A 57,671-nucleotide genomic window follows, 5' to 3' on the forward strand; every position below is an offset into this window, starting at 1 on the left:
GCGAGCTCGGGGGCGCCGACGAACGGGGTCATGCGCCCCAGCGTGAGAGACGGGGCGTCCCGCCCACAGGGGGCGTTCGTCCCGGAACGGGTCCCGGTCAGACGGCAGAGCGTCCCGCGCGCCAGCTGTTCCAGTGCCAGTGGAGGTAGCGGTCGATGGCCCGCACGACGTGGGCCGAGCGGATGCTCGGGAAGACGTCGAAGGCGTGCTGGGCGCCGGGGAGCTCGGCGTACACCACCGTGGCCCGGGAGGTGCGGCGCAGCTTCGCGACGAACTGACGGGCCTGGTCGACTGGCACCAGCGAGTCGTGGGCGCCGTGGATGACGAACATGTCGGGGGCGTCCTCGGTGATCCGCAGGATGGGGCTGGCGTCCTCGAAGACCTCCGGGTGCTCGGCCCAGGAGGTCTGCATCACCCGCGGGGCGAGGAACGTGTCGCGCATCGAGGTGGCCGCTTTGGTGCCGGTCGAGCCCGCCACGTCGTAGACGCCGTAGTGCGGCACCGCCACCTGCACGCTCGTGTCGGCGTGCTCGAATCCGGGCTGGTACGCCGGGTCACCGGCCGTGAGGGCGGCCAGGGAGGTGAGGTGGCCGCCGGCCGAGCCGCCGGTGATCGCGACGTACGACGGGTCGCCGCCGTAGTCGGCGATGTGCTCGCGCACCCAGGCCAGCGCCCGCTTGACGTCGACGACCTGCGCCGGCCAGGGGTCGCGGGGCGCGAGGCGGTAGTTGATCGCGACGCAGACCCACCCCTTGCTCGCCAGGTGGTGCATGAGCGGGATGCCCTGCTGGTCCTTGCGCCCGTAGATCCAAGCCCCGCCGTGCACCTGCACGAGCACCGGCGCGGGGCCGTGGGCGCCGGCCCGCCTCTCGGCGGGGTCCGGTCGGTAGATGTCGAGGTGGTTGCGCGAGCCGGCCTCGCCGAACGCGATGCCGCGCTCGACGACCACACCGACGGGGGTGCGCCGCAGCGTCCGGAACGGGTTGACCAGCGAGCGCCATGGCACGCGCAGGTCGGCGGGCGTCGGGAGCGCGTCGAGCTGCTCGGCGTAGTCGGCCCCGAGCCCCTCGGTGAGCGCGTCCTCGGCGACCTGCTGGTCGCGGCGGGCCTGCTGCACCAGGTGCACGAGGCCGGCCGCGGCCACAGCGGACAGGGCCAGGCCGACGGGGTCGCGGCGCCGCTCGGTCAGGTGGGCGGCGGCGTCGCCGGCGGTCACCGCGAGCAGGTGCGGCGCGAGCTCGCCGGTCACCCACCCGGCGAAGAACGACGCCACCCCGGTGCGGAACCCGGGCAGCGGTCGGACCGCGTTGGCGGTCAGTGCGGCGTAGACGAGGGCCCGGGTGCGGAAGGACGGTCCGAGGTGCACACCTCGACGTTACCCGCCGGTCACTTGGCGTCGGTGGTTGAGGAAGGACGAAGTCCTGTCTCGAAACCACGTCCCGCGGTGAAGGGTGGTTTCGAGACGGCCGTAGCCGGCCTCCTCAACCACCGGCCGGAGGGTCGATCAGCCGCTCACGGAAGAACTCCAGCACCCGGTCGACCCCCTCCTGCTGGCGGTGCTCGGTGAGCGTGGAGTGCTTGCGGCCGGGGAACTCGACGCGGATGAACGCATCGCCCAGCTCGCGGGTGAGCGTCTCGAAGCGAGTGCCGACGGCGACGTCGCGGTCGTAGCGCAGCCCCAGCACCTGGCAGCCGGCGGCGGCCCGCTCCTTGACCGCGGCGAGGTCCGCCGGGGAGAGACCGAGGTCGGCGGCACGTTCGCGACCGACCGGGAACGGCAGCGAGGGCTGGGCCAGCACGGGGGCCACGACGGACTCGTCGACCATCATGGCCAGTGCGAAGCCGCCGGTGAAGCACATCCCCACGGCGCCGACGCCCGGCCCGCCGACCTCGTCGTGGAGCGTGCGGGCCAGGTCGCGCAGCCAGTCGGCCACGGGAGAGGTACGGCCCGCCTTCAGCTTGACGAACTCCCGGTTGACGCAGACCTCGCGCATCGTGGCGAGCGCGGCGAGCGGTGACGACGAGCTCGGCACCTCGCCGAACAGGTGCGGCAGCACCACGGTGCACCCGAGGCCGACGACCTCCTCTGCGAAGGCGAGGACCTTCGGCGTGATGCCCGGGATCTCGGAGATGACCACGACCCCCGGCCCGGTCCCGCGGCGGTACGTCGTGTGGGTGGTGCCGCCCGCGGTGTGCTCGCCCCGGGTCCAGCCGTCGAGTTCGCTCATCGCCCCAGTCTGGCCGTCGCGGGTGCGCAGGGGTACCGCCTGCCCGTGACCCGAGCCGCCCGCGCTGCCCGTCCGGTCCGGCTCGTGATGCCGCACCAGCTGTTCCGTCAGCACCTCGACGCGCCCGAGGGCACGACGTTCGTGCTGGTCGAGCACGACCTGTTCTTCCGCCAGTACCGCTTCCACGCGCAGAAGCTGGTCCTGCACCGCGCGTCGATGCGCCGTTTCGCGGACCGGCTGCGCGAGGCCGGCTACGACGTGGAGCAGGTCGACTCCGACGGGCGCACCACGAGCCGGGCGGCGCTCGCGAAGGTGCTGGAGCGGCTCGGCGCCGCCGAGGTCTCGGCGTACGACGTCGTCGACGACTGGCTCGAGCGGGAGCTCGCCGAGGTCGTCACCGAGTGGCTCGAGACCCCGGCGTTCCTGACCGACCGGCCGACCCTGCGCTCGCACTTCGGGGACGGCTCCGGCAAGCGCGCCCCGCGGATGCAGCACTTCTACACCTTCCAGCGCGAGCGGCTCGGCGTGCTGGTCGAGGGCTCGTCGGGTGACCAGCCGGTCGGCGGGCGCTGGTCCTTCGACGAGGACAACCGCAAGAAGCTGCCCAAGGGGCACCCGGTCCCCGACGTCGGCTGGCCCGAGCGGCACCCGGAGGTCGACGCCGCCATCGCGTGGGTGCGCGACCGGTTCCCCGACGCCCCCGGCGACGCCGAGTCGTTCGCGTGGCCGACGAGCCACGAGGAGGCCGAGGACGCCTACGGCGAGTTCCTGGCCGAGCGGTTCGACCAGTTCGGGCCCTACGAGGACGCCGTCAGCCGCGAGCACCCGTTCCTCTTCCACTCGGTGATGAGCCCCTCGCTCAACAACGGGCTGCTCGACCCGCACGACGTGCTGCAGCGGGCGCTGGAGGTCGACGGCGTGCCGATCGCCTCGCTGGAGGGGTTCGTGCGCCAGGTGATCGGCTGGCGGGAGTACATGCGGGCGACCTACGTCGTCTACGGCCGCCGGATGCGCACCCGCAACCACCTCGGCCACACGCGGGCGCTCGACGAGGGCTGGTGGACCGGCGAGACCGGGCTCGGACCCGTCGACCTCGTCCTCGAGCGGGTCCTCGAGCGCGGATGGGCGCACCACATCGAGCGGCTCATGGTCTTCGGCAACGCGATGTGCCTGCTGCGCACCGACCCGGACGCGGCCTACGAGTGGTTCATGGAGATGTTCGTCGACGCCTACGACTGGGTGATGGTGCCCAACGTCTACGCCATGAGCCAGTTCGCCGCCGGCGCGATGGTGACGACCAAGCCCTACGTCTCCGGCTCCAACTACCTCAGGAAGATGAGCGACCTGCCGTCGGGGGAGTGGACCGACGACTGGGACGCGCTCTACTGGACGTTCGTGCGCGACCACCACGACGTGTTCGCGACCAACCCGCGCTCGCAGATGATCGTCAACCTCTACGACCGCATGGACTCGTCCAAGAAGGCCGCCCACACCCGGCGAGCGGGACGCTGGCTGTGAGCGGCCGGTGAGCGGCGCGCAGCTGCACGAGGGCCAGGTCGACGCCGACGCGGCGCTCGTGCGACGCCTCGTCGACGCGCAGCTCCCCGCGTGGTCGTCGCTGCCGCTGACCCCCGTGGCGGCGTACGGCACGGACCACCGGCTGTTCCGGCTCGGCGACGAGCTGCTCGTCCGCGTCCCGGTGTACGCCGGCAGTGCGGGTCAGGCGCTCACCGACGCGGCGTGGCTGCCGCGGATCGCGGCGGGCCTGGCCGGAGTCGTGCCCGTCGAGGTGCCCGTGCCGGTGGCGCTCGGCGAGCCCACCGACGAGCTGCCGTTCGCGTGGTCGGTGGTGCCGTGGCTGGAGGGCGAACCCCTCGACGCGGCGGGGGTGGCCGGCCGCGTCGACCGCCGCCAGCTCGCCGAGGACCTCGCGGCGTTCGTGCTGGCCCTGCGCGCGGTCGACCCGAGCGGCGGTCCGGCGCCCCGCGGCCCGTGGTCACGGGGCGCGCCGCTGCCCGACGACGCGGCGTCGACCCGCGAGGTCGCCGACGAGATCGACGCGCTCGCCGGCACCGTCGACCCGGTGCGCGCTCGGCGCGTCTGGGCGGAGGCCCTCGAGGCCGGACCGTGGACGGGTGAGCCGGTGTGGATCCACGGTGACCTGCTCGACGGCAACCTGCTGGTGCGCGACGGGCGGCTGAGCGCGGTCATCGACTTCGGCTTCCTCGCGGTGGCCGACCCCGCGCCGGACGTCGTCCCGGCGTGGACGCTCTTCGACGCCGAGGCGCGGCGGGCCTACCGCGCCGCCCTCGACGTCGACGACGCGACCTGGGCGCGGGCGCGGGCCTGGGCGATGCTGCCGGCCCTGGCGGGGGCGGAGTACTACGCGACCTCCGCCCCGGCGTTCGCCGCGCGCTCCCGGCGACACCTCGACGCCCTGCTCCACAACGCCTGACCTGCCCTGACCTGCGCCGACGCGGTCCGCTCGGTCCAGACCGGGCCGTCCCCCGACACCTCGTCCGACCCTGCGCGGAGCCGCGACACTCCCACACCGGGGGCAACGCTCGTCCACACAGGCAACCGCACGGTGACAAAGCTGTGGGCTCCTCCACGATCGGGAGACGGATTTCGGGGGTCGGCGACCCGCGTGACGGAGGCCGCACGGCTCTGACCTGCGCAAACGCGGAGCCGTTACCCCGGTGTGCCCGCTCCGCGACCGGTCGCGCACATCGCGGACTGCTCCTACCGTTCTCGTCGTTCGACCCGGTCCCGCCGGGTCCGCCCCGAGAGCAGGCACCACGTGACCACCTTCCACGCCTCCCCGGCCCTGCGTCGCCGTACGACGACCCCGCGGGTCAGCATCGTGGTCCCGGCCCTCAACGAGGCGCTCAACCTCGCCGCCGTGCTGCCGCTGCTGCCGCCGGTGCACGAGGTGATCCTGGTCGACGGTGGATCGGTGGACGGCACCGTCCAGGCCGCCCGACGTGCACTGCCGAGCATCGTCACCGTGCTCCAGGGCCGGCGCGGCAAGGGCAACGCCCTGGCCGCCGGCTTCGCCCGCGTGACCGGCGACGTCGTGGTGATGTTCGACGCCGACGGCTCCGCCGACCCGGCCGAGATCACCCGCTTCGTCGAGGCGCTCACCGCCGGCGCCGACTTCGCCAAGGGCTCCCGCTACGCCGCGGGCGGCGGGTCCGCCGACATCACCCCGGTCCGCAGCGGCGGCAACCGAGCCCTCAACGCCCTGTTCAACCTCGGGTTCCGCACCCGCTACACCGACCTCTGCTACGGCTACAACGCCTTCTGGGCCGACCTGATCCCGCTGCTCGACCTGCCCGACCACACCACGCCGCCGGCCGCGAACGGGCGGATGGTCTGGGGTGACGGCTTCGAGATCGAGACCCTCATCAACTGCCGCTTCGCCGCAGCAGGCGTCCGCATCACCGAGGTCGCCTCGGTGGAGAACGCCCGACTCTTCGGGGAGTCCAACCTGCACGCCGTGACCGACGGCCTCCGCGTGCTCAAGACGCTGGTCACCGAGTGGGGTCGCGCGTTCTTCCGGCGGCGCGCGCTGCGCCAGGCCGCTCGCCTGCCCGTCGTCGTCACCGAGCCCGACCTCGACCTGGACATCGACCTCGACCTGGACCTCGCGCTCGACTTCGGTCGGGGCCTGGACCTGGACCTGGACCTCGAGACCACCGTCGCCGCCTGACCACCACCTCCCACCGCGACGCCGGCCGGGATGCAGCGACCCGTCCGCTCCTCAGACCCCGGGGGTGCGGGCGACACGGAAGGTCGTCCGCGTCTCGGCCGGTGTCGTGGTGGGAGGCGGCCGTGCGGCGCCTGTTCTAGGTTGTCACCGTGACCCTCCCCGTGCTGGACGCCGAGGAGCAGCGGGTGCTCGGCGTGCTCCTCGAGAAGCAGGTGACCGTGCCTGCGAGCTACCCCATGACGCCGGCGGCGGTCCGCACCGGCTGCAACCAGTCCAGCAGCCGTGAACCCGTCGTCGACTACGACGAGCCGCTGGTCGAGGCGGTCCTCAAGCGGCTGAAGGAGAAGGGGCTGACGCGCGTGGTGTGGGCCGACACCGGGCGGCGCACCCTCAAGCACCACCAGCTGCTCGACGAGGTGCTCGACTACTCCGCCGCGGAGCGGGCGCTGCTCACGGTGCTGCTGCTGCGCGGCCCGCAGTCGGCCGGAGAGCTCCGCACGCGCACCGACCGGCTCTACCCGTTCGACGACCGCGGCCAGGTCGAGCAGCACCTGCGCGAGATGGCGAGCCGGCCCGAGCCGTGGGTGCGTGAGCTGCCGCGCCCGAGCGGCCGACAGGACGTGCGCTGGGTCCACCTGCTCGGCGACCCGGCCGCAGCAGCGCCCGAAACGGCCTCGGCCGCGCCGACGGTCGACCGCGACACCGTGATCGCCGGCGGCGCCGAGGCCCGTGACGCCAAGGTGCGCGCGTCCTACGACGCGATCGCGGCGGCCTACGCCGAGGCGCTGACGGGGGAGCTGCCCGCGCTGCCGTTCGAGCGCTGGCTCCTCGACCGGGTCGCGGCCGACGCCGACGGCGGGCCCGTCGTGGAGGTCGGGTGCGGTCCCGGCCACGTGACCGCTCACCTCGCCGAGGCGGGCGCCGACGCCACCGGTCTCGACCTGTCACCGGGCATGGTCGAGCAGGCACGCTCGCGCTACCCCGACGGCGTCTACGAGACCGGCGACCTGCGCCGGCTGATGCGCCCGACCTCCGCGCCCGGGTGGTCGGCGGTCCTGGCGTGGTACTCCCTCATCCACTCCGCCGCCTCGGAGCTGCCCGACGCGATCGGCGCGCTGACCCGCCCGCTGCTCCCGGGCGGCCTGCTGGTGCTCGCGATGCACACCGGTGACGCCGTACGGCACCTGGACGCGTGGTTCGACGTCCCCGTCGACCTCGACTTCGTGCTGCACGACCGGGCGCAGGTCGTCGCCCTCGTCGAGGCCGCGGGTCTGGTCGACGTGGAGTGGTACGTCCGCGGCCCGGTCGCCTCGCGGGGCGAGACGACCCAGCGTCTCTACGTCGTCGCGCGGCGACCGCCGGCATGAGCGCCTACGGTGGAGGGGTGAGCGACGTCGACGCACGCGAGCCGTGGCCGTGCAGCGAGCTGCTGGAGGACTGGCTCGGCGACCCGTCCCTCGGGGACTCGATGTACGACCTCCAGTTCCGCCCGGGTGAGTCGATCGTCGTCGACGCGGACGACCCGGCCGCGGTGCACGCCGCACGCCACTTCCGCGACGTGCTCGGTCGGTTCGCCTCGGGGGTCACGGTCGTCACGGCCGTGGACGACGGCACACCGGTCGGCCTGACGTGCCAGTCGTTCTCGTCGGTCTCGCTCGACCCGCCGCTGGTGCTCTTCGTGCCGTCGCGCGCCTCGCGGGCCTGGCCCGCGATCCGGCGCGCCGGGTCCTTCTGCGTCAACTTCCTCGCCGACGGCCAGCAGGCGCTCTCCAACCAGATGGCGAGTCGCGGCGAGGACAAGTTCGCCGGGGTGGGGTGGCGACCGGCGCCGGCGACGGGCTCGCCGCTGCTGGACGGCACCCTCGGCTACGTCGACTGCCGCGTGCAGACCGTCCACGAGGCCGGCGACCACGACGTCGTCATCGGCCGCGTGCTCGACCTGGGCACGCCCGACGAGGGTGGCCCCGACCACCCGCTGCTCTTCTTCCGTGGCCAGTACGACACGACGCGCGGCTGAGGCAGGCTGAGTCCGTCAGCCGGCCTCCAGCGCTGCGGTCAGCGCGTCCCGGATCTCGGCGTCGCTGAACCCGAGTCGGCGTGCCTCGGTGCGGAACCCGTCCGCCAGCGCGCGCAGCCGCCGCGGCGCCGGTGTCGGACGGACGTCGGCGGCCACCCTGGTGCCCCCTCCTCGGCGGGAGACGAGGAGCCCGGCGGCCTCGACCTCGCGGTAGGAGCGGGCGACGGTGCCGACGGCGAGCCCGAGGTCGCCGGCGAGCTGACGCAACGGGGGCAGTCGGTCTCCGGGTGCCAGGGCTCCTGTCTCGACGAGCCTGACGAGCTGGCGCCGCAGCTGCTCGTACGGCGGGGTGGGGTCGTCGGGGTCGACGGTGAGGTTCACCGCCGTCCTCCCGGCAGGAGCATCAGGCGCCCGAGGAGCAGGGACACCCCGCAGGCGACGGTGACGGCCAGGAGGCCGGTCGCCAGCCCGGTGGGCGCCCACCACGCCGGTGCGCACGTCGGATCGGCGCTCCCCATGCCGAGAGCGCTGGCCGTCGTGAGGAGCACGCCGACGAGTGGCGCGCCGACCGCGATGCCGGTCGCCGCGACCACGACGCCCACGGACTCGCGGCGCTGCGCATCGGCGCCGGACTCGGAGTGCGACACCCCACGGGGCCGTAGGACGACCTCCCGAGCGGCGAGGGCCGCGACCGCGAGGACGAGCAGCAGCGCCAGCGCGAGCGGCGTCGAGTAGAACGCGCCGGCGTAGGGGCCGTGTGTCTGGGTGACGACGGGGTCGGTGCAGGCGAGCTGGCGCGACTCCCCGGACTCGTCCGCACTCGCGCTCAGGGTGGTGACGATCAGCAGCGCGACGAGCACCAGCACGAGGGCGAGGACCAGGGGCGTGGTGGACGGCAGGTGGTCCCGCACTCGGCGCGGGGTGAGCGAGGCCGACCGTGGCCCGGGCGGGTGCGGCGGCCGAGCGAGGGTCTCGCTGACCACGGTCCCGAGCAGCACGGCGAGGCCGAAGGCGGCCGGGGCGAGCATCAGCCCCGTGCCGTGGCGCCCCCACTGGGCGACGAGCACCGCGGCCCCGACGCCCAGGGCGGTCCCCGCGAGTCGGACGGCCCGGACGCGCCGCCACTCCCGTCGTTCAGCATCGACTGCGAGCAGCGTTTGTGTCACGCCCTTGACACAACACTCCTTGCCCTGCTTGTGTCAATGATCCAGCACAAAATCGTCGAGGTCAGAACGCGTAGCGCACCCGGCACTCGGGGAGCCGCTCGCCGACCAGGTCGACGAGCTGCTGGACCCACCGGCCCTTCCAGGCGGCGCGGTAGCGGACGTTGTCCTGGCCGCTGTGGCTGCGCTTGCCCTCCTGCAGGTCGGGGCGCCACAGCTGCTCCTCGGCCTTCGGGTGCCAGCCGAGGTTGACCTCGTGCAGGCCGGCGTTGTGGGTGAGGAAGATGATCTCCGCGGCGAGCTGGGCGCGGCTGCGGGCCGAGGTGCCGTCGGCGACCTGGTCGAGCAGCTCGGTCCACTCGGCCAACCAGTCCTCGTGCAGGATCACCGGGCTGAGGTTGAGGTGCACCTCGTAGCCGGCCTCGACGAAGTCGTCGATCGCGGCGATCCGCTCGCTGATCCGCGAGGTGCGCAGGTCGTGCACCTTGGCCATCGCCTCGGGCATGAGGGAGAACCGGACGCGGGTGCCTCCGCGGGGTTCCCAGGCCAGCAGGTCGCGGTTGACGAACTTCGTCGCGAAGCTCGCCTTGGCCCCGTCGAGACGACCGAACAGGTCGACCAGGTCGCGCACGTTGTCGCTGACCAGCGCGTCGACCGAGCAGTCGCCGTTCTCGCCGAGGTCGTAGACCCAGTCGACGGGGTCGCACTGCGTCGGCGCGGGCTTGGGCCCCTGGCGTCGCGCGTGGCGCTCGAGGTAGCCCAGGATGCGCTCGATGTTGGTGAAGACGGTGATCGGGTTGGCGAACCCCTTGCGGCGGGGGACGTAGCAGTAGGAGCACGCCATCGCGCAGCCGTTGGACGTCGAGGGGCCGATGAAGTCGGCCGAGCGGCCGTTGGGCCTGGCCGAGAGGCTCTTCTTCTCGCCGAGGACGAGCACGGTCTGCTTGGTGCGGACCCAGTCCTTCACGGCTCCGGCGTTGCCGTGGAGCCCCGGGATCGCCTGGTGGGAGTCGACGACGACCCGCTCGGCGTCGGGCCAGCGCGTCAGCACCTGCGCCCCGCGCGAGGAGTCGGGGACGGTGGGCTCGTGGTAGATCGTGCGGACGTCGAGCATCCGCTCGGCGGGGGTCGGATCAGGACCGGTTCGGGCGTCGGGCATGGTGCCCCAGACGCTATGCGGCGCCACCGACATCGACACCGACACCGACGGCGGTGCGACGCCCGCGGCGGTTCGCGGAGATCAGGGCGACGAGCAGCGCGAGGTAGGTGACGACCGTGAGGAGCCCGAAGGCGAGGGCGATGACGAAGCTGGTCGAGATCAGCCCGTCGGAGTAGCCGAACAGCTTCGTGAGCGAGGACTGCACGCTGTCCTCGGTGTCGCCGAAGTCCGGGACGAAGAGCCCGAAGCCGAGCATCCCGACCCAGACGAGCAGCTGGCTCCAGACCTGGAGGCCGGTCAGGGTCCTGCGCCCGTCGGGGTCGCGGCCGTCCTGGGTGAAGGCCAGGATGCTCGTGACGAGCAGTCCGATGCCGAGCACGGCGACGACCGGCAGCAGGATGAGGAGCAGCCAGCCGCCCACCCCGAACGCGAACCGTCCCATCCAGACCCACACCAGCAGCAGCAGGTTGAGCGGCACCATCGCCCACAGCACTCCACGTCGCACGAGCCGCAAGATATCGGCCGCGCGCCCGTCAGGCCGCGCTGGTCGAGATCAGTCCCGGGCGGTGAGCACGAGCGGGCCGTCGGCGGTGATCGCGACGGTGTGCTCGACGTGGGCGCCGCGCGAGCCGTCGGCGGAGCGGAGCGTCCAGCCGTCGGCGTCGGTGTAGATCTCGTCGGTGGTGTGCAGGAACCACGGCTCGATCGCGATGACGAGCCCGGGCTTGAGCTTGAGCCCGCGACCGGCGCGGCCGTCGTTGGCGACGTGGGGGTCTCCGTGCATCGTGCGGCCCACGCCGTGACCGCCGAACTGCAGGTTGACGCCGAGCCCGGCGGCGCGCGCCACCTCGCCGATGGCCGCCGAGATGTCGCCGAGGCGGCGACCGGGTCGGGCCTGCAGGATGCCGGCCTCGAGCGCACGGGTCGTGGTCTCGATGAGGTCGAGGTCCTCCTGCCGCGGGGTCCCGACGACCACCGAGACGGCCGAGTCGGCGACCCAGCCGTCGACCGCGCAGGCGAAGTCGAGGGAGACCAGGTCGCCGTCCTGGAGGACGTAGTCGTGGGGGAGTCCGTGCAGCACCGCGTCGTTCACCGACGTGCACAGCACCTTGCCGAACGGCGAGGCGCCGAAGCTGGGGTGGTAGTCGATGTAGCACGACTCGGCGCCGCGCTCGCGGATCATCTCGTGGGCGAGCGCGTCGAGCTCGAGGAGGTTGACGCCGACGTCGGCCTTCTCCTTCAGGGCGGTCAGCACCTCGCCGACGAACCGGCCGGCCGGCCGCATCTGCTCGATCTGCGCGGGCGTCCGGAGCTCGATCATGGGCCGAGCCTATCCAGCGCCGGCCGGCGCCCGGGCAGCCCGGTCGTCAGGCCGCGAGGCGTACGCCGGCCGCCTCGCGGCTCAGCCGGCGCGCCACGCGCACGGTGAGGTCGAGCAGGGTGAGGTCGAGCCCGCCGGCCACGGCGCGGAGGACCTCGGACGAGGGCTCCTTGCGGCCCCGCTCGACCTCGGAGAGGTACTGCACCGACACCCCGGACCGTCCGGCCACGTCGGCAAGGGTCCGGCCCGCCTCGAGGCGGGCTCCGCGCAGCTCGCCGCCGACGACGTCGCGCCACAACGGCTCTCGGACCGCGGGCTCCGGGACACGCTCGGTCTGGTCCTGACGCACCGCGGCGAGCTCGCTCATGACGGGAATCTACGCCGCCGGCGCGAGCGACGCGCCGGGCGCGCGCGGCGTTCGCGGACGGCGAACGGTCCGGCTCACCCCCGCGCGGGGCGCAGCCACTCCCCGAGCTCCGCCTCGGTGATTACCTCGCGGGCCTCGCTCTCGCGGTCGTCGGGGACCAGCACGCGCATCCGGATGACGTGCAGCGAGCCGTCGATGACGCTCGCGTGGCGGTCGGCCACGTGGCAGGGGATCTCGGCGTCGGCGAGGACCGCCTCGACCACGGCGACGAGGGCGATGTCGTTGGTGCGGATGAGCTCGGCCATGCCGGGACAACGACCGGGACGCGGCACGGGTGCCCGACGGGCGCCGTCTGCGCCATCATGCGGAGCATGAGGCTCGGACTGCAGCTCGGCTACTGGGGCGCCCAGCCGCCCACCCACCACGGCGACCTCGTGGCCGCGGCGGAGGAGTCGGGCTTCGACGCCGTCTTCACCGCCGAGGCGTGGGGCTCGGACGCGTTCACGCCGCTCGCGTGGCACGGCAAGGACACCTCCCGGGTGCGCCTCGGCACCTCGATCGTGCAGCTCTCGGGGCGCACCCCGACGTCGATCGCGATGCACGCCCTGACCCTGGACCACCTCACCGGCGGGCGCGTCGTGCTGGGCATGGGCGTGAGCGGCCCTCAGGTGGTGGAGGGGTGGTACGGCCGGCCCTTCGCCCAGCCGCTCGCGCGCACCCGCGAGGCGGTCTCGATCATCCGCCAGGTCCTGGCCCGCGAGGCGCCCGTCGTCAACGACGGCCCGCACCACCCCCTGCCCTACACCGGTCCCGGCTCGGTCGGCCTCGGCAAGCCGCTGCGCTCCATCACCCACCCGCTCCGCGCCGACCTGCCGATCTGGCTGGGCGCCGAGGGGCCCAAGAACGTCGCGCTCGCGGCCGAGATCGCCGACGGCTGGCTGCCGCTGTTCTGGTCGCCGCGCGCGGCCGGGCTCTACGCCCCCTGGCTCGCGGAGGGTTTCGCACGACCCGGCGCTCGGCGTACCCCGGAGACCTTCGAGATCGCCGCGACCTGCCACCTCGAGATCGTCGACGACGTTGCCTCGCGGCGGCGGGCGATCGACGGGCTCAAGCCCTCGGTGGCGCTCTACATGGGCGGGATGGGGGCCAAGCAGGCCAACTTCCACAAGGCGGTCTTCGAGCGGATGGGCCACGGCGAGCTGGCCGACCGGGTGCAGGAGCTGTTCCTGGCCGGTCGGCGCGACGAGGCGGTCGCGCTGGTTCCGGACGACCTCGTCGACGACCTGCACGTCGTCGGCACAGCGGCCGAGGTGGTCGACAAGGTCGCGCAGTGGGAGGCCGGCGGCGTCACGATGCTGCTGCTCTCGTGCGACACGGTGGCGGACGTGCGGCGGGTCGGTGCGCTCCTGGCGTGAGTCAGTCGGCGGCGCGCGGGCGGGCCCGCACGTGCATCCGCTCGCCCTGCGGTCCGAACAGCCCGAGCATCTCGACCGGGTGGTCGCCGGGATTGGCGACGACGTGCGGGGTGCGGGTGTCGAACTCCACCACCTCGCCGGGGCCGAGGTCGAGCTCGCGGTCGCCGAGGACGAGGTGGAGGCGTCCCGAGAGCACGTAGATCCACTCGTAGCCCTCGTGCGACTGCGGCTCGTACGGCGGGCGCGGGTCGTGCGGTGGGATGACGACCTTGTAGGCCTGCACGCCGCCCGGCCGGCGGGTGAGCGGTACGAACGTGCGGCCGTGCCGGCGGAACGGCGTCGCCCGCACCCGCGGGTCGCCGGTCTCGGGAGCGCCGACGAGCTCGTCGAGCGGCACCTGGTGGGCGCGGGCCAGCGGCAGCAGCAGCTCGAGCGTGGGCCGGCGTCCGCCGGACTCCAGACGCGAGAGGGTGCTGACCGAGATCCCGGTCGTCTCCGCCAGCTGGGCCAGGGTCGCGCCGCGCTCGACGCGCAGCGACCGCAGCCGGGGACCCACGGCCTCGAGGACCTCGTCGTCGGCGCTCATCCGTGGAGTCTCGCACGCACGTTTGCCGGAACGGCAACGGAACTTGTCGGATCGGCGAGGGGGGTCGCAGGCTGGTCCCGTGACCGACCACGAACACAGCGACGACCACATCGATGAGCACAGCCACGCCCCGACCGCAGACGACTACTTCGAGCCGGCGGGGTGGGAGGACCGCTACGCCGGCGACGGGACCGTCTGGAGCGGTGAGCCCAACGCCCAGCTGGTCGCCGAGGTCTCCGCGCTGACGCCCGGCACGGCGCTGGACGTCGGCTGCGGTGAGGGAGGCGACGTCGTGTGGCTGGCCCGCCAGGGCTGGCGGGTGACCGGCGCCGACTTCTCGGCCAACGGGCTGGCGCGGGCGGCGGGCCACGCGGATCAGGCCGGGGTCGCCGACCGCACCGACTGGTGGCAGGTCGACGCCCGCACCTTCGACCCCGCGGGCCGCACCTGGGACCTCGTCACCACGCACTTCCTGCACCCGCCGGACGGTTCGATCGTCGACGTCACCCGTCGCCTCGCGACGGCGGTCGCGCCGGGCGGCCACCTGCTCGTCGTCGGCCACGAGCCCTCCGCGCACCACACCCAGCTGACCGACAGCCACCGGCGCGCGATGTGGGAGGCCGCCGACCTGCTCGACGCGCTCCCCGAGGACTTCGAGGCGCTCGTGGTGGAGCAGCGCCCGCGGGTCGCCGTACGCGACGGCGTCAGCCACGACGTGCGCGACTCGACCCTGCTGGCGCGACGCCGGGGCTGAGCACTCGCCCTGCTGGCTAGCGCAGGCGTACCTTGACCGGGAGGGCGCGGGTGTTGCCGCTGGTGTCGGCGACAGCGATGCGCAGCACCGCCTGGGCGCGGCCGCCGCGACGCAGGGCGAGCGCGGCCGCCTTCTTCGCCTTCTTCCTGACCTTGAAGGCGACGACCGCCTTCTGCCCGGGGGAGAGGAGCGTGAGCGGGGCGGTGAGCGCGAACTTCCTCTTCCCGCGGGTCGCGGGCACGGTCACCGACAGGGTGCCGGCGCCAGTCACCCGGCACGCCTCGGTGCCGGTGCAGGTGACCTGCACCTCGATGCGGCCGTCGTTCTCCTGCCGCTTCTTCGCCTTCGCGCTCGCGGTGGGGGTGGTCGTGTCGGCGGGTGGCGACGGCGGGCTGACCGGGACGGCCGACTCGTAGACGCGGTAGGGGCTCGGGGCCGTGAAGTACCAGACCTTGCTGCCGTCGGGGCTGCTGCCGGCGAAGTAGCCCCCGGTCGAGAGCTGGGTGAGGGCGCCTGCGGCGTCGACGAGGTAGGTGCCGGTGCTGAGCTCGTTGGTATCGTAGCCGGTGAGCACGACGGCCCCCGTGGTCGTCACCGCCGCGAAGACGGGCTGTCCCGGCACGCCGGTGCCCAGGTCGCGGGCGACCCCGGTGGCGTCGCTGCGCAGCAGCCGCCGAGCCGGGCCGGAGCCGTCGGTAAAGACCAGGCTCCGGCTCGGGGTGATCGCCTCCGTGGCCACGTCGGTGGTCACGGCGGCGCCGGTCATCAGGACGGGCACGGCGGAGCCGACGTCGAAGCGGTAGACGTCGGTGCCTGTGTCGGTGTCGGCGCTGACCAGCTTGTCGGGGGTGGCGACGAAGACGCTCTGCCCGTCCGGGGTGGACCCGTTGTACGAGCCGTTGCCGCTGATCGTGGTGAAGGTTGCCGATGCGGCCGAGGCCGGCGCCGTGAAGCGCCGGATGATGCCGCCGTTCGAGACGTAGCCCGTCAGGCCGTCGTCGGAGATCGCGACGGCGGGCGTGGTCCCCACGTCGGTGGTCTGGCCGCCGATGTCGCGCCGTTGGGAGCCGTTGTAGGTGTAGACGACGGCGGTGGCATCTCGCGACGCCAGCTGGAAGTCGCTGCCGGCACCGCCGAGGATCGTGGCGCTGCCGTTCGCGACGACGTACGCACTCGTGCCCTGGTAGACGATGCGGCTCAGGTCGGGGCTGGCCGCTCCCAGCGACACGTCACCGGCGCTCCCGGCGGTGCTGATCAGGGTGACGCTGGCCGGGACGGTGCCGGCGTCGAGGAGGTAGAGGTCGAACGACGCGTCGCCGTCGCCCGCGATGAGGGGCTTGTCGGTCCGCACCACGGCACGGGTGCCGTCGGAGGAGACCTGCTCGACGTCGACGTCTGCAGTGGTCACGGACGACACCGCGCCGTTGACGTTGCGCCAGAGGCCACCAGGGTCGCTGAACCAGACCGACGATCCGCCGCCGCCCTCGAAGTAGGCGTTCTGCCCGGTTGCGGTCGTCGTCGAGATCAGCCGCGTCGTGCGGGTCTCGGCGTGCGCCGGCGCGGTCGTGACGAGCGCGAGGGAGGCGGCGGTGGCCGCGGCTGCGAGGGCTGCGACGGTGCGTCGCCGGGAGTCCATGGGCGGACCGTAGAACGCCGCAGCCGCGACGGGCCATGGCCCGTCACGGCTGCTCCCACCTAGGTCGGACGGGCTACTTCAGGCGCACCTTGAACGCGATCACGCGATCGTTCCCCGACGCGTCGGCGACGGTCAGCAGCAGCGTGGCCTTGACCTTGCCGCCGTTCTTCAGCGACTTCGCGGCCGCCTTCTTCACCTTCTTGCGGACCTTGAACGCGATGACGCGGTCCTGGCCCGGGGCGACGACCGAGGTCGGGGCCTTGACCGTGTACTTCTTGCGGCCGCGGGCCGTCGGGACCGTCACGGCGATCGTGCCGCTGCCGGTGACCCGGCACGGCACCGCCGCCGTGCAGGTCACGCCGACCTCGATGCGGCCGTCGTTCTGCTGGACCTTCTTGCCCTCGACCTCGGCGGTCGGGGGCGTGGTGGTGGTGGTGGTGGTCGTGGTCGGCGTGGGTGTCGCGGTGGCGGGGGTGCCGGGGGCGGGCGCCGTGCTGGGGGATGCCGTCGACGCGAACAGTCGTTCGGTCTCGCCGGCGACGTACCAGACTGTGGCTGCGTCCGCCGTGCTGCCGGCGTACGCGGCTGCGGCGGCGATCTGGTCTCGGATGCCGTTGGCGTCGACGCTGTACACCCCGAGCTCGGCGAGGTCGGCGCCCTGGACGTCGAACAGCACGCTCCCGGCGCTCGTCAGGGTCCCGAACCGAGGGGTGCCGCCGAGGCCCGCGCCGAGGTCCGAGACGACAGCGCTGCCGCTGACGCGGAAGAGTCCGACGCCCGAGGCGGAGGTGACGGTGTAGACCATCCCACGGTCGGCCGTTGCGGCGTTGAACTGCAGCTCCTGGTTGCTCGACCCGGGAACCAGCAACGTCGAGGTGGTCGCGCCGTTCACGTCGACCCGCCGGACGTTCTGCCCCTCGTCCACGACGTAGACGCTCCGGAGGTCGGAGCTCGCGCCCAGGAACTCGACACCGGTGGCGACGATCGTCGGAGTGACGGTGGTCGTGGTCGTCGCGGGGGAGGAGAAGGCGCCGACGCCCTGTGTCGACGAGGTGATGCCGCTCAGTCCGTCGGACGAGAGAGCCTGCACGAACGTCGCCTGGATCGGTGTCGGTGGGTTGGTGGGACTGCCGATGACGCGCTGGACCTGACCGTCGTAGGAGTAGGCAACCGCCTGTGCGTCGGGGGAGGCGGCATTGAACTGGCTGCCTGGCCCTCCCAGTCGCTGCGGCGTGGCCGCGCCGTCGGCGACGTAGGTGGCGTCAGCCTGGTAGACCACACGATCGAGGTCGGGGCTGGCCGCACCGAAGGAAGCCGTGCTGTTCCCTCCGGCGCTGCTCACCAGTGTGCGGGTCGCCGGGCTCGTCGAGGCATCGAGCAGATAGAGGTCTTGAGCGTCGTCCTCGTCGGTCGGCAGCAACCGGTCTGCCGTCCGCACGAGCACTCGGGAACCGTCGCGCGACACGGCTTCGACATCGACGTCGGCGGCCACGACCTGCGAGATCTTGCCGGAGAGGTTGCGGTAGAGCGCGGGCTCCGTGCCGGGCACCTGGTAGTAGACGGACGAGCCGCCAGCCCCTGCGAACGAGACGTCGGCGCTGAGGGACGGGTCGGAGATCAGCCGGGTCGTGCGGGCGTCGGCGTGGGCCGGGGACGTGACCGAACCGGCCGTGACGAGAGCGAGGGAGGCGGCGGTGGCCGCCGCGGCGAGGGTCGCGACGGTACGTCGCCGGGTGTGCATGCGCGGACCGTAGCCGTGCGGGGGCCCGGTGGACCAGACCGCGATCCCCACGGGGGTATCAGCCCAGCCCGACCTCGGGCGCAGCGGCGTAGGCGGGGTCGCGGAGCTCGAAGAAGTCGCGGCGCTCGAAGCCGCCGATCGAGGCGATCAGGTTGGACGGGACCGTCGCGATCCGGGTGTTGTAGGCCCGGACGTTGCCGTTGTAGAACCGGCGCGCGGCCGCGATGCGGTCCTCGGTGAGGGTGAGCTCGCGCTGCAGGGCGAGGAACGACGCGCTCGCCTTGAGGTCCGGGTAGTCCTCGACGCGCACCAGCACGTCGTCGAGCGCCCGCCCGACGGTTTCCTCGTACGCCGCACGCCGGGTCGGCGGCTCTTCGCGGTGGGCCGCGGCCGCCTCGCGCGCCCGGACGAGCAGATCGAGCACCTCGCGCTCGTGCGCGGCGTACCCCTTGACCGTCTCGACGAGGCGGGGGACGAGGTCCCAGCGGCGGGTGAGCTCGACGTCGATGTCGCCCCACGACTCCTCGACCAGAGTGCGCTGGCGGACGAACCGGTTGTAGCTCACGAGCGCCCACAGCAGCACGAGGAGGAGCGCGACGCCGAGGACGCCCGCGACCGCGGCCACGTCAGCCCTCCCCGCGCAGCCGGGCCCAGACGAACTCCGGCACCCGGTCGAGCACGCCGTCGGCGTAGGCGAGCGCCGCGTCGATCTGCTGGGGCTCGCGCTTGCCGCCTTCGATGACGAGCAGTGAGTCGTGGTCGACGCGCCAGCCCGTCCAGCGGTGCGCGAGCAGGTGCTCCATCATCAGCGGGTGCAGGACGTCGGAGGCGAACTTCCGGTCCGGGCAGCGCACGCTGAACGCCTGGTTGAACTCCTCCGACTCGAGGTCGATCGCGCCTCCCGAGACCTTGTCCGCAATGGCGTCGAAGAGGCCCTCGGGCTCGACCGACAGCGCCGGCATCGGCGCGGTCGTCGTCATCGCGAGCACCGAGAAGGGGTGCGTGTGGGTGGTGGTCGTCTTCCCGTTGCTGGTCTGGGTCTTGTAGACGTAGTCGAAGGCCACGAACGCCCGGCCGTCGTGCGCGCCCTGCACGACGTTGAAAGCGCGGCGGCCGAAGCCGCGGCCGAACGGCGCACCGGAGAACCGGTCGACCAGGTCGTGCCGCTCCTCGGTCCAGGTCCAGCCGCGGCTCGCGGCGTACGCCGCCAGGGCCTCGCGGCGCTTGGCCGCGGCGACGGCGCCGAGGACGGCGAGCCCGACCCCGATCGCGAGGACGACCACCACGAGCACGACGACGCCACCGGACACGGCCTCAGCCTAGGGGCGACCAGCCCAGCGCCGGGCCGAGTCGTTCGGCGGTGTCGGTGAGGATCTGGGTGTAGTCGTCCGGGCCGAAGCTGAACGGCAGCGCGAAGACCACCTCGTCGACGGCCTGGAACCCGGCGTGGGCGTGCAGCCGATCGACCAGCTCCTCGCTCGGGCCCACCAGGTCGGGGCTGAACAGCATCCGCCCGGGGCCCTGCGGCTCGCGGGTGCGGGGGAGCCGGGCGGCGGCGTACTCCTCGTAGCGGCTCCGCTGCTCCGGCGTCGCGGAGTCGGTGGGGATCACGACGAGGCCCTGGGAGACCCGGCCGCTCGGGTTGCCGTCGCGGTAGGCGTCGATCTGCTCGCGCTGGAGCGTCGCGAAGTCGGGCGGGGTCTCGCCCTCCACCTTGAGGACGCTGCTGGTGAGGAAGTGCATCCCGGCCGAGGCGGCCCAGGTGGCCGAGCGCAGCGACGCGCCGCCGTACCAGAGCCGGTCGGCGAGGCCGGGGGAGTGCGGCTCGACCCGGTCGGACCACTCCTCGACGATGCCCTCCGGCCCCCTGAACGTCGTGGCGCGCTCGCCGCGCACCAGCCGCTGCAGCCGCTCGACGCGGGCGTAGGAGAAGTCCTCGACCTCCGCGGTGTCGGGGTAGAGCGCGGTGCGGACGTCGTCCCAGTGCATCGGCGGACCGACGCTGACCCCGGGGTTCAGCCGTCCACCGCTCAGGACGTCGACGGTGGCGAGGTCCTCCGCGAGGCGCAGCGGGTTCTCCCAGCCCAGCGGCGTGACCGCGGTGCCCAGCTCGATCCTTTCGGTCCGCTGGCTCGCGGCGGCCAGCACGGCGACCGGGCTCGAGATACCGAACTGCAGGTGGCGGTGCCGCAGCCACGCGCTGTCGAAGCCGAGCCGCTCGCCCAGCTCGATCATCCGCAGCGTCGACTCGTGGCCCGCAGCAGGGTCGTCGGGGTCGAAGAGGCCGATGGTGAGGAAGCCGAGCTTGCGCAGCGGCCGGTCTGACGTGGGCACGGGTCCAGTCTGCCGCCGGTCGATCACCGGTGGTTGAGGAGGGACGAAGTCCCGTCTCGAAACCGCTCCCGGTGGTCGCGAGGCCCTGTGGATCAGCCCTGTCATTCGAACACGTGTTCGACTAGAATGTCGTCATGACCGCAGCACCTCTCACCCCCGAAGCACCACCGGTGCCGACAGCGGTGCTGCTGGAGCGGATCACCGACGCCACGGCCCGGCGTGCGGCGGTGGAGGTGGAGCTGGCGGAGCTGGCGTCGGCGTGGGCGCACGCGCACGTGGTGGCGCTGGCGTCGCCGAGGATCTGGGGTCACGACCCGGTCGCGCCGTACGGGCTGCACGTCGGGAACACCCACGTCGACAACATCGAGTGGTACGCGCTGCCCGAGCTGCGGTGGGACGCGGCGGCGTCGTTCGCTGCGGCCCAAGGGATGTCGACCGCGGCCGGCGAGATGCTGCTGCGTGACGTGCTGACCTTGGAGCTGCGGCTGCCGTTGACGTGGGCGCGGGTGCGGGCGGGTGAGGTCGCGGTGTGGCGGGCCCGGCGGATCGCGCAGCGGGTCCTGGGCGAGGCGGCTGACGTCGTCGCGTCCATCGACGCGGAGGTCGCTCCGCGGGCCCACTCGATCGGGCTGACCGGGCTCGACCGGCTGGTGGAGGCGGCGATGCTGACGTTGCACGCCGAGCAGTACGAGATCGAGCAGATGGAGGCCCTCGAGACCCGTCACGTCACGGCTGATCGGGAGGCCGACCGGTTCGGGATCACCGAGTACGTGATCCGGGCCGACCAGGTCGACCTGGCCGCGTTCGACACCATGATCGGTCGGTTGGCGGCGGCGTTGAAGCGTGACGGGTCGTACGAGTCGTTGGACGTACGCCGCTCGATCGCGGTCGGGATCATCGCTGACCCGGCGCGGGCGCAGGCGCTGCTCGACGACACCGGCGCGAAGGTGCCGGCGTCGCGAGAGGTGTTCGCCTACCTCCACCTCACCGAGACCAACCTCCTCGGCCTGGACCCCGTGACCCTCGACCACACCGGACGCCCGCACCTGACCCAGACCATCGCCACCTGGGCCGGCCGCGACGACCTGCGCCTGACGATCACGCCGGTCCACCACTGCACCGGCTGCGCCCGCTGCGCCAAGACCACCGGCCCTCACGATCACGACGCCCGGGCGACGACGCAGCACGACCCGCTCCCGGCCCAGCGCGTGCAGGTCGAGCTGCAGGACCCCGCCTGCGTGTTCCCCTACTGCACCCGCCCCACCCGGGCCTGCGACCTCGACCACCGCGTCCCCTTCACCGGCGACGACCAGGGCGGCGCGACATGTCCGTGCAACCTCACGCCCCTCTGCCGACACCACCACCGACTCAAGACCCACACCGGCTGGCACTACCGACCCCACGGACCCGCCGGATCCGGGGTCTACGAGTGGACCGACCGCTACGGCCAGACCTTCGTCCGTGACCGCGCCGGGACGCGTGCCTCTGGTGACCGGGACGACGGGCCGCGCAGCATGCCGCCGTGTCCATCTCCCACCTCCTCCTGACCACCGCTGCGCTCGCCGCTGTCGTCACCCCCGGCTCGGTGACGATCACCGACCCGGCGGGCGACGTCAGCCCCGCGGGTTCGACCAAGCTCGACATCCGCCGCGTCACGGTGAAGAACACGCCGACGAAGGTCGTGGTGCAGGTGGCGTTCCCAGGTGTTGGTGAGCGCTACGACTTCCCGACGGGCAACGTCTCGGTCTGGCTCGACACGGACCCGGGTCGGCGGGGCGCGGAGTTCGGGCACTTCATGGAGTTCTGGAGCGACTACCGGTTCGCCCCCGTGCAGGGCTGGCGCGAGCAGGCCACCGACGACGGCTGTGAGGGCGAGGTGCGCAGCGACAAGGGCAACCGGCTGCGCTGGTTCCGGTTCACGGTCCAGAAGACCGCCGGTTGTGTCACCAGCGACGCCGTGCGGGTCGCCGTGTCGACGATGAACACCGGTGACCTCGAGCCCTACGTCGAGTACGCCCCACCGGTGCGCGACCACCTCGGCGCCGAGCACCAGTGGACCGACTGGGTCACGGTCGACTGACGAGCGTGCCCGCCTGGCGGCGTTCCCACCAGCTGCACCCGACCATCGTGAGCGCGGCGACCAGTGCCCCGGCGAGGGTGTCCACGAGGTAGTGCTCGCCGGAGTAGACGAGCGTCGCGGCCATGGCCACGGGATAGGCGAGCACCAGCCAGCGCCACGGCGATCGCAGCCGCGTGAGCGCCCAGAGGGCCACGAGGCAGGCCGTCCCGGTGTGCAGCGACGGCATCGCCGCCGTCTTGTTGGCCAGCCCGCCGAACACCATCGTCGTCCGCTCGATGCCGAGTGCGTGGAAGCCGCGGCCGGAGATCCGGGCGACGTGCGGGAGCAGACCCTCACGGGCCGCCCACCAGGGCGGGGCCATCGGGAAGACGACGTAGCCGACCAGGGCGACGTAGCTGAGCACGACGTAGCGACGCATCCACATCCGCCACGCCTCGCGCGAGCGCAGCCACAGCACTCCTGCGAGGACCAGGCCGACGACGAAGTGCGAGGCGTAGACCGTGCTGGCCGCAACGTCCCACCACCGGACGGTCCCGGTCTTCGAGCACGGGTCACCGCACAGCTCGCGCTGCAGGCTCACCGTCGGCACGGTGTGACCACCCCACAGCTGGGCGAGCCACGTGTCGGCCCTGATCGGCCAGGCGACGTGGGGTGGCCAGCCGAGGTCGTCGACGAGACCGCGGGCCAGACCGTAGACCGCGAGGGCGAGCAGCCACGGCCACCAGTCCCGAGGGAAGTCGAGGGACCGCTCGCCGCGCCAGCAGACGGCGAACAGCCAGAGCCACAGCGCGATGCCGATCGGGTCGTTGGGGATGCCGACGACGGCGCACCACACGAGCAGGACGACGGCGTACGCCGCCACCGCGACGGGGCGAGGGAGCGACCTCACCCGGCGTCGTGGCCGCTGCGGTAGATCGTGAAGCGCTCCACGGTCGCGACCTCGTCGTAGTCCCTGGCCAGAGCGCTGCGCAGGGCGTCACCGTCCATCTCCCACGCGCCGAGGGCGCCGTAGGCGACCACGACCCAGTCCGGCCGGCGCGAGGAGACGACGAGATCGGTCAGGTCGGACAGCTCGGGGTCGCGGACGCGCGCGGGGAGGCTCCACAGGTAGGGGTAGGGCGACTCGAGATCGGCCTCGCGCAGGATGTTGGCGCCCCCGAACACCACCACTGCGGTGTCGTCCGGCGCGGCGTGGGCCTCGAGGTAGTCGGCCGCGGCGAGCTCGGGGCGCCCGATCGGGTGCACCACGACCCAGGCGAGCACGAGGACGGACGAGAGCCCCGTGACGGCGTAGGCCGCCGCGGTGCTGCGGGTGACGGGCGCGGGCCGCTGCGCGAACGCCGCCGCGAGCAGCACCACGCCGGGCACGAGCCCGATCAGGTAGTGCAGCCAGAAGTTGCCGCCCAGCACCACCACGACGACCTCGACGGCGAGCAGCACGTACGCCGCGATCCGCAGGTCCGGCGCGGTCCACGGCCCCTGGACCGACGGGCGGCCGCGCCCGCGCCAGCCCAGCGCCAGGGCCAGCAGCGGCAGGCCGCTCGCGACGAAGGCGAGCGCGAGCTCTCGGGCCCGCTGGGGCGCGTTGCCGTCGTCGGCCGCGAGCACCCGGCCGGCCTCGAAGCGGAACGTCACCACGGCGTCCCACAGACCGGCCGGAGAGGTCCCGCGCAGCGCCGCGAGCCCGGCGACGACCACGACGGTGACCACCGCGCTGGCCAGGAACGCCGGGAACCGCCGCCGCGCCTGGCGGCTCGTCACCAGCAGCACCACGGCCACGACGCCGACGTCGACCAGGCTCTGCTTGACCATCACGGCGAGTGCCGCGCACACCCCGGCGGTGAGCGCGAGCGCGAGCCCGCGGCGGGTGGAGCGGCTCGCCGCGGACGCGACGTACGCCGTGACCCCGGCGACGACGAACGGCAGACCCAGGACCTCGCCGTCCACGACCGTGCCGCCGAAGAGGGGCGTGGCCACGAGCACGGCGGCCGCACCCGCCGTCAGCAGGGGAGCGGACCGCCGCTCGGGCGCCGCCGAGCGTCCCAGCACGCCCGCGAGCACCACGACCAGGGCGGTCGCGAGGGCGCCGAGCAGCCGCAGCGCGACGGTGCCGCCGAGTGCGTCGGCCAGTCCGAAGAGCGCGATCAGGACGGGGGGTCGGTCGACCCAGTAGGGCCCGTACAGCGAGGTCCCGTCGTGCCACGCCCCGCCGACCATGAGGAACCCGCCCTCGTCGGGTCCGAGCGCCCGGCCCAGGAACGGGAGCCAGCCCAGCACCGCCACGGCGATCGCCATCACGGCGACCCAGGTCTTGGGGGCGACCCCTACGCGCCGTCGCCAGGGGACCTCGGGCACCAGCCGAGACTAACGAGCCTCCGCTCGAGTTCGGCGCACGACCCGTCGACGTCGCCCGTCGTCGTCGCGAGACGGAGGTCGGGCCGCAGACCGTCCAGGCGCGCCGCGTAGCCCTCGAGATGGCCCGGGCCTGCCGTGGCCACGAGGGCGTGGACGACCTCGAGCCACGGCTCGTCGCGCTCACGCGCCGCGAACCGGGCGGCCGCGTCGTCGGCCTCGACCATCACGTGGACGAACCGCCCACCCGCCTCGATCGCCGCGCGCTCGAACCGCGCCACCTGGGCCGGGTCGGCCAGCAGCTGCGGGAGCACGACGTCGCCGCCGTCCGCGACGTACGCCGCCAGCGCGGCCAGGGCTGTGGTGCGCACCCGCTCGCCCGTCGCGGCGAAGTCCTCGCGCCACCCGGACACCCAGGTGCGCAGGACGTCGATGTCGAGCAGCAGCGTGCCCGGGTGCGTCTGCGCCCAGTGCCTCGCCAGCGTCGACTTGCCGACGCCCGGCAGGCCGTTGAGGTGGAGGACGAGGGGAGGGGTCACCAGCCTCGCTCGCGCCACTCCTGCAGGTGGGGCCGTTCGGCTCCGATCGTCGAGTCGTCACCGTGACCGGGGTAGAACCACGTGTCGTCGGGCAGCCGGTCGAAGACCTTGGTGGCGACCTCGTCGATGAGCTGACGGAACGCCGCCTCGTCACCGAAGGTGTTGCCCACCCCGCCGGGGAAGAGCGAGTCGCCGGTGAACAGGTGGGGGTGGCCGCCCTCGGACGCGGAGTCGTCGTAGAGGAGCGCGATCGAGCCGGGGGTGTGGCCGGCGAGGGCGATGACCTCGAGGGTGCAGTCGCCGACAGGGACGGTGTCGCCGTGGCGCACGGGGACGGCGACCTCGACGCCGGTCTGCTCGGTCACGGCGGCCGCGTCGGGCTCGCCGGCGACGGTCGTCGCGTCGGTGGCGCCGACCACCTCGGCCAGGGCACGGTGGTGGTCCCAGTGCTGGTGGGTGGTGACGACGTGGGTGAGCGGCGCGTCGCCGACGAGCGGCAGCAGCGTCGCGGCGGCGTCGGCGGCGTCGATGAGCACCTGCTCGCCCGTGTGCCGGCAGGTCAGCAGGTAGCAGTTGTTCGACATCTTCTCGTCGACCGCGACCTTGGTGATGGTGAGGTGCTCGAGCTCGCGCACGTCGGGCGGGCCGCCGGGGGAGACCTTCCCGGTGTAGCCGCCGGTCCCGCTCTGGCTGCTGGTCTGCTCCTCGGTCACCACGCCTCGATCCCCGGCACCCGGCCGTCGTCGCTCATCAGTCCTTCGCCGGCACCCCGGCCCGCTGCCCACCATGCCAGAGCGCTCCCGGGGCCCGACAGCGTCGCGCCCAGCTCGCCCGTGCCGAACGCCCAGCGCCGGTCGAGGTCGGTCGCGTGGGCCGTGAACACCGGACCGGCGTACGTCGCGGAGCGCCGGGTCAGGACCAGGTCGACGGCCTGCGCGGGCCAGTGCTCGGCGGTGTGGTCGAGACCCAGGTCGGCGTGGTGCACCTCCACCTCGAGCAGGCGCATCACGCCGATGTCGCCGGCGCGGAAGGTCGGCCCGCCGGCACCCGCTCGACGCGGTGCTCGACCAGCTCGTCCGGCAGCTGCTCGACCCGCTCACCGACCAGGGTCGTCGAGGCGAGGAACCGCTCACGCAGCGCCGGCAGCCCGCCGTCGGCCAACGCGTCGATGGCGCCGTCGCGCTCCTCCTGCGAGGTGTACATCGGCAGCGCCCGACCCTCCAGCACCCCGCCGAGCGCCGCGTGCAGCGCCTCGGCGTTGAGCGTCAGGTGCGCGACGACGTGGGAGCGGCGCCAGCCGGGCAGCAGGCTCGGCTGCGTCCACTGCTCCTCGTCCATCGCGTCGACGGAGCGGACGAGCCGGCGGGTACCGGTGCGCAGCAGCGAGGTGATCTCGGTGACGTCGTACCTCTCGGCGGGCATGACCGCACGCTAGTCGCTGTTGCACCCGCTGTCGGTGGCGCGTGAGACGCTGCTGGGACAGCACATCGACCAACGATCGACACGAGGGACGAGGACGCGCAAGGTGCAGGAGAAGCTCATCATCCGGGGCGCCCGGGAGCACAACCTCAAGGACGTCTCGCTCGACCTCCCCCGCGACGCGCTCATCGTCTTCACGGGGCTCTCGGGCTCCGGCAAGTCCAGCCTCGCCTTCGACACGATCTTCGCCGAGGGCCAGCGCCGCTACGTCGAGTCGCTGTCGGCCTACGCGCGCCAGTTCCTCGGCCAGATGGACAAGCCCGACGTCGACTTCATCGAGGGCCTCTCGCCCGCGGTCTCGATCGATCAGAAGTCCACGTCGAAGAACCCCCGCTCGACCGTCGGCACGATCACCGAGGTCTACGACTACCTCCGCCTGCTCTACGCCCGCGCCGGCCGCCCCCACTGCCCGGTGTGCCACGCGCCGATCGAGCGGCAGACCCCCCAGCAGATCGTCGACCGGATGATGTCGCTCGACGAGGGCACCCGCTTCCAGGTGCTGGCCCCGGTGATCCGCGGCCGCAAGGGCGAGTACGTCGAGCTGTTCCGCCAGCTGCAGACCCAGGGCTTCTCGCGCGCCCGGGTCGACGGCGAGACCCACACCCTCGAGGCGCTCGCCAACGAGGGCCCCAGGCTCGACAAGCAGAAGAAGCACACCATCGAGGTCGTCGTCGACCGCCTCGCGGTGAAGGAGTCGAGCAAGCGGCGCCTCACCGACTCGGTCGAGACCGCGCTGACGCTGGCCTCCGGCCTGGTCGTCTTCGACCTCGTCGACCTGCCCGAGAAGGACCCGGGTCGCGAGCTGAAGTTCAGCGAGAAGATGGCGTGCCCCAACGACCACCCCATCGAGACCGACGACCTCGAGCCCCGCTCGTTCTCCTTCAACAGCCCCTTCGGCGCCTGCCCCGAGTGCACCGGCATCGGCACCCGGATGGAGGTCGACCCGGAGCTCGTCGTCCCCGACCAGCAGGCCACCCTCGGTGAGGGGGCGATCCAGCCGTGGAGCCAGGCCCACGTCGCCGACTACTTCCTGCGGCTGCTCGGCGCGCTCGGCCAGGAGCTCGGCTTCGACCTCAACACGCCCTGGGACGAGCTCACTCCGAGCGCCCGGCGCTCCATCCTCGACGGGCACCGCACCAAGGTCCACGTCGTCACCCGCAACCGCTACGGCCGCGAGCGCGCCTACTGGGCCGAGTTCGAGGGCGTGCGCCCCTACATCGAGCGCCGCCACCGCGAGGCCGAGTCCGACACGAGCCGTGAGCGGTTCGAGGGGTTCATGCGCGAGGTGCCGTGCCCGGTCTGCAAGGGCAGCCGCCTCAAGCCGGTCTCGATGGCCGTGACCCTGGGCGACCTGGCCGCGGGCGGCAAGAACATCGCCGAGGTCTGCGCGCTCCCGATCAACGAGACCGCCCAGTTCCTGCGCGAGGTCGAGCTGTCCTCGCGCGAGCGCCAGATCGGCGAGCGGGTGCTCAAGGAGATCCAGGAGCGGCTCAACTTCCTGCTCGACGTCGGCCTCGACTACCTCTCGCTCGACCGGCCGTCGGGCTCGCTGTCGGGCGGCGAGGCCCAGCGCATCCGGCTGGCGACCCAGATCGGCGCCGGCCTCGTCGGCGTCCTCTACGTCCTCGACGAGCCGTCGATCGGCCTGCACCAGCGCGACAACCAGCGCCTCATCGAGACCCTGGTGCGCCTCAAGGACCTCGGCAACACCCTGATCGTGGTCGAGCACGACGAGGACACCATCAAGGTCGCTGACTGGGTCGTCGACATCGGGCCCGGCGCCGGCGAGCACGGCGGCCAGGTGGTGCACTCGGGCACCGTCGAGGACCTCTACGCCCACGAGGACTCCGTCACCGGGCAGTACCTCTCCGGGCGCCGGGAGATCCCCGTGCCCGCGATCCGCCGGCCCCGCACGACCGGGCGCGAGCTGACCGTCGTCGGCGCGAAGGAGCACAACCTTCGCGGGATCGACGTGACCTTCCCGCTGGGGCTCTTCGTCGCCGTCACCGGGGTGTCCGGCTCGGGCAAGTCGACCCTGGTCAACGACATCCTCTACACCTCGTTGGCCAAGCAGATCTACCGCTCGCGCACCATCCCCGGGCGCCACCAGCGCATCACCGGCCTCGACCACGTCGACAAGGTCATCCACGTCGACCAGTCGCCGATCGGGCGCACCCCGCGGAGCAACCCGGCCACCTACACCGGGGTCTTCGACCACGTGCGCAAGCTCTTCGCCTCGACCCCCGAGGCCAAGATGCGCGGCTACCAGCAGGGTCGCTTCTCGTTCAACGTCAAGGGCGGGCGCTGCGAGGCGTGCGCGGGTGACGGCACGATCAAGATCGAGATGAACTTCCTCCCGGACGTCTACGTCCCGTGCGAGGTCTGCCACGGCGCCCGCTACAACCGCGAGACGCTCGAGGTGCACTACAAGGGCAAGACCATCGCCGAGGTCCTCGACATGCCGATCGAGGAGGCCGTCGACTTCTTCGCCGCCGTCCCCGCGATCAACCGGCACATGAAGACCCTCGTGGAGGTCGGCCTCGGCTACGTCCGCCTCGGCCAGCCCGCCACCACCCTGTCCGGCGGTGAGGCGCAGCGCGTCAAGCTCTCCTCCGAGCTGCAGAAGCGCTCGACCGGGCGCACCCTCTACGTCCTCGACGAGCCCACCACGGGCCTGCACTTCGAGGACATCCGCAAGCTGCTGCTCGTCCTCGGCCGCCTGGTCGACCAGGGCAACACCGTCCTGGTCATCGAGCACAACCTCGACGTCATCAAGACCGCCGACTGGCTCATCGACATGGGTCCCGAGGGCGGCTCGCGCGGTGGGTACGTCGTCGCGCAGGGCACGCCCGAGCAGGTCGCCGACCACCCCGAGAGCTTCACCGGCCAGTTCCTGAAGCCGCTGCTCGAGGGGCGCGAGGCCAAGCAGCCCACGCGCAAGAAGCCGGCCGACACCGCCCCGGCCAAGCCCGCGCCCCGCAAGGCTCCGGTCAAGAAGGCCGCGGCGAAGAAGACCACGGCGAAGAAGGCGAGCAGCCGCAGGAGCGCATGAGGGAACTCTCATGCGATCCACGTGAACTCCACAGGCTCCTCGCCCGTGACGTCCGTAGTGTCGGTTTCAACCAGTCACTCCACCACTCCCGACGTCCGCCGAGAGGACCCCACCGTGACCGAGCCCACCCCCCAGACGCCCCCGACCCAGTTCGCGCCCCTCACCCGTCGTCGCCTGACCGCCCTCGCCGGCGCGGGTGTCGCCGTACCGCTGCTCGCCGCCTGCGGGTCCGACGACGCGGCGACCGACGCCGGCGGCTCCAGCAGCCCGAGCGAGTCCGCCTCGAGCTCCGGCGCGTCGAGCGCCGCGCCGACCGAGGGCGGTTCGTCGGCGGCCGCGGGTGGGCTCACCACCACCGCCGACATCGAGGTCGAAGGCGGCGCGATCTTCCCCGACGAGAAGGTCGTCGTCACCCAGCCCACCGCGGGCGAGTTCCGCTGCTTCTCCAACATCTGCACCCACCAGGGCTGCCCGGTGACCAGCGTCGACAGCGACGGCATCCACTGCAACTGCCACGGGAGCGTCTTCTCGCTCGAGGACGGCGAGCCCACGGAGGGCCCGGCCAGCTCGCCGCTGGAGACCGTCGAGATCACCGTCTCGGGCGACCAGATCAGCCTCGCCTGACCGCAGGCCCCCTCAGACGGTGCGTGGCGGCACCTGGTTCGCTCCGATCGACGCCCGGTCGGCCTCGCTGAGGCCGGCCGCGGCGAGGATCCGCTGGACAACGTCCTCCTTACCGGCGCCGTACTCGTCGATGTCGGCGGCGGTGCGGCCGACCCGCAGCTTCACCCCGGCGTACGCCGCCCGCAGCGCGGGATCGGCGCGCAGCGTGTCACGCACCGCCCGGTGGTTGCGCAGCGCCAGGCTGCCGTCGACGACGACAGAGGTGTTGGTCCGGCCCAGCCGCTGCGGGGCGCGGAACGCCCAGCGCAGGGGGATGCCGCGCTCTCCGAGCGGCTCGAAGCCGAGTCCGACCAGGACCTCCGAGGCCGCTCCGACGTTCTCCTCGGCGACGACGAGGTCGACGTCGACCACGGGCTTGGCCGCGAGGCCCGGCACCGCCGTGCTGCCGACGTGCTCGATCGCCACGACCGGCACGCCCGCGGCGGCCAGCGCAGCGGCGTACTCGGCCCTGAGCGCCTCGAACCGGTCCGGCCACGCCGGGTCGTAGGCGACGACCTCGACCACCACCGGACGATCCTCCCGCACCTCTGGTCGGGACGCGACGGAGGTGCCAGGCTGCCGGGATGAGCGATCGAGAGCTGCGCACCGTCGTCACCGGCATGTCGTTCACGGAGTGCCCGCGCTGGCACGACGGGCGGCTGTGGTTCGTCGACTTCTACACCCACGTCGTCTGCTCGGTCGCCGAGGACGGCTCCGACCTGCGCACCGAGCTCGAGGTCCCGGGCCAGCCGTCCGGGCTGGGCTGGCTCCCCGACGGCCGGATGCTGGTCGTCTCGATGCGCGACCGCCGGGTGCTGCGGGTCGAGCCGGACGGCTCGGTGGTGACCCACGCCGACGTCTCCGAGCACGTCACCGGCCACCCCAACGACATGGTGGTCGACGAGCACGGGCGCGCGTGGCTCGGCAACTTCGGCTTCGACCTGATGGGCGGAGCCGACATCGAGACCGCCGTGCTGCTGCGCATCGACCCCGACGGCACGGTCACCCCGGTCGCGGAGGACCTGTGGTTCCCCAACGGCAGCGTCGTGACGCCGGACGGCTCGACGCTGATCGTCGACGAGACGCTCGGCAACCGGATCAGCGCCTTCGAGATCCACGAGGACGGCTCGCTGGGGGAGCGGCGCGACTGGGCGAGGTTCGGCGACCTGTCGCCGACCCGCTCACTGGGCGAGGCGCTGGGCTACGGCGTCCTCGCGCCCGACGGCTGCGGGCTCGACGCCGAGGGGATGATCTGGACGGCGGACGCGCTCGGCGGCCGGGCGGTCCGGGTGCGCGAGGGTGGCGAGATCGTCGACTCCGTCGAGCCGGGCGCGGGTGTCTTCGCCTGCATGCTCGGTGGCGGCGACGGCCGCACGCTGTTCCTCTGCTGCGCCCCCGACTTCGACGAGCACGCCCGCAGTGCGGCGCGCGAGGCCGAGATCCGCGCGGTGCGCGTCGACGTCCCCCACGCCGGGCGGCCCTGAGGTCGCGCGGACGCCTCAGACCAGGGCCGGAGCACTGACCTCGTCGCGCCACACCTCGTCACGCTTCGCCGGGCGCCGGTCCAGGCGCCGGTCCAGCAGGAGACGGGCCTCGTCGAGGCGCCCGGCCCGCACGAGGGCGGCGATCCGGGTCTCCTCCAGGATCTCCCGCTGGGCGTCGGAGCCCCCGAGCCGGCGCGACGGCAGCGCCATCGACCCGAGTGCGTCGGCCGCGGCCGAGTGCGAGCCCAGAGCCATGTCCCGCAGGGCCCGCGCCAACGGCGCGACGACCTCGCGCTGCGTGGCGTTGGCGTGCCCGGCGGCCCACTGCTCCAGCGTCCGGAGCCCGCCCGGGTCACCGAGGGCGAGGAGCGTCACGGCGCTGTGCATCGCCAGGAACGGCGTGGCGGGACGCTCCAGCACGTCGCGCCCGGCCAGCGCGGCGACCTGGTCGAGGCTCGGCACGTCGTGGGCGCTCGGGGTCAGCGCCCAGCGGAACAGCAGCGAGCCCGTGTCGACGAGGGCCCGGCACCCGAGCCCGTGCTCGGGCCGCAGCTGCGCCTCGTAGCGCCGGCGCACCGCGTTGACGTCGCCGAGGGAGAGCTCGTGCAGCGCGGCGTGCCAGGCGAAGTGGCTGAGGCTGTCGATCGAGGCGCCGTCGCCGACGACCCAGGCGTCCATCCAGGCCAGTCCGGCCACGTGGTCACCCGTCTCGTAGTGGGCGTGGGCCCGCGCGTGCGCGGAGTGGCCCGCACCCGGCTCGACGGCGAGGGAGGCGCACGACAGCGTCATCGCCTCGTCGAAGCGGCCCTGCTCCTGACGCACGAAGGCCAGCAGTCCGCTGAACCACCAGTCGTCGCCGTACGCCGGCGCCGCGCGCTCGACGATCTCCCACGCCTCCTCGGCCACCTCGGTGACCCCGGCGAAGGCGATGGTCGGGACGGCCGTCGAGAGCAGCAGGGCGTCGAGGGGGTAGTGCTCGAGGTGGCGCACGAGGGGCGCCGGGTCGCCGCCGACGTGGCGGACGACGGCGTGGACGTGGCTGCGCTCCCGCTCGCTCGCCCGGGCCGCGTGCAGCGTGGCGTCCCGCAGTCGGGCGCCGACGTCGACGCGGGCGCACAGCTCGTGGCCGAGCAGGGCGAGCGCGGCGTGACCGGCGGCGAACGTCGGGTCGTGCGCGATCGAGGCCGCCAGCGAGGGGAGGGCGCCGGACCGCAGCCGGAGGACGTCGAGCAGCCCGCGCGAGTACGCCGCAGCCGCCTCGGGACTGGTGGTCAGGACGTACCCGTACGGGTCGGTACACGGCATGAAAGCAGAGTAGGTCAATCGACTTTGATGGTCCACTACCGGGACCGCCGGTGTGTCACCGGGACTGTCCCCGGTCGAACGTAGGGTTGTCGCCGTGCCCGCCCGACCTCCCCGCAGCCGCCGCGGGCCGCTCGACTACCGCCCCGAGCCCGGCTCGATCCCGACCCAGCCGGGCGTCTACCGCTTCCGCGACCCGCGCGGGCGGGTCATCTACGTCGGCAAGGCCAAGAACCTCCGCGCTCGGCTGTCGTCGTACTTCCAGGACATCCGCCACCTGCACGCGCGCACGGCCACGATGGTGACCACGGCGGCCAGCGTCGAGTGGACCGTCGTCAACACCGAGGTCGAGGCCCTCCAGCTGGAGTACAGCTGGATCAAGGAGTTCGACCCGCGCTTCAACGTGAAGTACCGCGATGACAAGTCCTACCCCTGGCTCGCGGTCACGGTCGGCGACGAGTTCCCACGGGTGATGGTCGGGCGCGGCGCCAAGCGCAAGGGCACCCGCTACTTCGGCCCCTACAGCCACGCCTGGGCGATCCGCGAGACCGTCGACATCCTGCTGCGCGTCTTCCCGATGCGCAGCTGCTCCAACGGCGTCTTCAAGCGCTCGCAGCAGATCGGGCGGCCCTGCCTGCTCGGCTACATCGACAAGTGCGCCGCCCCCTGCGTCGGCAACGTCTCCGCCGAGGAGCACCGCGAGATCGTCGACGACTTCTGCGACTTCATGGGCGGGCAGACCCGGCCGTTCGTGCGCCGCATCGAGAAGGAGATGTACGCCGCCTCGGACCGGATGGACTTCGAGAAGGCCGCCCGCCTGCGCGACGACCTCGGCGCGATGAACCGCGCGCTGGAGAAGCAGGCGGTCGTGCTCGGCGACGGCTCCGACGCCGACGTCATCGCCCTGTCCGAGGACCCGCTCGAGGTCGCGGTGCAGATCTTCTACGTCCGCGGCGGCCGGATCCGCGGTCAGCGCGGCTGGGTCGCCGACCGCGTCGACGAGGGCGGCACCCCGGAGCTCGTCGAGGACTTCCTGCTGCAGCTCTACACCGGTGACTCCGACGCCATCCCGCGCGAGATCCTCGTGCCGGCCCTGCCGCCGGACGTCGAGACCTTCGAGCAGCTGTTCAGCGAGTTGCGCGGCGCCAAGGTGCAGATCCGGGTCCCGCAGCGCGGCGACAAGAAGACGCTGCAGGAGACCGTGGCCACCAACGCCGCCCAGGCGCTCGCCCTGCACAAGACCAAGCGCGCCAGCGACCTCACCACCCGCAACCGGGCGCTGGAGGAGATCCAGGAGGCCCTCGAGCTGGAGGAGGTGCCGCTGCGCATGGAGTGCTACGACATCTCCAACCTGCAGGGCACCGAGGTGGTGGCCAGCATGGTCGTCTTCGAGGACGGCCTGGCGCGCAAGAGCGAGTACCGCCGCTTCGTCATCCGCGGCGTCGACGGGCAGAACGACGTCGCGTCGATGCACGAGGTCATCACCCGCCGCTTCCGACGGCTCCTCGACGAGCAGGCGCGCTCGGAGCTGCGCCCCGGCGACGAGCACTCCGGGCCGATGCTGGTCGACCCCGAGACCGGCCGCCCGCGCAAGTTCGCCTACGCCCCGGGTCTCGTCGTCGTCGACGGCGGGCCGCCGCAGGTCGCCGCCGCCCAGCAGGCGCTCGCTGAGCTCGGCATCGACGACATCCCGGTCTGCGGTCTCGCCAAGCGCCTCGAGGAGGTGTGGCTGCCCGGCCAGGAGGACCCGGTGATCCTGCCCCGGTCCTCCGAGGGTCTCTACCTGCTGCAGCGGCTGCGCGACGAGGCCCACCGCTTCGCGATCAACCACCACCGCGGGCGGCGTTCGAAGTCCATGGTCGAGAGCGTCCTCGACGACGTCCCCGGCCTCGGCGAGGTGCGTCGCAAGACGCTGCTCAAGCACTTCGGCTCGCTCAAGCGGCTGCGCGAGGCGGAGGTCGAGGAGATCGCGCAGGTGCCCGGCATCGGCACGCGCACCGCGACCTCCATCAAGGAAGCGGTGGCCGCGGCCCCCGCCAAGGGCAAGACTGGCGCCATGGTGTCGATCAACACCGCCACCGGCGAGATCGAGGAGTGAGGCCGTGACCGCGGTGGGGGAGTCCGCTTCGGCGCGCCCGGGCGAGCTGGTGGTGGTCACCGGCATGACGGGCGCCGGCCGCAGCACGGCCGCCAAGGAGCTCGAGGACCTCGGCTTCTTCGTCGTCGACAACCTGCCGCCCGGGCTGCTCAAGGAGGTGACCCGGCTCGTCGACGCCAGCCTCGGCCCGGCGACGCCGATCGCGGTCGTCATCGACGTCCGGTCCGGGGCGTTCTTCGAGTCGCTCTCGGCCAACCTCCACCACGGTGCGGCGGGCCGCCACGCGACGCTGGTCTTCCTCGAGGCCACCGACGAGGTGCTCGTGCGCCGTCAGGAGGCCGCCCGTCGACCCCACCCGCTGCAGGGGTCCGGGCGCCTGCTCGACGGCCTGCAGCGCGAGCGGGAGGTCCTCGCCCCGCTGCGCGGCGACGCCGACCTGGTGATCGACACCTCGGCGTTCAACGTCCACCAGCTCACCGACAAGATCGCGGCGGAGTTCGGCACGCCCGAGACCGTCCGGCTCAAGGTGAGCGTGGTGAGCTTCGGGTTCAAGTACGGCATCCCCGTCGACACCGACTTCCTCGCCGACATGCGCTTCCTGCCCAACCCGCACTGGGTGCCCGAGCTGCGACCCCACACCGGGCTCGAGGCGCCGGTGTCCGACTACGTGCTCGGCCAGCCCGCGGCCGAGGAGTTCGTGGGCCGCTGGGTCGAGCTGATCGCCGGCGTCGCCGACGGCTACCTCGCCCAGGGCAAGCGCTTCGCCCAGGTCGCCGTCGGGTGCACCGGCGGCAAGCACCGCAGCGTCGCCGTGACCGAGGAGGTCGTGCGCCGCCTCGCCGCCCGCGGCATCGAGGCCCGAGCGGTCCACCGCGACCTGGGTCGGGAGTGAGCGGGAGTGGCCCGCAGGTGAGCCAGTCCTTCGAGCCCGGTCTGCACGACCGGGCGGTCTCCGTCGTGGCCTTCGGCGGCGGCCACGGCCTGCACGCCTCGCTGTCCGCGCTGCGACTGCTCGTCGACGAGCTGGTGGTCGACGAGCTGACCGCGGTCGTCACCGTCGCCGACAACGGCGGTTCGTCCGGCCGGCTGCGCGGGGAGTTCGGTGTGCTGCCCCCGGGCGACCTGCGCATGGCCCTGGCGGCGCTGTGCGGGCGCAACGAGTGGGGCGTCACGTGGTCGCGGGTCCTGCAGCACCGCTTCGCCGGCGACGGCGAGATGAACGGCCACGTCATCGGCAACCTGCTCATCGTCGGACTCTGGGAGCTCCTCGGCGACCACGTCGACGCCCTCGACTACGTCGGCCGCCTGCTCGGCGCCACCGGCCGGGTGCTGCCCATGGCGACGGTCCCGATGGACATCGCCGCCGACGTGCGGGGGCTGGTGCCCGACGACCCCGACGCCCTGCTGAGCGTGCGCGGCCAGGTGGAGGTCGCGACGACGGACGGCGTCATCGACTCGGTCGTGCTGGTGCCCCCGGACCCGCCCGCGGCGCCGCAGGCCCTCGAGGCGGTCGCAGCGGCCGACTGGGTGGTCCTCGGTCCGGGCTCGTGGTTCACCTCGGTCATCCCGCACCTGCTCGTGCCGCAGCTGCGCCAGGCCCTGGTCGACACGGACGCCCGTGTCGTCGTCGTGCTCAACCTGTCCGCAGAGGCGGGGGAGACCCCGGGGTTCGGCCCCGCCGACCACTTCGCGGTCCTGCTGCAGCACGCGCCCGACCTGCAGGTCCACACCGTGCTCGTCGACACCGGCGCGGCGGACGAGCCCGATCAGCTCGAGGAGCTGCGCCACGTCGTCGACGCGCACGGGGCCCGCCTGCTGGTCGCCGACGTCGCCGAGGCGCCCGGCACGCCCCGGCACGACGCCGTGAAGCTCGCTGCGGCGTACGCCCGCATCCTGGGTGGGGAGGCCCCCTAGGAGGCGGCTGATCAATGGGGGTGGATGTCAGCACCGGGGCGGGGCTGACGCCGCCCCTTGCCATTGATCAGCCGTCTCCTAGGGTCGTTGACGTGCGTGCGAGGATCGTCCGCATGGCGATGACGGCACAGGTGAAGTCCGAACTGGCCAGCACGCAGATCACCAAGACCTGCTGCCGCAAGGCCGAGGTCGCCTCGATGCTCCGCTTCGCCGGGGGCCTGCACATCGTCAACGGCCGGATCGTGGTGGAGGCCGAGCTCGACACCGGCGCCGCGGCTCGGCGCCTGCGCACCGACATCGCCGAGGTCTACGGCCACGAGTCCGACGTCGTGATGGTGCAGGGCAACGGCATCCGCAAGGGCAGCCGCTACATCGTGCGCGTGGCACGTCAGGGCGAGGCGCTCGCCCGCCAGACCGGCCTCGTCGACGGCCGCGGGATGCCCGTCCGAGGCCTGCCGCCGGCCGTCGTCTCCGGCGGCGGTTGCGACGCGGTCGCCGCGTGGCGCGGCGCCTTCCTGGCCCACGGGTCGCTGACCGAGCCCGGGCGCTCGTCCTCGCTCGAGGTCACCTGCCCCGGCCCGGAGGCCGCCCTCGCGCTGGTGGGCGTCGCCCGCCGTCTCGGCATCCAGGCCAAGGCCCGCGAGGTGCGCGGCGTCGACCGCGTGGTCATGCGCGACGGCGACGCCATCGGGCAGCTGCTGACGCGGCTCGGTGCCCACGAGGCCCTGATGGCCTGGGAGGAGCGCCGGATGCGCCGCGAGGTGCGCGCCACCGCCAACCGTCTCGCCAACTTCGACGACGCCAACCTGCGCCGCTCCGCCCGGGCCGCGGTCGCGGCCGGCGCGCGCGTCGAGCGGGCGCTGGAGATCCTCGGTGACGAGATCCCCGACCACCTGCGCCAGGCCGGTCAGCTGCGCCTCGAGCACAAGCAGGCCTCGCTCGAGGAGCTCGGCCAGCTGCACGACCCCGTGCTCACCAAGGACGCCATCGCCGGGCGCATCCGCCGTCTGCTCGCCATGGCCGACAAGCGCGCCGAGGACCTCGGCATCCCCGACACCGAGGCCAGCCTGACCCCCGAGATGATCGCGGACGAGGCCTGACCTCCAGGCTCGCAGGGGTTACTCGCACGTACGCCGGACCGACCTGTGACGGGTGCCATCGGGGCCGCTAGGGTCGAGTTCGATCGTTCAACCCCAGACTGAGGAGCACTCGCTGTGACCGTTCGCGTCGGCATCAACGGCTTCGGCCGGATCGGCCGCAACTTCTACCGCGCCGTCCGGGCCCTCCAGCAGCACGAGGGGCTCGACATCGAGATCGTCGCGGTCAACGACCTCACCGACCCCAAAGCGCTCGCGCCGCTGCTCAAGTTCGACTCGATCCTCGGTCGCCTCGACGTCGACGTGACGGCCGAGGAGGGCCTGATCAAGGTCGGGGACAAGAACGTCACCGTCTTCTCCGAGCGCGACCCCGCCGCCCTCAAGTGGGGCGAGCAGGGCGTCGACGTCGTCGTCGAGTCGACCGGCTTCTTCACCGACGCCACCAAGGCGCGCGCCCACGTCGACGGCGGCGGCGCTAAGAAGGTCATCATCTCCGCGCCCGCCTCCAACGAGGACGTCACGGTCGTCATGGGTGTCAACCACGAGCAGTACGACCCGGCGGCGCACACCGTCATCTCCAACGCCTCGTGCACCACCAACTGCCTCGCGCCGATGGCGAAGGCGCTCAACGACGAGTTCGGCATCGTCAAGGGTCTGATGACCACGGTCCACGCCTACACGGCCGACCAGAACCTCCAGGACAACATCCACAAGGACCTGCGCCGCGCCCGCGCCGCGGCCATCAACGTCGTCCCGACCTCGACGGGTGCCGCCAAGGCGATCGGCCTCGTGCTCCCCGAGCTGAAGGGCAAGCTCGACGGCTACGCCCTGCGCGTGCCGGTCCCGACCGGCTCGGCCACCGACCTCACCTTCGAGGCCGGCCGCGAGACCTCGGTCGAGGAGGTCAACGCCGCCGTGCAGAAGGCCGCCGACGGTCGCTACCTGCGCTACTCGACCGACCCGCTGGTCTCCAGCGACATCGTGACCGACCCGGCGTCCTGCATCTTCGACGCGCCGCTGACCAAGGTCATCGGCAACCAGGTCAAGGTCGTCGGCTGGTACGACAACGAGTGGGGCTACTCCAACCGCCTCGCCGACCTGATCAAGTACGTCGGCGAGACCCTCTGACCGTGGGCTCCTACGACGGACTGGGCGACGTAGCAGGCAAGCGGGTCCTGGTCCGCTCGGACCTCAACGTCCCCCTCGACGGCGGCCGCATCACCGACGACGGCCGCATCCGCGCCAGCGTGCCGACCATCCAGGCCCTCGCCGAGGCGGGGGCCCGGGTGGTCGTCACCGCGCACCTCGGTCGCCCGAAGGGCGCGCCGGAGGAGAAGTACTCGCTGCGGCCCGTCGCGGGTCGTCTCGGTGAGCTCCTCGGCCGCGAGGTCGCGTTCGCCGAGGACACCGTCGGCGACTCCGCCCGGTCCACGGTCGAGGGTCTGGGTGACGGTGACGTCGCCCTGCTGGAGAACGTCCGCTTCAACGCGGGTGAGACCAGCAAGGACGACGCCGAGCGCGGTGCGTTCGCCGACGAGCTCGCCTCGCTGGCCGACGCCTTCGTCTCCGACGGCTTCGGGGTCGTCCACCGCAAGCAGGCCAGCGTCTACGACGTGGCGCAGCGGCTGCCGCACGCCATGGGCGGCCTGGTCTCGACCGAGCTCGAGGTCATGCGCCGGCTGACCGAGGAGCCGGAGCGGCCCTACGTCGTGGTGCTGGGCGGGTCCAAGGTCTCCGACAAGCTCGGCGTCATCGACAACCTGCTCGGCAAGGCCGACGCGCTCCTGGTGGGCGGCGGCATGCTCTTCACCTTCCTCAAGGCCCAGGGACACGAGGTCGGCAAGAGCCTGCTCGAGGAGGACCAGCTCGACACGTGCCGCGAGTACCTCCAGCGTGCGGCCGACAGCGGCGTCGAGCTGCTGCTTCCGACAGACGTGGTCGTCGACGACGCCTTCCCCGACGGCGAGCGCACCCCGCAACCGCAGGTCGTGGCCGCCGACGCCATCCCGTCGCACGCCCTCGGCCTCGACATCGGGCCCGACTCGGCGGCGGCGTTCGCCGAGCGCATCCGCGGCGCCCGCACCGTCTTCTGGAACGGCCCCATGGGGGTCTTCGAGACCGCCGAGTTCGCCGACGGCACCCGCGTGGTCGCCGAGGCGCTGACCGAGGTCGACGGCCTGTCCGTCGTCGGTGGCGGCGACTCGGCCGCCGCCGTGCGCACGCTCGGCTTCGACGAGGACGCCTTCGGGCACATCTCGACCGGGGGAGGGGCGAGCCTGGAGTACCTCGAGGGCAAGACCCTGCCTGGCATCGCCGTTCTGGAGGACTGAGCATGGCCGCGACCCGCACGCCGCTGATGGCGGGCAACTGGAAGATGAACCTCAACCACCAGGAAGCGGTGGTGCTGGTCCAGAAGCTCGCCTGGACCCTGAGCGACAAGAAGCACGACTTCGCGAAGGTCGAGGTCGTCGTCGTGCCGCCGTTCACCGACCTGCGCTCGGTGCAGACGCTGGTCGACGGCGACCGGCTCTCGATCCGCTACGGCGCCCAGGACGTCTCGGTGCACGAGAGCGGCGCCTACACCGGCGAGATCTCGGCGGGGATGCTCGCCAAGCTCGGGTGCTCCTACGTCGTCGTCGGGCACAGCGAGCGGCGCGAGCACCACGACGAGAGCGACGAGACCGTGAGCGCCAAGGCGCACCGAGCGCTCGACGCCGGCATGACGCCGATCGTGTGCGTGGGCGAGGGACTCGAGATCCGTCAGGCGGGCGAGCAGGTGGCGCACTGCGTCGCGCAGGTCGCCGGCTCCCTCGCCGGGTTCAGCGCCGAGCAGGTCGCCGGCCTCGTCGTGGCCTACGAGCCCGTCTGGGCGATCGGCACCGGCGAGGTCGCCACCCCGGACGACGCCCAGGAGGTGTGCGCGGCGGTCCGCGCCCACGTGCGCGAGACGCACGGCGACGCGGCGGCCGACGGCGTCCGGGTGCTGTACGGCGGTTCGGTCAAGGCGGCCAACGTCGCCGGCATCATGGCCGAGACCGACGTCGACGGCTGCCTGGTCGGCGGAGCGAGCCTCCAGGCCGACGAGTTCGGCGGGATCTGCCGCTTCTACGACATGCCCGTCCTGTGAGCGCGTCCGTGGTCGGCCGTGTCCACCCGGTGACGTAGGATCGCGCCCGTGGATCTCCTCTTCACGATCATCCTCGTCATCACCAGCCTGGTGATGATCATGCTGGTGCTGCTGCACAAGGGTCGCGGCGGCGGTCTCTCCGACATGTTCGGTGGCGGTGTCTCGAGCTCGTTGGGTGGCTCCTCGGTCGCCGAGCGCAACCTCGACCGGCTCACCGTCGGCGTCGGCGTGATCTGGTTCGCCACCGTCATCGCACTGGGCCTTCTGCTGGCCTACCAGAACTAGGAGCACGACATGGCTGGTGCAGGGAACGCGATCCGCGGGAGCCGGGTCGGAGCCGGCCCGATGGGCGAGGCCGAGCGCGGCGACGCCGCGCCGCGACAGGCGGTGACCTACTTCTGTGCCAAGGACCACCGCTCGCTGGTGACCTTCGCCGTCGAGGCCGTGGCGCCCGAGTCGTGGGACTGCCCCAAGTGCGGCCTGCCGGCCTCGCTCGACTCCGAGAACCCGCCCCCGGCGCCCAAGATCGAGCCGTACAAGACGCACCTGGCCTACGTGAAGGAGCGTCGCTCCGAGACCGAGGCCGCCTCGATCCTCGACGAGGCCCTCTCGTTGCTGCGCACCCGTCGCAAGTCCGGCGACATCATCTTCTGACGGGAATGCTTCACGCTTCAACCACGTTGGGGCGGGCATGAAGAACATCGGCTTCCTGTCGTTCGGCCACTGGAACCCCTCGCCGCACTCCGCGACCCGGTCCGCCTCGGACGTCCTGCTGCAGTCGATCGACCTCGCGGTGGCCGCCGAGGAGGTGGGCGCTGACGGCGCCTACTTCCGGGTGCACCACTTCGCCCAGCAGCTCGCCTCGCCGTTCCCGCTGCTCGCTGCGGTCGGTGCGCGCACCAGTCGCATCGAGATCGGCACGGGCGTCATCGACATGCGCTACGAGAACCCGCTCTACATGGCGGAGGACGCCGGTGCGGCTGACCTCATCTCCGGGGAGCGCCTGCAGCTCGGCATCAGCCGGGGATCACCGGAGCAGGTGATCGACGGCTACCGCTACTTCGGCTACGAGCCGCGACCGGGCCAGGACCACGCCGACCTCGCGCGCGAGCACACCGCGCGGTTCCTCGAGGTCATCGAGGGCAAGGGCTTCGCCCAGCCCAACCCGCGTCCGATGTTCCCCAACCCGCCCGGCCTGCTGCGCCTCGAGCCGCACTCGCCGACGCTGCGCCAGCGGATCTGGTGGGGTGCCGGCACCCGGGCGACCGCCGAGTGGACCGCCGAGCAGGGCATGAACCTCATGAGCTCGACGCTGCTCACCGAGGACACCGGTGTGCCCTTCCACGAGCTGCAGGCCGAGCAGATCGAGCGGTTCCGCAAGACGTGGGCCGACGCCGGCCACGCCTGGACGCCGCGGGTCTCGGTCAGCCGCAGCATCTTCCCGATCGTCTCCGACCTCGACCGCGCCTACTTCGGCCGCGAGGGTCGCGGCAGCGACCAGGTCGGGATGATCGACGGCGGCATCGCTCGCTTCGGCAAGACCTACGCCGGTGAGCCGGACCGGCTGATCGCCGAGCTCGCCGCCGACGAGGCGATCGCCGCGGCCGACACCCTGCTGCTGACGATCCCCAACCAGCTCGGCGTCGACTACTGCGCCCACGTGCTCGAGACGATCGTGCGCGACGTCGCCCCGGCCCTCGGCTGGCGCTGAGCGACCGGGGCTCTACAGCCGGGAGGCGGCGTCGCGGTCGAGGAACCAGATGGTCTCCTCGACCCCGGACACCCCGGCTGCCGGCGTCTCGTGGACGTCGGTGCCGTCGGCGAGGGCCTTCGCGACCGCGTCGGACTTGGGCTCGCCGCTGACGAGGAACCACACCGACCGGGCGCGGTTGAGCACCGGGAAGGTCAGGCTGACCCGCTCCGGCGGGGGCTTGGGGGAGCCGGTGACCGGCACGGCGAGCTCGTCGGTCACGTCGAGCTGGGCGAACCCCGGGAACAGCGACGCGACGTGGCCGTCGGGGCCGACGCCCAGCATCAGCACGTCGAACTCGTCGCCGCCCGCGGCGTGCTCGCCCACGGCTGCGGCGTACGCCGACGCTCCGGACGCGACGTCGGGCGCTTCCGCGGTGGAGGGCATCTCGTGCACCCGCGCCGGGTCGACGCCGACGGCGTCGAGGAACGCCGCCCTGGCCTGGCCGGCGTTGCGGTCCTCGGAGTCGGGCGCGACGTAGCGCTCGTCGCCCCACCAGACCTCCACCCGGCCCCAGTCGACCTCGACGTCGGCGACCTGCGCGAGCCGACCCACCTCGCGGTGGATGGCCTCGGCGATGGTGCCGCCGGTGAGGACGATCTGCGGCACCCGGCCGGCGGCCTGGGCGTCGCTGAGCCGGGACAGCAGCTCGCCGGCGACCGCGGACGCCAGCGCGTCGCCGGTGTCGTGGACCTCGATGCGGGGCGGCACGGTCACGACGAGCTGCTCCCGTGGGTGCGGTGGGCGCGGTACCAGTCGATGAGGGCCGTGGTGGACGGGTCGGCGTCGGCGGTCTCCTCGCCGGCGACGGCCGGCGCGAGCTGCTGGGCGAGCTGCTTGCCCAGCTCGACGCCCCACTGGTCGAAGCTGTCGATGCCCCACACGGCACCCTGGGTGAAAGTGATGTGCTCGTAGAGCGCGATCAGCTGTCCGAGCACCGACGGGGTCAGCGCCTGGGCCATGATCGAGGCGGTCGGCCGGTCGCCCGTGAAGACCCGGGCCGGCACCACCGACTCCTCGGTGCCCTCTGCCCGCACCTCCTCGGCGGTCTTGCCGAAGGCCAGCGCGCGGGTCTGGGCGAAGAAGTTCGCGAGGAACAGCTCGTGGACGTCGGTGCTCTGCCCGTCCTGGGTGTCGGTCAGCGGGTACGCCGGGTCGGCGAACGCGATGAAGTCGGCCGGGATGAGCCGGGTGCCCTGGTGGATGAGCTGGTAGAAGGCGTGCTGGCCGTTGGTGCCGGGCTCGCCCCAGAACACCTCGCCGGTCGACGTGGTCACCGCGGTGCCGTCGTAGCGCACGCCCTTGCCGTTGGACTCCATCGTCAGCTGCTGGAGGTAGGCCGGGAACCGGTGCAGCAGCTGGGCGTAGGGGAGGACCGCGTGGGTCTGGGCGCCGAGGAAGTTGGAGTACCAGACGTTGAGCAGCCCCATCAGCATCGGCACGTTGGCCGCGGGCTCCGCGGTGCGGAAGTGCTCGTCCATCGCGTGCATGCCCTCGAGCAGCTCGGCGAAGCGCTCCGGGCCGACGGCCACGACCAGCGAGGTGCCGATCGCGGAGTCGAGGGAGTAGCGGCCGCCGACCCAGTCCCAGAAGCCGAAGGCGTTGGCCGGGTCGATGCCGAACGCCTCGACCTTGTCGAGCGCCGTCGACACGGCGACGAAGTGCTTCGCGACCGCGTCGTCCGCGTCGCTACCCGCCAGCCCGTCGAGGAGCCAGGCCTTGCACAGTCGCGCGTTGGTCAGGGTCTCGAGCGTCCCGAAGGTCTTGCTGGAGACGATGAACAGCGTCGTCGCCGGGTCGAGCCCCTGCAGCGTGAGCGCGGCGTCGGTGGGGTCGATGTTGCTGATGAAGCGGCACTGGATCTCGGCGTGGCGGTAGGGGGCGAGCGCCTCGTAGGCCATCACCGGACCGAGGTCGGAGCCGCCGATGCCGATGTTGACGACCGTGCGGATCCGCTCGCCCGTGACACCGGTCCACTCGCCGGAGCGCACTTTCTCCGCGAACGCGTAGACGCGCTCGAGCACCTCGTGCACGTCACCGACGACGTCTTGGCCGTCGACCGACAGGCTCGCGTCGCGCGGGAGACGCAGCGCGGTGTGCAGCACCGCACGGTCCTCGGTGACGTTGATGTGCTCACCGGCGAACATCGCGTCGCGCCGCTGCGCCACCCCGGTCTGCTCGGCCAGGGCCAGCAGCTCGGTGAGGATCGGCTGCGTGACGAGCGACTTGGAGAGGTCGACGTGCAGGTCTGCGGCGTCGAAGGTGAGCGCCGAGACCCGCTCGGGGTCCTCGGCGAACCAGGCGCGCAGGCTCGGCGCGAACCCGTCGGCGTGGGCGCGCAGGGCGTCCCACGCCGACGTGCTCGTCGGGTCGACCGGCGCGGACGAGGCGTCGGGCGACGAGGTCACGACTTCGCCTGCTCCATCTGACCGCGCACGGTCTCGACGAGCTCGGTCCACGACTTCTTGAACTTGTCGACGCCCTCGGTCTCGAGGTTGAGGAAGACCTCGTCGAGGTCGATGCCGACGGCCCGCAGCTGGTCGAAGACCTGCTGGGCGCCCTCGAGCTCGCCCGTGACCCGGTCGCCCTCGACCTCGCCGTGGTCGGCGAAGGCGTTCATGGTCTTCTCCGGCATCGTGTTGACGGTGTCGGCGACGACGAGGTCGGTGACGTACATCGTGTCGGAGTAGTCGGGGTTCTTGACGCCGGTCGAGGCCCAGAGCGGGCGCTGCGGGTTGGCGCCGGCCTCGGCGAGCTGCTTCCAGCGGTCGCTCTCGGACACCTCGACGAAGGCGCCGTAGGCGATCCGGGCGTTGGCCACGGCGGCCTTGCCCCGCAGGGCGAGCGCCTCGTCGGTGCCGATCTCCTCCAGCTGCGAGTCCACCTCGGAGTCGACGCGGGAGACGAAGAACGAGGCGACCGAGACGATCTTGGACAGGTCGAGGCCGGCGTCGCGGGCCTGCTCGAGACCCGTGAGGTAGGCGTCCATGACCTTGCGGTAGCGCTCGACGCTGAAGATCAGCGTGACGTTGACCGAGATGCCCTGGGCGATGACCGCGGTGATGGCGGGCAGCCCCTCCTCGGTGGCGGGGATCTTGATGAGGGCGTTGGCCTTGTCGACCTTCTGCCACAGCCGCTGGGCCGAGGCGATGGTCGCCTCGGTGTCGTTGGCCAGGTCGGGCTCGACCTCGATCGAGACCCGGCCGTCGGCGTCCGTGGACTCGGCCACCGGGGCCAGGACGTCGCAGGCGTTGCGGACGTCGTCGGTGGTGAGCTCGAAGATCACCTTGTCGACGTCGGCGCCGTCGGCCACCAGCTGGCGGACCTGGTCGTCGTAGCGCTCGCCGTCGGCGATCGCGCTGGCGAAGATGGTCGGGTTGGTCGTGACGCCGACGACCGACTTGTCCTTGACCAGCTCGGCGAGGTTGCCGGTCTCGATGCGCTCGCGCGACAGGTCGTCGAGCCAGATGCTGACGCCCGCGTCGGAGAGGGCCTTCAGACGGTCACTCATGTGTGTGCTCCTGGGGATCTCGGGGGTGGGTCAGCGGGTGGTGACGCGGATGCTGTCGCGCGCCGCGTCGGCGACCGCGGTCGCGGTCAGGCCGTACTCGGTGTAGATCCGCTGGTAGTCGGCGGAGGCGCCGTACTGGTCGATGCCGACGATGCGGCCGTGGTCGCCGACGACCTCGCGCCAGCCCATGGAGACGCCGGCCTCGACCGAGACACGGGCCTTGAGGGTCGGGGGCAGGACGGTGTCGCGGTAGGCCTCGTCCTGGGCGTCGAACCACTCGCGGCACGGCATGGAGACCACGCGCGCCTGGATGCCGTCCTCGGCGAGCAGGTCGCGCGCCGCGACGGCGATCTGCACCTCCGAGCCGGTGCCGATGAGGATCACGTCGGGGGTGCCGCCCTCGACGTCGATGAGGACGTAGCCGCCCTTGGCGACGTCGTCGAGGCCGGCGTAGCCCTGCTCGCCGCGCGGGAACGTCGGGACGTTCTGGCGGGTGAGCGCCAGGGCGGAGGGCCGGTCGGTGTGACGCAGGACCTGCGCCCAGCAGGCGGCCGTCTCGTTGGCGTCGGCCGGGCGGATCACGTCGAGACCCGGCATCGCGCGCAGCGCGGCGAGGTGCTCGATCGGCTGGTGCGTCGGGCCGTCCTCGCCCAGACCGATGGAGTCGTGGGTCCAGACGTAGGTGACGGGGAGGCGGCTGAGCGCCGCGACGCGCACGGCGCCACGCATGTAGTCGCTGAAGGTGAGGAAGGTGCCGCCGAACACGCGGGTGAGGCGGTCGGCCGCGATGCCGTTCATGATCGCGCCCATGCCGTGCTCGCGGATGCCGAAGTGCAGCACGCGACCCTGGAACGGGTCGCCCTCCCAGTCGTGGGTGCTGCGGTCCTTCGGGACGAACGACGGCGCGCCCTCGATGGTCGTGTTGTTGGAGCCGGCGAGGTCGGCCGAGCCGCCCCACAGCTCGGGCAGGACCGGGGCGAGGGCGTTGATGACCTTGCCCGAGGCCGAACGGGTGGCGACGCCCTTGGCGTCGGCCTCGAAGAACGGCAGCGCCTCCTCGAAGCCGTCGGGCAGCGTGCGCTCCTTCAGCCGGCGCAGCAGCTCGGCGCGCTCGGGGGAGGCGGCGGCCCACGCGTCGTAGGCCTCGTCCCACTCCTTGCCCCAGACGGCGCCGCGCTCGAGCAGGCCGCGGGTGTGCTCGAGCACCTCGTCGGGGACCTGGAACTTCTGCTCGGGGTCCCAGCCGAGGACCTTCTTGGTGGCGGCGACCTCCTCGTCGCCGAGCGCGCTGCCGTGGGCCTTCTCGGTGCCCTGGGCGTTGGGGGCGGGCCAGGCGATGACGGTGTCGAGGACGATCAGGCTGGGCTGGTCGGTGACCTCGCGGGCGGCGAGGATCGCGTCGTGCAGGGCCGGGACGTCCTCGCGGTAGTCGGTGCCGCCGTTGGTCCAGTCGACGTTCTGCACGTGCCAGCCGTAGGCCTCGTAGCGCTTGGCGACGTCCTCGGTGAAGGCGATGTCGGTGTCGCCCTCGATGGAGATGCGGTTGCGGTCGTAGACGACCGTGAGGTTGCCCAGGCGCTGGGTGCCGGCGATGGAGCTCGCCTCGCCGCTCACCCCCTCCTGCAGGTCGCCGTCGGAGCAGAGCACGTAGACGTGGTGGTCGAAGATGCTCTCGCCCTCGGCGGCGTCGGGGTCGAGGATGCCGTGCACGCGGCGGCCCGACATGGCCATGCCGATGCCGTTGGCGACGCCCTGGCCGAGCGGGCCGGTGGTGACCTCGACGCCGGCGGTGTGACCGAGCTCGGGGTGGCCCGGGGTCTTGCTGCCCCAGGTGCGCAGGGCCATCAGGTCCTCGATCTCGAGGCCGAAGCCGCCGAGGAACAGCTGCGTGTAGAGCGTGATGCTCGAGTGGCCGCAGGACAGCACGAAGCGGTCGCGGGCGATCCACTGCGGGTCGGCCGGGTCGTGGCGCATGACCTTCTGGAACAGCAGGTAGGCGACCGGGGCGAGGCTCATCGCCGTGCCGGGGTGTCCGTTGCCGACCTTCTGGACCGAGTCCATCGCCAGGACGCGTGCGGTGTCGACCGCCTTCTCGTCCAACTCGGTCCAGTCCAGCTCGGTCTGCTGGTTCTGATCGTGGGGGGCAGTGCTCACGAACTTCCTTCCGGCGTGCTTTCCTCGGGGGGTGCTGCGGTGAGTCGGGCGGGTGCGGTAGGCCACGTCCCGCCGGAGTCGAGCCTACTCAGCCCGGCAGTTAGACTCACAGCGGTCCAGTGACCAGTCCTGCACTTTCGAACGCACTCCCACCCGAGGTTTCGTGACCTACGTCGGCCAGTCGGTCCCGCGCAGCGCGGGCGGCGCCGCCGACGCCGCCCCCGGTCCGCAGCGGACCCGGGTGCGCGACGTCGTGGCGGCGTACGTCGGCCTCACGAAGCCGCGCGTCATCGAGCTGCTGCTCCTGACCACCGTCCCGGTGATGTTCTTCGCCGCCCGCGGGATCCCCTCGTTGGGGCTCGTGGCCGCGACGGTCGTCGGCGGCACCTTCTCCGCCGGCTCGGCGTCGGTCTTCAACTGCGTCTACGACCGCGACATCGACGAGCAGATGCGACGCACCCGTCGCCGGGCGCTGCCGCGCCACCTGGTCTCGCCGGCGGCGGCGCTGGTCTTCGGCACCGTGCTCGCGGTGCTCTCGACCGTCGTGCTCTGGGTGTGGGTCAACCCGCTCTCGGCGGCGCTGTCGCTGGGCGCCAACGCCTTCTACGTCTTCGGCTACACGATGCTGCTCAAGCGGCGCACCACCCAGAACATCGTCTGGGGCGGGCTCGCGGGCTGCTTCCCGGCGCTGATCGGCTGGACGGCGGTGACCGGCGAGCTGTCGTGGGTGCCGGTCGTGCTCTTCGCCGTGGTGTTCTTCTGGACCCCGCCGCACACCTGGGCGCTCGCGCTGCGCTACCGCGAGGACTACGCCAACGTCGACGTCCCGATGCTGCCGGTCGTCGCCCCGGCCCGCGAGGTCGGTCGCCAGGTCGTGATCTACAGCTGGGTCATGGTCGCCACCTCCCTGCTGCTGTGGCCGGTGGCCGGCACCGGGGTCGTCTACCCCGTGGCGGCCGTCGTGCTGGGCGCGGGCTTCCTGCTCGAGGCGCACCGCATGTGGGCCCGCACCCGCGGGACCGAGGACCTCACCGCGATCCAGCCGATGCGGCTGTTCCACGCCTCCAACCTCTACCTCTCGCTGCTCTTCGTCGCGGTCGCGCTCGACCCGCTGCTCACCCGCTGACCCCCGCACCGGACCCAGCGCCGGCGTAGCCCGAGCGGGCCTGGCTCGTTGTCCGTGCGTACGAGCCTGTGGGGGCTCGTGGGACCGGGGGGGTCGAGTGGTGCAGCGGTCGGGGGAGACCGGTCAACGGAGCGTCCAGGCAGCAGGCCAGGGGCGGCGCACGTCGCAGCCGCGGGTGAGCGTGGTGGTGCCGGCGCTCAACGAGGCGGCGAACCTGCGCGAGGTGCTGCCGACGCTGCCCGAGGTGCACCAGGTGCTCGTCGTCGACGGCGGGTCCGTCGACGGCACCGTGCAGGCCGCGCTGGACGCGCGCCCGGGTGTCGAGGTCACCAGCCAGGTGCGGCGGGGCAAGGGCAACGCCCTCGCGGCCGGCTTCGCCCGCGTCACCGGCGACGTCGTCGTGATGTTCGACGCCGACGGGTCGGCCGGCGCCCGAGAGATCCCGCGGTTCGTGCAGGCGCTGGTCGACGGCGCCGACGTGGCCCAGGGCACCCGCTTCCGCGGCGGGGGAGGCAGCGCCGACCTCACGCCGGTGCGCCGGCTCGGCAACGCGTTCCTCCGCGCCACGATGAACGCCGCCTTCCGCACCCGCTGCAGCGACCTGTGCTACGGCTACAACGCCTTCTGGGCCGACCTCCTGCCGCTGCTCGACCTGCCCGACCCGGACCGGGTGGTGCCGCCGGACTCCCCGATGCTGTGGGGTGACGGCTTCGAGATCGAGACCGTGATCGCGTGCCGCTTCGCCGCGGCCGGCCTCGCCGTCGCCGAGGTGCCGAGCGTCGAGCTGCCCCGGCTGCACGGGGAGTCTCACCTGCACGCCGTCTCCGACGGCCTGCGGGTGCTGCGCACGATCGCGACCGAGCGCGCCCGGGTGCGGCGTACGGCGGTCGCGGACGCGGCTCTGCTCGACCGTTCCTGAGGTTCCCCGGTCGTCGCCGCCTCCCGCTGGGATGATCGTGCCGTGACACGAGTCGGGATGATCTCCACACGGGCGCAGCCCGACATCGGCGGGATCGAGTCCCACGTCGCCGAGGTGGCCGGCCGCATCGCCGCGGCGGGTTACGACCTCGAGCTGCTCACCACCGACCGGACCGGGCGGCTGCCGCGCACCGAGCGGCTCGACGGCTACGTCGTGCGCCGGTTCCGCGCCTACCCCGCCTCGCGCGACTGGTACGTCAGCCCCGGGCTCTTCTGGGCGGCCCTGCGCGCCCGCTACGACCTGGTGCACGTGCAGGGCATCCACACCGTCGTGCCGCCGCTGGCCATGCTGGCCGCCATCCTGCGGCGCACGCCGTTCCTGCTGACCTTCCACACCGGGGGCAACAGCTCGGCCTTCCGCGAGCGGGCGAGGGCGACGCAGTTCCGGCTGCTGAGCCCGCTCCTGCGCCGCGCCCACACGCTCATCGGCGTCTCGCTCTACGAGGCCCGCCGCTTCGAGGAGATCCTCGGGCTGCCCACCGGCGCGATCACCGTCGTGCGCAACGGCGGCTCGCTGCCGCCGCTGCGCGAGCCGGTGACCCCCGAGCCGAGCCTGGTCGTGAGCGTGGGCCGGGTGGAGCGCTACAAGGGCCACCACCGGGCGATCGAAGCGCTCCCGCACCTGCTGCGCACCCGCCCGGACGCGCGGGTGCAGGTCCTGGGCTCGGGCCCCTACGAGGCCGAGCTCCGGGCCCTGGCCGAGCGACTCGGCGTCGCCGACCGCGTCGACATCGAGTTCGTGCCGCCGCAGGACCGCGCCCTGATGGGGGAGAAGATCGCCCGGGCCGGGGTCATGACGCTGCTCAGCGACTACGAGGCCCACCCCGTCGCGGTGATGGAGGCGCTCACGGCCGGGAGGCCTGCGGTCGTCAGTCGCACCTCGGGGCTCACCGAGCTCGCCGAGCTCGGCTGGGCCGTCGGCGTCGAGGCCGACGCGACGCCCGAGGAGACCGCCCGGGCCATCGAGCAGCAGCTGAGCCGACCCGTCGTCCCCGACCGTGCGGAATTGCCGACCTGGGAGACGTGTGTGGCTGGTGTGGTCGATACTTATGACTCGATCGAGGCGGGGCGACCCGGGCTGAGGACGGTCCGCGGTTCTCGCTGAGCCAGCCCAGGAGCAGTCCATGCCGCCCAGCCCGCCTGAGCCGGCGGCGCAGGTCCACCCGGCGCCGCCGGACTCGGACGTGCAGCCCGACGACGCGCGCACGCGCGACCTCGCGGCCTCCGACCCCCGTGCCGGTGCGCCGGGGGAGGACGCCGCCGCCGTCGCCGCGGGTGGGCGACCCGTCGGGCGGATCCAACGCCCCGAGGCGCTGGCCACCCTTCTGTCCCTGCTCGGCCTCTTCGTGCAGGTGGTCGGCTACTGGAAGGGCTGGGGCGGGGACGACGCGATCGCGGTCCCGCTCTGGTACGTCGGGTTCGTGGGCATCGTGGTGCCCTTCGCCTGGCTGCTGCTGGCCCCGTCGCGCACCGGCCACCAGCGGCTGGGCGCGGCGCTCGCGTTCGGGCTGATCATGTACGCCTCGTGGTTCCTCACGAGCCCCGTCATGGCGATCCGCTTCGACGAGAGCCTGCACGTCACGACGCTGGTGGACCTGGTGCAGAACGCGAAGTTCTTCCAGCCCAACACCATGCTGCCGGTCTCACCGCACTACCCGGGGCTGGAGTTCGCCACGGCCGGCGTGCACTGGCTGACCGGCCTGCCGCTCATCGTGTGCCAGGTGACGGTCGTCGCGACGGCGCGCTCGGTCTTCGTGCTGTGCCTCTTCCTGCTGGCCAGCCGGATCGGGCGCTCGACCCAGGTGGGCGCCGCCACCGTGCTGCTCTACGCCGGCAGCGCGCAGTTCTACTTCTTCAACTCCCAGTTCAGCTACCAGACCGTCGCGATCGCGATGCTGATCGCGGCGCTCTACCTCCTGGTGCGCGGCTTCGACTCCGAGCAGGAGCGACCCTGGAAGGAGCTCCTGGCCGCCCAGGCCTGCCTCGGCGGACTCGCGATCACCCACCACCTCACCAGCTGGCTCGTGCTGGTGCTGCTGTGGCTCCTGGCGGTGTTCTTCTGGCGCGGGGGCGAGCCGCGCCGCGCGCGGCTGACCTTCATCACCGCCGAGCTCGGCACCGTGGTCGTGCTCGCCTGGACCGCCCTGATCGCCCCGCTGCTGATCTCCTACCTGTCGCCGATCTTCGAGGTGGCCTCGGGCGAGCTGCTCACCGCGATCGACGGCAGCGGCGGGCGCGAGGTCGGCACCGCCAGCAACGGCGAGGCGGCGCCCACCTGGCAGCTGATGATCATGTTCGGCTCGATCCTGCTGTGGTGCCTGATGCTGCTGCCCGCCGCGTGGCGCGCCTGGCGTCGCGGCAGCCTCGGCCCGACGCGCGCCCGCTACGTCCCGCTGCTCATCGCCTGTGCCTTCCCGGCGCTGCAGCTGGCGAGGTTCGTGCCCTCGGCCGCGGAGGTCGCCGACCGCGCCTCGACGTTCGTCACCATGGCGATGGCTCTGGTGGTGGCGGCCTGGCTCGCGCCCCGGCTGCAGGCGCTGCGGCTGCTGGTGGTGCCCGGCCTGCTGGTCCTGATCATGGGCGGCACGATCCTCGGCGGCGGGCCGGACTGGCAGCGCGTGCCGGGCCCCTACCTCGCGGGAGCCGAGCAGCGCTCCATCGACGGCGAGTCGGTCGCGGTGGCCGAGTGGATGGCGCAGTACGCCCCGCGCGACGCCCACGTCGCCGCGGACTCGACGTTCAGTCGATTCCTGCCCAACTTCGCGCCGGTCACGACCATCACCTCGCCGGCCGGCTTCGACAGCATGACTCCGCTGTTCATCGCGGACTCGATCGACCAGACGGTGCTCCAGCTGATCTACCGCAACGACGTGGACTTCATCGTCGTCGACACCCGGACGATCGGGCAGACGGTGCGCTCGGGCTCGTTCTACGAGGGCGGGAGCGGCTACGGCGAGGCGGCCGCGACCGTGACGGCTCAGCAGCTCGACAAGTTCGAGGGGCGCCGGGGCTTCGACCTGGTGCTCGACGGACCGGTCAAGGTCTACGACGTGCGCCCGCTGCGCTTCGAGGAGCAGACCTTCGCCGACCGCGAGCGCCCGGGCCTGCCCGGCACCTGGACGCCGTGGCAGGTCGCCGCGAGCGCCGTGCTGGCCCTCGTCGGGATCGCGCTGCGCGGACGGCTGCTCGACCCGCGGCGGTTCCGCGCCCGCGACGTGTGGCGCCCCGCCGTGGCGATCCCCGCGGCGATGGTGCTCGGGGCCGTCGGCACGCTCACCGGTTTCTCGCCGCTGGGCGGGTTCCTGGTCGCCGCGCTGCTGCTGTACGCCGGCATCCGGGTCTCGAGCCGGCGCCCGGCGCTCCCACGACCCGACGCCGGCACCTGGGGCTGGGCCGTGGCGATCGGCCTGGTCGCGGTGGCGATCGTGGCCCTCGCGACCTGGGCGGGCTGGAACGGGCTGATGGACCACGCCGTACTGCCACCGCCCGCCATCGGAGGAGCGTCGTGACCGCGACCGAGGAGACCAGGCCCCGGCGGGCGAGCGGGATCTGGTCGCCGTTCCGCTCCCTGCTGCTGGCGCAGGTGATGTCGGCGATCCTCGGGCTGGTCTTCTGGGTGCTCGTCGCCCGGCTCGTCGACGCCCACGACGTCGGCGTCGCGGCGGCGGCCATCAGTGCGCAGTCGCTGGTCGGCATCGTCACCGTCCTCGGCTTCGGCACGACCCTGATCGCCGAGCTGCCCCACAAGCCGCCCGCGCGCCAGCGACGCATCCTGATGCGGGCGCTGCTGGTGGTCGCGGTGTCCTCGGGCATCGTCGGCACCGCGATCGTGGCCGCCTCGCCGCTGTTCTCCGCCAACCTGCGCGAGGCGCTGGGCAACCCGATCGGCGCGACGACGTTCGTGCTCGGCATCGCGGGCTTCGCGTGGGCGCTCGTCGTCGACGACAGCTCGCTGGCCGTGCAGCGCTCCGAGGTGCAGGTCGCGCGCAACCTGGTCGCCTCCAGCCTGCGGTTCCCCGTCACGGTGGTGCTGCTGTCCGTCGGGGTCACCGACGCCCACGTGCTGCAGGTCTGCTGGGTGCTGCCGCTGCTGCTCTCGATCCCGTTCACCCTGTGGCGCCTGAAGCTGCCTCGCGGCGACACGAGCAGCCCCGGTCTGCTGCAGGACCTGCGCGAGATCATGCCGCTCGCGCTGCGCAACCACGGGCTGAGTCTCTCGCTCGCCGCGGGCTCGCAGATGGTGCCCGTGGTCGCCGGGCTCTCGCTCAGCTCGGTCGACAACGCGGAGTTCGCGATCGCCTGGCTGATGGCGACCTTCGTCTTCCTGCCGCCGTACCTCCTCGCCACCGCGCTGTTCGCGCACGGCGCCCACACCTCGGTGGAGGAGTTCCGCGCGGGGATGGGACGCACCATCCCCGCGGCGCTCTCCCTGAGCTTCCTGCTGTGCGTCGGGGCGTGGGTGCTGGGCGAGCCGGTGCTGCTCATCTTCGGCGGCGACTACTCCCGGGCGTCGTGGGAGATCCTCGCGCTGCTGGTGCCGGCCGGGCTGTGGATGGTGATCAAGGACCACCTCGTCGTGCTCTGGCGCACGCAGCACGAGTACGGCCTGGCCACCCGCCTCGCCGGCTCCGCTCTCGCGCTCGAGATCCTCGGCGCCTTCGGTGGGGCGATGGTCGGCGGCGCCCTCGGGCTGTGCCTGGGCTGGCTGGCCGCGATGGTGCTCGAGCTCCTGCTCGGGCTGCCCTGGGTCCGGCAGGCCTTCCGCGGGGTGCGGTGGCACTCGCCGTTGTCGCAGCTCAGGGCGCTGCGCGGTGGCGGTGGCGACGGGGCTGGCGACGAGCGCGGCCTGGCGGCGCCGTACGTCGCGGGCGTGGTGGCGCTGGTGCTCGCCGTCGTCGCCGTCGGCGTCTGGTCGAGCACGCGCACCCCGGGCAGCGACCGTGCCGAGCCCGCCCTCGACTCCTCGGGGCTGCCCGAGCTCGGACGCCCCGTCGAGACGTGCCGGCCGAGCGCCGAGCGGCCCGGTCCGGCGATCGACCTCAACGTGCAGTCCGCGACCGGCGACCCGTCCGACCCGATCCTCTCGCGGGCCCGGGTGGCCGACCTGGTCTCGCTGGCCGCGCAGGCGGGGGCCACCGTCATCTCCACGACGACGTCGTTCCGCACCATGCAGCCCACCGCCGACGCGCCGATCCGGTTCGAGTACGTCGACCGCACGATCGACGCCGCCCGCGCCGCCGGCATGCGGGTGCGCCTGCAGCTGGTCGGCATGCCCGACTGGGCGCTCGACGACCCGCTCGACGACGACCCCGGCGAGGAGCGCCAGCCGCCGCGGTCAGAGGCCGAGCTCGAGCGGTGGTCGACGTTCGTCACCGCGGTGCTGAGGCACCTGCGCGGCGAGGTCGACTACCTCGAGGTGTGGAGCGAGCCCAACGAGGCCAAGTGGTGGCCGACCGGGCCCGACCCGGTCGAGTTCGCCCGGCTGCTGCAGGCCACGACCGCCGTCGTCCGCACGGTGAGCCCCCAGACGCAGGTCGTCAGCGGGGGACTGGCCAGCAACGACGTCGGCTACCTCGACGCGCTCTACGACGCCTTCGACGACCTCGGCCTCGACGCTGCGCCCTTCGACCTGCTCGGGGTGCACCCGTTCTCCAACGGCGCCGGGCCCGACGACGTCGACGCGGCCAAGCGCTACGAGCGTGAGCCGTTCGGGCTCTACGACGCCAACTTCTCCGGCTTCACCGGTCTGCACCGGGTGATGACGGACCGCGACGACCCGCACGACGTCTACGTCACCCAGTTCGGCTACTCCACGGCGGCCGGCCGCAACCGCCCGGCGGTGCCCGACGCCGAGCGCGCGACGTACCTCACCCAGGCGCTCGAGCAGGCCACCTGCGCGGCGTACGTGCCGGTGTTCAGCTGGTACGCCCTCCACCCGACGCCGTGGGACCCGCCGCAGTTCGCGCTGCTCGACCGGCGCGACCGGCCCAACCAGACCTACGCGGCGCTGGAGGAGTGGTCCGTCCGGTGACTGGACCGATTCCGCGATTGGGCCCCCAGGGTCGGGGCGCGCCTGCCACACTCGTCCTGTCGGGACGTGACGAGAGCGTGGAGGTGCCGGGTGCGACTGCCCCGCCTGCTGTCCGCGACTCCGCGCGAGCCCCAGCCCTGCCGGTGCGGTCACATCGCCCGGGCGCACGAGCACTACCGCCGCGGATCGGACTGCGCACTGTGCGAGTGCTCCCGCTACCGCGAGGGCGAGTCGCGCCCTTTCGCCGACGGGGCACCGCGTGAGCGACCCCGCGCTGCCGCCTGACCCCGGCCCCCGCGACCCCCAGGACGACCTGCGGGCCAGCGTCGTCGTGTGCGCGCACACGATGGACCGCTGGGACGACATCGTCGCCGGCGCCGCCGCGCTCGCCCGTCAGACGCGCCCGCCGCTCGAGGTCGTCCTGGTCATCGACCACAACCCGGCGCTCCTCGACCGGGCCCGTGCCGAGCTGCCCGCCGTGCTGCCCGGCATCCGCGTCCT

At 72.7% G+C, this 57,671-nt stretch carries 56 protein-coding genes (2 of these 56 running past the window's edge); 28 read left to right on the forward strand and 28 right to left on the reverse strand.

Features of this window, described 5'->3' with window-relative positions; genetic code table 11:
• The 3 genes from GRQ65_RS03795 to GRQ65_RS03805 form a co-directional block, all read right to left on the reverse strand.
• Positions 1-32: the 5' portion of a hypothetical protein gene (locus tag GRQ65_RS03795; protein ID WP_160875319.1), read on the reverse strand. Its footprint begins 136 nt before the window's first position; only the first 32 of its 168 coding nucleotides appear in the window; its start codon is at positions 30-32; its stop codon lies off the left edge, out of view.
• Between the two features lie 65 nt (positions 33-97).
• Complete coding sequence (locus GRQ65_RS03800; RefSeq protein WP_160875321.1) at positions 98-1,366, reverse strand: alpha/beta hydrolase fold domain-containing protein; 1,269 nt, start codon at positions 1,364-1,366, stop codon at positions 98-100.
• A gap of 115 nt (positions 1,367-1,481) precedes the next feature.
• Positions 1,482-2,228 (reverse strand): dienelactone hydrolase family protein, encoded by a 747-nt coding sequence (locus GRQ65_RS03805; RefSeq protein WP_160875323.1) that lies wholly within the window; start codon positions 2,226-2,228, stop codon positions 1,482-1,484.
• A 45-nt stretch (positions 2,229-2,273) separates the two neighbouring features.
• On the opposite strand from GRQ65_RS03805, the gene GRQ65_RS03810 reads away from it, so the two are divergent.
• From GRQ65_RS03810 to GRQ65_RS03830, 5 genes are all read left to right on the forward strand, one after another.
• Positions 2,274-3,746, forward strand: coding sequence for a cryptochrome/photolyase family protein (locus GRQ65_RS03810; RefSeq protein ID WP_202387305.1), 1,473 nt, complete (start codon positions 2,274-2,276; stop codon positions 3,744-3,746).
• A 7-nt stretch (positions 3,747-3,753) separates the two neighbouring features.
• Positions 3,754-4,683, forward strand: a complete 930-nt coding sequence (locus GRQ65_RS03815; RefSeq protein ID WP_202387307.1) for a phosphotransferase — start codon at positions 3,754-3,756, stop codon at positions 4,681-4,683.
• Between the two features lie 345 nt (positions 4,684-5,028).
• Positions 5,029-5,940: a glycosyltransferase gene (locus GRQ65_RS03820; RefSeq protein ID WP_202387309.1), complete on the forward strand. Its 912-nt coding sequence runs from the start codon at positions 5,029-5,031 to the stop codon at positions 5,938-5,940.
• Between the two features lie 149 nt (positions 5,941-6,089).
• Complete coding sequence (locus GRQ65_RS03825; RefSeq protein ID WP_337191467.1) at positions 6,090-7,307, forward strand: DUF480 domain-containing protein; 1,218 nt, start codon at positions 6,090-6,092, stop codon at positions 7,305-7,307.
• A gap of 17 nt (positions 7,308-7,324) precedes the next feature.
• Positions 7,325-7,957 carry a flavin reductase family protein gene (locus tag GRQ65_RS03830; protein WP_337191468.1) on the forward strand — a complete coding sequence of 211 codons (633 nt, stop codon included), beginning with the start codon at positions 7,325-7,327 and terminating at the stop codon, positions 7,955-7,957.
• Between the two features lie 15 nt (positions 7,958-7,972).
• On the opposite strand, the gene GRQ65_RS03835 is transcribed toward GRQ65_RS03830, so the two are convergent.
• The 7 genes from GRQ65_RS03835 to GRQ65_RS03865 form a co-directional block, all read right to left on the reverse strand.
• On the reverse strand, positions 7,973-8,338 hold the full coding sequence (locus GRQ65_RS03835; protein ID WP_160875325.1) for a GntR family transcriptional regulator: 366 nt from the start codon (positions 8,336-8,338) through the stop codon (positions 7,973-7,975).
• Positions 8,335-9,123, reverse strand: a complete 789-nt coding sequence (locus GRQ65_RS03840) for a hypothetical protein (RefSeq protein WP_160875327.1) — start codon at positions 9,121-9,123, stop codon at positions 8,335-8,337. The genes GRQ65_RS03835 and GRQ65_RS03840 overlap by 4 nt, the downstream gene beginning before the upstream one ends.
• 61 nt (positions 9,124-9,184) lie before the next feature.
• A complete protein-coding gene (locus GRQ65_RS03845; RefSeq protein ID WP_237447652.1) occupies positions 9,185-10,279 on the reverse strand; it encodes a spore photoproduct lyase family protein in 1,095 nt (364 codons plus the stop codon).
• Between the two features lie 13 nt (positions 10,280-10,292).
• Positions 10,293-10,784, reverse strand: coding sequence for a hypothetical protein (locus GRQ65_RS03850; RefSeq protein ID WP_160875329.1), 492 nt, complete (start codon positions 10,782-10,784; stop codon positions 10,293-10,295).
• Between the two features lie 48 nt (positions 10,785-10,832).
• The gene (gene map / locus GRQ65_RS03855; RefSeq protein WP_160875331.1) at positions 10,833-11,600 is read right to left on the reverse strand and encodes a type I methionyl aminopeptidase; all 768 of its coding nucleotides are present in this window, start codon (positions 11,598-11,600) and stop codon (positions 10,833-10,835) included.
• Positions 11,601-11,646: 46 nt separating this feature from the next.
• Positions 11,647-11,967, reverse strand: a complete 321-nt coding sequence (locus tag GRQ65_RS03860; RefSeq protein ID WP_160875333.1) for a helix-turn-helix domain-containing protein — start codon at positions 11,965-11,967, stop codon at positions 11,647-11,649.
• Between the two features lie 74 nt (positions 11,968-12,041).
• A complete protein-coding gene (locus GRQ65_RS03865) occupies positions 12,042-12,272 on the reverse strand; it encodes a putative signal transducing protein (RefSeq protein WP_160875335.1) in 231 nt (76 codons plus the stop codon).
• Positions 12,273-12,338: 66 nt separating this feature from the next.
• Here GRQ65_RS03865 and GRQ65_RS03870 point away from each other — a divergent pair, with 66 nt between their 5' ends.
• Entirely contained in the window at positions 12,339-13,382 is a 1,044-nt protein-coding gene (locus GRQ65_RS03870) for an LLM class F420-dependent oxidoreductase (protein WP_160875337.1), read from the forward strand.
• 1 nt (position 13,383) lies between these two features.
• Here GRQ65_RS03870 and GRQ65_RS03875 read toward each other — a convergent pair whose 3' ends face one another.
• Positions 13,384-13,968, reverse strand: a complete 585-nt coding sequence (locus GRQ65_RS03875) for a helix-turn-helix domain-containing protein (RefSeq protein ID WP_160875339.1) — start codon at positions 13,966-13,968, stop codon at positions 13,384-13,386.
• A gap of 79 nt (positions 13,969-14,047) precedes the next feature.
• Here GRQ65_RS03875 and GRQ65_RS03880 point away from each other — a divergent pair, with 79 nt between their 5' ends.
• Positions 14,048-14,722: a class I SAM-dependent methyltransferase gene (locus GRQ65_RS03880; protein ID WP_337191469.1), complete on the forward strand. Its 675-nt coding sequence runs from the start codon at positions 14,048-14,050 to the stop codon at positions 14,720-14,722.
• 16 nt (positions 14,723-14,738) lie between these two features.
• Here the strand turns inward: GRQ65_RS03880 and GRQ65_RS03885 are convergent, their stop codons facing one another.
• From GRQ65_RS03885 to GRQ65_RS03905, 5 genes are all read right to left on the reverse strand, one after another.
• Complete coding sequence (locus GRQ65_RS03885; RefSeq protein ID WP_160875341.1) at positions 14,739-16,358, reverse strand: hypothetical protein; 1,620 nt, start codon at positions 16,356-16,358, stop codon at positions 14,739-14,741.
• A 73-nt stretch (positions 16,359-16,431) separates the two neighbouring features.
• On the reverse strand, positions 16,432-18,099 hold the full coding sequence (locus GRQ65_RS03890; RefSeq protein WP_160875343.1) for a hypothetical protein: 1,668 nt from the start codon (positions 18,097-18,099) through the stop codon (positions 16,432-16,434).
• 58 nt (positions 18,100-18,157) lie between these two features.
• Positions 18,158-18,724: a LemA family protein gene (locus GRQ65_RS03895; RefSeq protein ID WP_160875345.1), complete on the reverse strand. Its 567-nt coding sequence runs from the start codon at positions 18,722-18,724 to the stop codon at positions 18,158-18,160.
• A 1-nt stretch (position 18,725) separates the two neighbouring features.
• Complete coding sequence (locus tag GRQ65_RS23775) at positions 18,726-19,409, reverse strand: DUF3137 domain-containing protein (protein ID WP_160875347.1); 684 nt, start codon at positions 19,407-19,409, stop codon at positions 18,726-18,728.
• Between the two features lie 4 nt (positions 19,410-19,413).
• Positions 19,414-20,433 (reverse strand): LLM class flavin-dependent oxidoreductase, encoded by a 1,020-nt coding sequence (locus GRQ65_RS03905; RefSeq protein WP_337191470.1) that lies wholly within the window; start codon positions 20,431-20,433, stop codon positions 19,414-19,416.
• A gap of 134 nt (positions 20,434-20,567) precedes the next feature.
• On the opposite strand from GRQ65_RS03905, the gene GRQ65_RS03910 reads away from it, so the two are divergent.
• Positions 20,568-21,980 (forward strand): HNH endonuclease signature motif containing protein, encoded by a 1,413-nt coding sequence (locus GRQ65_RS03910; protein WP_160875351.1) that lies wholly within the window; start codon positions 20,568-20,570, stop codon positions 21,978-21,980.
• Complete coding sequence (locus GRQ65_RS03915; RefSeq protein ID WP_160875353.1) at positions 21,956-22,513, forward strand: hypothetical protein; 558 nt, start codon at positions 21,956-21,958, stop codon at positions 22,511-22,513. Before GRQ65_RS03910 ends, GRQ65_RS03915 begins: the two co-directional genes overlap by 25 nt.
• Here GRQ65_RS03915 and GRQ65_RS23780 read toward each other — a convergent pair.
• From GRQ65_RS23780 to GRQ65_RS03945, 6 genes are read right to left on the reverse strand one after another with little or no spacing between them, the layout of a single operon-like run.
• The gene (locus tag GRQ65_RS23780) at positions 22,500-23,402 is read right to left on the reverse strand and encodes a phosphatase PAP2 family protein (protein WP_160875355.1); all 903 of its coding nucleotides are present in this window, start codon (positions 23,400-23,402) and stop codon (positions 22,500-22,502) included. The two genes, GRQ65_RS03915 and GRQ65_RS23780, sit on opposite strands and share 14 nt — an antisense overlap.
• The gene (locus GRQ65_RS03925) at positions 23,399-24,868 is read right to left on the reverse strand and encodes a hypothetical protein (protein ID WP_160875357.1); all 1,470 of its coding nucleotides are present in this window, start codon (positions 24,866-24,868) and stop codon (positions 23,399-23,401) included. Before GRQ65_RS03925 ends, GRQ65_RS23780 begins: the two co-directional genes overlap by 4 nt.
• The gene (locus tag GRQ65_RS03930) at positions 24,838-25,404 is read right to left on the reverse strand and encodes an AAA family ATPase (protein WP_160875359.1); all 567 of its coding nucleotides are present in this window, start codon (positions 25,402-25,404) and stop codon (positions 24,838-24,840) included. The genes GRQ65_RS03925 and GRQ65_RS03930 overlap by 31 nt, the downstream gene beginning before the upstream one ends.
• Positions 25,401-26,120: an MBL fold metallo-hydrolase gene (locus GRQ65_RS03935; RefSeq protein WP_337191471.1), complete on the reverse strand. Its 720-nt coding sequence runs from the start codon at positions 26,118-26,120 to the stop codon at positions 25,401-25,403. Before GRQ65_RS03935 ends, GRQ65_RS03930 begins: the two co-directional genes overlap by 4 nt.
• The gene (locus GRQ65_RS03940; protein ID WP_160875363.1) at positions 26,114-26,413 is read right to left on the reverse strand and encodes a DinB family protein; all 300 of its coding nucleotides are present in this window, start codon (positions 26,411-26,413) and stop codon (positions 26,114-26,116) included. The genes GRQ65_RS03935 and GRQ65_RS03940 overlap by 7 nt, the downstream gene beginning before the upstream one ends.
• Complete coding sequence (locus tag GRQ65_RS03945; RefSeq protein ID WP_160875365.1) at positions 26,410-26,826, reverse strand: maleylpyruvate isomerase N-terminal domain-containing protein; 417 nt, start codon at positions 26,824-26,826, stop codon at positions 26,410-26,412. The genes GRQ65_RS03940 and GRQ65_RS03945 overlap by 4 nt, the downstream gene beginning before the upstream one ends.
• A 103-nt stretch (positions 26,827-26,929) precedes the next feature.
• Between GRQ65_RS03945 and uvrA the strand changes: the two genes are divergently transcribed.
• Both uvrA and GRQ65_RS03955 read left to right on the forward strand, forming a co-directional pair.
• Complete coding sequence (gene uvrA, locus GRQ65_RS03950; RefSeq protein WP_160875367.1) at positions 26,930-29,935, forward strand: excinuclease ABC subunit UvrA; 3,006 nt, start codon at positions 26,930-26,932, stop codon at positions 29,933-29,935.
• A 114-nt stretch (positions 29,936-30,049) separates the two neighbouring features.
• Positions 30,050-30,559: a Rieske (2Fe-2S) protein gene (locus GRQ65_RS03955; RefSeq protein WP_337191472.1), complete on the forward strand. Its 510-nt coding sequence runs from the start codon at positions 30,050-30,052 to the stop codon at positions 30,557-30,559.
• 12 nt (positions 30,560-30,571) lie between these two features.
• Here the strand turns inward: GRQ65_RS03955 and GRQ65_RS03960 are convergent, their stop codons facing one another.
• A complete protein-coding gene (locus tag GRQ65_RS03960) occupies positions 30,572-31,126 on the reverse strand; it encodes a GrpB family protein (RefSeq protein ID WP_337191473.1) in 555 nt (184 codons plus the stop codon).
• Between the two features lie 56 nt (positions 31,127-31,182).
• On the opposite strand from GRQ65_RS03960, the gene GRQ65_RS03965 reads away from it, so the two are divergent.
• On the forward strand, positions 31,183-32,082 hold the full coding sequence (locus GRQ65_RS03965; protein WP_160875369.1) for an SMP-30/gluconolactonase/LRE family protein: 900 nt from the start codon (positions 31,183-31,185) through the stop codon (positions 32,080-32,082).
• A 15-nt stretch (positions 32,083-32,097) separates the two neighbouring features.
• On the opposite strand, the gene GRQ65_RS03970 is transcribed toward GRQ65_RS03965, so the two are convergent.
• A complete protein-coding gene (locus tag GRQ65_RS03970; protein ID WP_160875371.1) occupies positions 32,098-33,387 on the reverse strand; it encodes a tetratricopeptide repeat protein in 1,290 nt (429 codons plus the stop codon).
• 94 nt (positions 33,388-33,481) lie between these two features.
• On the opposite strand from GRQ65_RS03970, the gene uvrC reads away from it, so the two are divergent.
• From uvrC to GRQ65_RS04020, 10 genes are all read left to right on the forward strand, one after another.
• Positions 33,482-35,482, forward strand: a complete 2,001-nt coding sequence (gene uvrC, locus GRQ65_RS03975; protein WP_160875373.1) for an excinuclease ABC subunit UvrC — start codon at positions 33,482-33,484, stop codon at positions 35,480-35,482.
• Positions 35,483-35,486: 4 nt separating this feature from the next.
• The gene (gene rapZ / locus GRQ65_RS03980) at positions 35,487-36,374 is read left to right on the forward strand and encodes an RNase adapter RapZ (protein ID WP_337191474.1); all 888 of its coding nucleotides are present in this window, start codon (positions 35,487-35,489) and stop codon (positions 36,372-36,374) included.
• Positions 36,375-36,391: 17 nt separating this feature from the next.
• Positions 36,392-37,396 (forward strand): gluconeogenesis factor YvcK family protein, encoded by a 1,005-nt coding sequence (locus tag GRQ65_RS03985; RefSeq protein ID WP_337191475.1) that lies wholly within the window; start codon positions 36,392-36,394, stop codon positions 37,394-37,396.
• 113 nt (positions 37,397-37,509) lie between these two features.
• Positions 37,510-38,496 (forward strand): DNA-binding protein WhiA, encoded by a 987-nt coding sequence (whiA, locus tag GRQ65_RS03990; protein ID WP_160875823.1) that lies wholly within the window; start codon positions 37,510-37,512, stop codon positions 38,494-38,496.
• Positions 38,497-38,610: 114 nt separating this feature from the next.
• Complete coding sequence (gene gap, locus GRQ65_RS03995) at positions 38,611-39,621, forward strand: type I glyceraldehyde-3-phosphate dehydrogenase (protein ID WP_160875377.1); 1,011 nt, start codon at positions 38,611-38,613, stop codon at positions 39,619-39,621.
• Positions 39,622-39,623: 2 nt separating this feature from the next.
• Positions 39,624-40,823: a phosphoglycerate kinase gene (locus GRQ65_RS04000; RefSeq protein ID WP_160875379.1), complete on the forward strand. Its 1,200-nt coding sequence runs from the start codon at positions 39,624-39,626 to the stop codon at positions 40,821-40,823.
• 2 nt (positions 40,824-40,825) lie between these two features.
• Entirely contained in the window at positions 40,826-41,620 is a 795-nt protein-coding gene (gene tpiA / locus GRQ65_RS04005) for a triose-phosphate isomerase (RefSeq protein WP_160875393.1), read from the forward strand.
• Between the two features lie 48 nt (positions 41,621-41,668).
• Complete coding sequence (secG, locus tag GRQ65_RS04010) at positions 41,669-41,905, forward strand: preprotein translocase subunit SecG (RefSeq protein WP_160875395.1); 237 nt, start codon at positions 41,669-41,671, stop codon at positions 41,903-41,905.
• Between the two features lie 9 nt (positions 41,906-41,914).
• Positions 41,915-42,274: an RNA polymerase-binding protein RbpA gene (locus tag GRQ65_RS04015; protein WP_160875397.1), complete on the forward strand. Its 360-nt coding sequence runs from the start codon at positions 41,915-41,917 to the stop codon at positions 42,272-42,274.
• Between the two features lie 37 nt (positions 42,275-42,311).
• A complete protein-coding gene (locus GRQ65_RS04020; protein WP_160875399.1) occupies positions 42,312-43,331 on the forward strand; it encodes an LLM class flavin-dependent oxidoreductase in 1,020 nt (339 codons plus the stop codon).
• Positions 43,332-43,343: 12 nt separating this feature from the next.
• On the opposite strand, the gene pgl is transcribed toward GRQ65_RS04020, so the two are convergent.
• From pgl to tkt, 4 genes are read right to left on the reverse strand one after another with little or no spacing between them, the layout of a single operon-like run.
• Positions 43,344-44,087, reverse strand: a complete 744-nt coding sequence (pgl, locus tag GRQ65_RS04025) for a 6-phosphogluconolactonase (RefSeq protein ID WP_160875401.1) — start codon at positions 44,085-44,087, stop codon at positions 43,344-43,346.
• A complete protein-coding gene (gene pgi, locus GRQ65_RS04030) occupies positions 44,084-45,778 on the reverse strand; it encodes a glucose-6-phosphate isomerase (protein ID WP_160875403.1) in 1,695 nt (564 codons plus the stop codon). Before pgi ends, pgl begins: the two co-directional genes overlap by 4 nt.
• On the reverse strand, positions 45,775-46,881 hold the full coding sequence (gene tal / locus GRQ65_RS04035; protein WP_160875405.1) for a transaldolase: 1,107 nt from the start codon (positions 46,879-46,881) through the stop codon (positions 45,775-45,777). The genes pgi and tal overlap by 4 nt, the downstream gene beginning before the upstream one ends.
• 30 nt (positions 46,882-46,911) lie before the next feature.
• Positions 46,912-49,035, reverse strand: a complete 2,124-nt coding sequence (gene tkt / locus GRQ65_RS04040; protein WP_160875407.1) for a transketolase — start codon at positions 49,033-49,035, stop codon at positions 46,912-46,914.
• A gap of 163 nt (positions 49,036-49,198) precedes the next feature.
• On the opposite strand from tkt, the gene GRQ65_RS04045 reads away from it, so the two are divergent.
• From GRQ65_RS04045 to GRQ65_RS04070, 6 genes are all read left to right on the forward strand, one after another.
• Positions 49,199-50,161, forward strand: coding sequence for a heme o synthase (locus GRQ65_RS04045; protein ID WP_337191476.1), 963 nt, complete (start codon positions 49,199-49,201; stop codon positions 50,159-50,161).
• 175 nt (positions 50,162-50,336) lie between these two features.
• On the forward strand, positions 50,337-51,080 hold the full coding sequence (locus tag GRQ65_RS04050) for a glycosyltransferase (RefSeq protein WP_202387316.1): 744 nt from the start codon (positions 50,337-50,339) through the stop codon (positions 51,078-51,080).
• 57 nt (positions 51,081-51,137) lie between these two features.
• A complete protein-coding gene (locus tag GRQ65_RS04055; protein WP_160875409.1) occupies positions 51,138-52,244 on the forward strand; it encodes a glycosyltransferase family 4 protein in 1,107 nt (368 codons plus the stop codon).
• 19 nt (positions 52,245-52,263) lie between these two features.
• Positions 52,264-54,648 (forward strand): putative glycosyltransferase family protein, encoded by a 2,385-nt coding sequence (locus GRQ65_RS04060; protein ID WP_160875411.1) that lies wholly within the window; start codon positions 52,264-52,266, stop codon positions 54,646-54,648.
• Positions 54,645-57,170, forward strand: a complete 2,526-nt coding sequence (locus GRQ65_RS04065) for an oligosaccharide flippase family protein (protein WP_160875413.1) — start codon at positions 54,645-54,647, stop codon at positions 57,168-57,170. The genes GRQ65_RS04060 and GRQ65_RS04065 overlap by 4 nt, the downstream gene beginning before the upstream one ends.
• Before the next feature lie 259 nt (positions 57,171-57,429).
• Positions 57,430-57,671, forward strand: the 5' end (the start) of a protein-coding gene (locus GRQ65_RS04070) for a glycosyltransferase (protein ID WP_160875415.1). It continues 763 nt past the right edge of the window; the window shows 242 of its 1,005 coding nt (coding positions 1-242); it begins with the start codon at positions 57,430-57,432; its stop codon lies beyond the right edge, outside the window.

It is taken from the genome of Nocardioides flavescens (genome assembly GCF_009823805.1).
Classification (GTDB): Bacteria; Actinomycetota; Actinomycetes; order Propionibacteriales; family Nocardioidaceae; genus Nocardioides; species Nocardioides flavescens.

Coding starts and splice junctions, on each gene's coding strand:
- GRQ65_RS03805 (WP_160875323.1), bottom strand. CDS start 2,228: ATGAGCGAACTCGACGGCTGGACCCGGGGCGAGCACACCGCGGGCGGC.
- GRQ65_RS04055 (WP_160875409.1), top strand. CDS start 51,138: ATGATCTCCACACGGGCGCAGCCCGACATCGGCGGGATCGAGTCCCAC.
- tpiA (WP_160875393.1), top strand. CDS start 40,826: ATGGCCGCGACCCGCACGCCGCTGATGGCGGGCAACTGGAAGATGAAC.
- GRQ65_RS03970 (WP_160875371.1), bottom strand. CDS start 33,387: ATGCCGTGTACCGACCCGTACGGGTACGTCCTGACCACCAGTCCCGAG.
- GRQ65_RS03860 (WP_160875333.1), bottom strand. CDS start 11,967: ATGAGCGAGCTCGCCGCGGTGCGTCAGGACCAGACCGAGCGTGTCCCG.
- GRQ65_RS04060 (WP_160875411.1), top strand. CDS start 52,264: ATGCCGCCCAGCCCGCCTGAGCCGGCGGCGCAGGTCCACCCGGCGCCG.
- GRQ65_RS03945 (WP_160875365.1), bottom strand. CDS start 26,826: ATGCCCGCCGAGAGGTACGACGTCACCGAGATCACCTCGCTGCTGCGC.
- GRQ65_RS04020 (WP_160875399.1), top strand. CDS start 42,312: ATGAAGAACATCGGCTTCCTGTCGTTCGGCCACTGGAACCCCTCGCCG.
- GRQ65_RS03875 (WP_160875339.1), bottom strand. CDS start 13,968: ATGAGCGCCGACGACGAGGTCCTCGAGGCCGTGGGTCCCCGGCTGCGG.
- map (WP_160875331.1), bottom strand. CDS start 11,600: ATGATCGAGCTCCGGACGCCCGCGCAGATCGAGCAGATGCGGCCGGCC.
- GRQ65_RS03885 (WP_160875341.1), bottom strand. CDS start 16,358: ATGGACTCCCGGCGACGCACCGTCGCAGCCCTCGCAGCCGCGGCCACC.
- GRQ65_RS03870 (WP_160875337.1), top strand. CDS start 12,339: ATGAGGCTCGGACTGCAGCTCGGCTACTGGGGCGCCCAGCCGCCCACC.
- whiA (WP_160875823.1), top strand. CDS start 37,510: ATGGCGATGACGGCACAGGTGAAGTCCGAACTGGCCAGCACGCAGATC.
- GRQ65_RS03845 (WP_237447652.1), bottom strand. CDS start 10,279: ATGCCCGACGCCCGAACCGGTCCTGATCCGACCCCCGCCGAGCGGATG.
- GRQ65_RS03890 (WP_160875343.1), bottom strand. CDS start 18,099: ATGCACACCCGGCGACGTACCGTCGCGACCCTCGCCGCGGCGGCCACC.
- GRQ65_RS03865 (WP_160875335.1), bottom strand. CDS start 12,272: ATGGCCGAGCTCATCCGCACCAACGACATCGCCCTCGTCGCCGTGGTC.
- GRQ65_RS03910 (WP_160875351.1), top strand. CDS start 20,568: ATGACCGCAGCACCTCTCACCCCCGAAGCACCACCGGTGCCGACAGCG.
- GRQ65_RS03965 (WP_160875369.1), top strand. CDS start 31,183: ATGAGCGATCGAGAGCTGCGCACCGTCGTCACCGGCATGTCGTTCACG.
- GRQ65_RS04015 (WP_160875397.1), top strand. CDS start 41,915: ATGGCTGGTGCAGGGAACGCGATCCGCGGGAGCCGGGTCGGAGCCGGC.
- tal (WP_160875405.1), bottom strand. CDS start 46,881: ATGAGTGACCGTCTGAAGGCCCTCTCCGACGCGGGCGTCAGCATCTGG.